The organism is Bradyrhizobium sp. P5_C11_2 (assembly GCF_054049755.1).
In genome coordinates, this window is sequence record NZ_JBFULT010000009.1 from 1 (window position 1) to 41,873 (window position 41,873).

Annotated in this window: 38 protein-coding genes; 21 read left to right on the forward strand and 17 right to left on the reverse strand. The window is 65.1% G+C overall.

Annotation, left to right across the window (positions count from 1 at the left end; genetic code table 11):
* Window positions 1-120: 120 nt before the first annotated feature.
* From ACXJL8_RS01940 to ACXJL8_RS01950, 3 genes are all read right to left on the reverse strand, one after another.
* Window positions 121-483: a hypothetical protein gene (locus tag ACXJL8_RS01940; protein ID WP_456623578.1), complete on the reverse strand. Its 363-nt coding sequence runs from the start codon at window positions 481-483 to the stop codon at window positions 121-123.
* 115 nt (window positions 484-598) lie between these two features.
* On the reverse strand, window positions 599-1,930 hold the full coding sequence (locus ACXJL8_RS01945; protein ID WP_456623556.1) for a Spy/CpxP family protein refolding chaperone: 1,332 nt from the start codon (window positions 1,928-1,930) through the stop codon (window positions 599-601).
* 102 nt (window positions 1,931-2,032) lie between these two features.
* The gene (locus ACXJL8_RS01950) at window positions 2,033-3,457 is read right to left on the reverse strand and encodes an FAD-binding oxidoreductase (protein ID WP_456684525.1); all 1,425 of its coding nucleotides are present in this window, start codon (window positions 3,455-3,457) and stop codon (window positions 2,033-2,035) included.
* An 86-nt stretch (window positions 3,458-3,543) separates the two neighbouring features.
* On the opposite strand from ACXJL8_RS01950, the gene ACXJL8_RS01955 reads away from it, so the two are divergent.
* The gene (locus ACXJL8_RS01955) at window positions 3,544-4,059 is read left to right on the forward strand and encodes a thioesterase family protein (RefSeq protein WP_456623558.1); all 516 of its coding nucleotides are present in this window, start codon (window positions 3,544-3,546) and stop codon (window positions 4,057-4,059) included.
* Window positions 4,060-4,206: 147 nt separating this feature from the next.
* Here the strand turns inward: ACXJL8_RS01955 and ACXJL8_RS01960 are convergent, their stop codons facing one another.
* The gene (locus ACXJL8_RS01960) at window positions 4,207-4,380 is read right to left on the reverse strand and encodes a DUF1328 domain-containing protein (protein ID WP_456623559.1); all 174 of its coding nucleotides are present in this window, start codon (window positions 4,378-4,380) and stop codon (window positions 4,207-4,209) included.
* A 239-nt stretch (window positions 4,381-4,619) separates the two neighbouring features.
* Here ACXJL8_RS01960 and ACXJL8_RS01965 point away from each other — a divergent pair, with 239 nt between their 5' ends.
* The 9 genes from ACXJL8_RS01965 (at window position 4,620) to ACXJL8_RS02005 (ending at window position 13,132) form a co-directional block, all read left to right on the forward strand.
* Complete coding sequence (locus tag ACXJL8_RS01965) at window positions 4,620-7,235, forward strand: ATP-dependent helicase (RefSeq protein WP_456684526.1); 2,616 nt, start codon at window positions 4,620-4,622, stop codon at window positions 7,233-7,235.
* A gap of 76 nt (window positions 7,236-7,311) precedes the next feature.
* Entirely contained in the window at window positions 7,312-7,482 is a 171-nt protein-coding gene (locus ACXJL8_RS01970; RefSeq protein ID WP_456623561.1) for a type II toxin-antitoxin system HicA family toxin, read from the forward strand.
* Between the two features lie 32 nt (window positions 7,483-7,514).
* Window positions 7,515-7,805, forward strand: coding sequence for a type II toxin-antitoxin system HicB family antitoxin (locus ACXJL8_RS01975; protein WP_456623562.1), 291 nt, complete (start codon window positions 7,515-7,517; stop codon window positions 7,803-7,805).
* A gap of 88 nt (window positions 7,806-7,893) precedes the next feature.
* A complete protein-coding gene (locus tag ACXJL8_RS01980) occupies window positions 7,894-8,310 on the forward strand; it encodes a hypothetical protein (RefSeq protein ID WP_456623563.1) in 417 nt (138 codons plus the stop codon).
* Window positions 8,310-9,005 (forward strand): OmpA family protein, encoded by a 696-nt coding sequence (locus ACXJL8_RS01985; protein ID WP_456623579.1) that lies wholly within the window; start codon window positions 8,310-8,312, stop codon window positions 9,003-9,005. Before ACXJL8_RS01980 ends, ACXJL8_RS01985 begins: the two co-directional genes overlap by 1 nt.
* A 154-nt stretch (window positions 9,006-9,159) precedes the next feature.
* On the forward strand, window positions 9,160-9,696 hold the full coding sequence (locus ACXJL8_RS01990; RefSeq protein WP_456623564.1) for an Mpo1 family 2-hydroxy fatty acid dioxygenase: 537 nt from the start codon (window positions 9,160-9,162) through the stop codon (window positions 9,694-9,696).
* Between the two features lie 29 nt (window positions 9,697-9,725).
* Window positions 9,726-10,757: an NAD-dependent epimerase/dehydratase family protein gene (locus ACXJL8_RS01995; RefSeq protein ID WP_456684527.1), complete on the forward strand. Its 1,032-nt coding sequence runs from the start codon at window positions 9,726-9,728 to the stop codon at window positions 10,755-10,757.
* A 30-nt stretch (window positions 10,758-10,787) separates the two neighbouring features.
* Entirely contained in the window at window positions 10,788-11,414 is a 627-nt protein-coding gene (locus ACXJL8_RS02000) for a methyltransferase family protein (protein ID WP_456623566.1), read from the forward strand.
* A 413-nt stretch (window positions 11,415-11,827) separates the two neighbouring features.
* Complete coding sequence (locus ACXJL8_RS02005; RefSeq protein ID WP_456623567.1) at window positions 11,828-13,132, forward strand: PQQ-dependent sugar dehydrogenase; 1,305 nt, start codon at window positions 11,828-11,830, stop codon at window positions 13,130-13,132.
* A 193-nt stretch (window positions 13,133-13,325) separates the two neighbouring features.
* On the opposite strand, the gene ACXJL8_RS02010 is transcribed toward ACXJL8_RS02005, so the two are convergent.
* On the reverse strand, window positions 13,326-14,150 hold the full coding sequence (locus tag ACXJL8_RS02010; RefSeq protein ID WP_456684528.1) for an aspartate dehydrogenase: 825 nt from the start codon (window positions 14,148-14,150) through the stop codon (window positions 13,326-13,328).
* A gap of 37 nt (window positions 14,151-14,187) precedes the next feature.
* Window positions 14,188-15,105 (reverse strand): LysR substrate-binding domain-containing protein, encoded by a 918-nt coding sequence (locus ACXJL8_RS02015; protein WP_456623569.1) that lies wholly within the window; start codon window positions 15,103-15,105, stop codon window positions 14,188-14,190.
* A 309-nt stretch (window positions 15,106-15,414) separates the two neighbouring features.
* On the opposite strand from ACXJL8_RS02015, the gene ACXJL8_RS02020 reads away from it, so the two are divergent.
* Window positions 15,415-16,713 (forward strand): MFS transporter, encoded by a 1,299-nt coding sequence (locus ACXJL8_RS02020; protein ID WP_456623570.1) that lies wholly within the window; start codon window positions 15,415-15,417, stop codon window positions 16,711-16,713.
* A 21-nt stretch (window positions 16,714-16,734) separates the two neighbouring features.
* The gene (locus tag ACXJL8_RS02025; RefSeq protein WP_456623571.1) at window positions 16,735-17,808 is read left to right on the forward strand and encodes a tartrate dehydrogenase; all 1,074 of its coding nucleotides are present in this window, start codon (window positions 16,735-16,737) and stop codon (window positions 17,806-17,808) included.
* Between the two features lie 125 nt (window positions 17,809-17,933).
* Here the strand turns inward: ACXJL8_RS02025 and ACXJL8_RS02030 are convergent, their stop codons facing one another.
* Together ACXJL8_RS02030 and ACXJL8_RS02035 are read right to left on the reverse strand one after the other, a co-directional pair.
* Entirely contained in the window at window positions 17,934-18,776 is an 843-nt protein-coding gene (locus ACXJL8_RS02030; RefSeq protein ID WP_456623572.1) for a tetratricopeptide repeat protein, read from the reverse strand.
* 102 nt (window positions 18,777-18,878) lie between these two features.
* A complete protein-coding gene (locus ACXJL8_RS02035; protein WP_456684529.1) occupies window positions 18,879-19,502 on the reverse strand; it encodes a FecR family protein in 624 nt (207 codons plus the stop codon).
* A 552-nt stretch (window positions 19,503-20,054) separates the two neighbouring features.
* On the opposite strand from ACXJL8_RS02035, the gene ACXJL8_RS02040 reads away from it, so the two are divergent.
* Window positions 20,055-24,086 carry a VCBS domain-containing protein gene (locus tag ACXJL8_RS02040; protein WP_456684530.1) on the forward strand — a complete coding sequence of 1,344 codons (4,032 nt, stop codon included), beginning with the start codon at window positions 20,055-20,057 and terminating at the stop codon, window positions 24,084-24,086.
* 15 nt (window positions 24,087-24,101) lie between these two features.
* Here the strand turns inward: ACXJL8_RS02040 and ACXJL8_RS02045 are convergent, their stop codons facing one another.
* From ACXJL8_RS02045 to ACXJL8_RS02055, 3 genes are all read right to left on the reverse strand, one after another.
* The gene (locus ACXJL8_RS02045; RefSeq protein WP_456684531.1) at window positions 24,102-25,022 is read right to left on the reverse strand and encodes a LysM peptidoglycan-binding domain-containing protein; all 921 of its coding nucleotides are present in this window, start codon (window positions 25,020-25,022) and stop codon (window positions 24,102-24,104) included.
* Window positions 25,023-25,158: 136 nt separating this feature from the next.
* Window positions 25,159-25,494 (reverse strand): hypothetical protein, encoded by a 336-nt coding sequence (locus ACXJL8_RS02050; RefSeq protein ID WP_456623576.1) that lies wholly within the window; start codon window positions 25,492-25,494, stop codon window positions 25,159-25,161.
* Window positions 25,495-25,550: 56 nt separating this feature from the next.
* Complete coding sequence (locus tag ACXJL8_RS02055; RefSeq protein ID WP_456623580.1) at window positions 25,551-26,402, reverse strand: DUF3313 domain-containing protein; 852 nt, start codon at window positions 26,400-26,402, stop codon at window positions 25,551-25,553.
* Window positions 26,403-26,570: 168 nt separating this feature from the next.
* On the opposite strand from ACXJL8_RS02055, the gene ACXJL8_RS02060 reads away from it, so the two are divergent.
* Complete coding sequence (locus ACXJL8_RS02060) at window positions 26,571-27,248, forward strand: TetR/AcrR family transcriptional regulator (RefSeq protein ID WP_456622370.1); 678 nt, start codon at window positions 26,571-26,573, stop codon at window positions 27,246-27,248.
* Window positions 27,249-27,296: 48 nt separating this feature from the next.
* Here ACXJL8_RS02060 and ACXJL8_RS02065 read toward each other — a convergent pair whose 3' ends face one another.
* The gene (locus ACXJL8_RS02065; RefSeq protein ID WP_456622371.1) at window positions 27,297-27,914 is read right to left on the reverse strand and encodes a CGNR zinc finger domain-containing protein; all 618 of its coding nucleotides are present in this window, start codon (window positions 27,912-27,914) and stop codon (window positions 27,297-27,299) included.
* Window positions 27,915-28,035: 121 nt separating this feature from the next.
* Between ACXJL8_RS02065 and ACXJL8_RS02070 the strand changes: the two genes are divergently transcribed.
* Both ACXJL8_RS02070 and ACXJL8_RS02075 read left to right on the forward strand, forming a co-directional pair.
* Complete coding sequence (locus ACXJL8_RS02070) at window positions 28,036-28,737, forward strand: alpha/beta fold hydrolase (RefSeq protein ID WP_456622372.1); 702 nt, start codon at window positions 28,036-28,038, stop codon at window positions 28,735-28,737.
* Window positions 28,738-28,781: 44 nt separating this feature from the next.
* Complete coding sequence (locus ACXJL8_RS02075; protein ID WP_456622373.1) at window positions 28,782-29,642, forward strand: alpha/beta fold hydrolase; 861 nt, start codon at window positions 28,782-28,784, stop codon at window positions 29,640-29,642.
* A gap of 33 nt (window positions 29,643-29,675) precedes the next feature.
* Here the strand turns inward: ACXJL8_RS02075 and ACXJL8_RS02080 are convergent, their stop codons facing one another.
* Window positions 29,676-30,128: a MarR family winged helix-turn-helix transcriptional regulator gene (locus tag ACXJL8_RS02080; RefSeq protein WP_456622374.1), complete on the reverse strand. Its 453-nt coding sequence runs from the start codon at window positions 30,126-30,128 to the stop codon at window positions 29,676-29,678.
* 128 nt (window positions 30,129-30,256) lie between these two features.
* On the opposite strand from ACXJL8_RS02080, the gene ACXJL8_RS02085 reads away from it, so the two are divergent.
* Both ACXJL8_RS02085 and ACXJL8_RS02090 read left to right on the forward strand, forming a co-directional pair.
* Complete coding sequence (locus ACXJL8_RS02085) at window positions 30,257-31,465, forward strand: ABC transporter substrate-binding protein (RefSeq protein ID WP_456622375.1); 1,209 nt, start codon at window positions 30,257-30,259, stop codon at window positions 31,463-31,465.
* Between the two features lie 19 nt (window positions 31,466-31,484).
* Window positions 31,485-32,663: a cytochrome P450 gene (locus ACXJL8_RS02090; protein WP_456684532.1), complete on the forward strand. Its 1,179-nt coding sequence runs from the start codon at window positions 31,485-31,487 to the stop codon at window positions 32,661-32,663.
* Between the two features lie 87 nt (window positions 32,664-32,750).
* Here the strand turns inward: ACXJL8_RS02090 and ACXJL8_RS02095 are convergent, their stop codons facing one another.
* Window positions 32,751-33,467, reverse strand: coding sequence for a hypothetical protein (locus tag ACXJL8_RS02095; protein WP_456684533.1), 717 nt, complete (start codon window positions 33,465-33,467; stop codon window positions 32,751-32,753).
* A 289-nt stretch (window positions 33,468-33,756) separates the two neighbouring features.
* Between ACXJL8_RS02095 and ACXJL8_RS02100 the strand changes: the two genes are divergently transcribed.
* Both ACXJL8_RS02100 and ACXJL8_RS02105 read left to right on the forward strand, forming a co-directional pair.
* Window positions 33,757-34,680, forward strand: coding sequence for an ABC transporter ATP-binding protein (locus ACXJL8_RS02100; protein WP_456622378.1), 924 nt, complete (start codon window positions 33,757-33,759; stop codon window positions 34,678-34,680).
* On the forward strand, window positions 34,677-35,438 hold the full coding sequence (locus tag ACXJL8_RS02105; RefSeq protein WP_456622379.1) for an ABC transporter permease: 762 nt from the start codon (window positions 34,677-34,679) through the stop codon (window positions 35,436-35,438). Before ACXJL8_RS02100 ends, ACXJL8_RS02105 begins: the two co-directional genes overlap by 4 nt.
* A gap of 118 nt (window positions 35,439-35,556) precedes the next feature.
* Here the strand turns inward: ACXJL8_RS02105 and ACXJL8_RS02110 are convergent, their stop codons facing one another.
* Window positions 35,557-35,880 (reverse strand): hypothetical protein, encoded by a 324-nt coding sequence (locus ACXJL8_RS02110; RefSeq protein WP_456622433.1) that lies wholly within the window; start codon window positions 35,878-35,880, stop codon window positions 35,557-35,559.
* Between the two features lie 342 nt (window positions 35,881-36,222).
* Between ACXJL8_RS02110 and ACXJL8_RS02115 the strand changes: the two genes are divergently transcribed.
* Window positions 36,223-37,008, forward strand: coding sequence for a L,D-transpeptidase (locus tag ACXJL8_RS02115; RefSeq protein ID WP_456622380.1), 786 nt, complete (start codon window positions 36,223-36,225; stop codon window positions 37,006-37,008).
* Window positions 37,009-37,067: 59 nt separating this feature from the next.
* Here the strand turns inward: ACXJL8_RS02115 and ACXJL8_RS02120 are convergent, their stop codons facing one another.
* Together ACXJL8_RS02120 and ACXJL8_RS02125 are read right to left on the reverse strand one after the other, a co-directional pair.
* Window positions 37,068-38,330 (reverse strand): hypothetical protein, encoded by a 1,263-nt coding sequence (locus ACXJL8_RS02120; protein ID WP_456622381.1) that lies wholly within the window; start codon window positions 38,328-38,330, stop codon window positions 37,068-37,070.
* Window positions 38,331-38,390: 60 nt separating this feature from the next.
* Window positions 38,391-41,579, reverse strand: coding sequence for a tetratricopeptide repeat protein (locus ACXJL8_RS02125; protein WP_456684534.1), 3,189 nt, complete (start codon window positions 41,577-41,579; stop codon window positions 38,391-38,393).
* Window positions 41,580-41,873: the final 294 nt, after the last annotated feature.

Sequence of the window (41,873 nt, forward strand, 5' to 3'; positions counted from 1 at the left end):
GCGGAGCGCCGGGTGAGGGCTTTCTCCTCTGGGGGTTCTCGATTGCGGAGACACCCTCTCCCCAGCCCTCCCCCGCAGGCGGGGGAGGGAGCGCACCTTCTTCGTGGCGACGATCAGTCTTTACTGCAACAGCGTCGGGTAATCCCGCTGCACCGCCTCGCGGATCCAGCTGGCGTGGATCGCGCGAAACAGGATCTGCGCGGTCTTGACGTCGTTGGCCTTCATGCAGAGGTCGACGATGCGACGGACGGCGTCGTCGCGCATCAGGCCGTCCGCGATCTTCATCGCGATTTCCATCGCGACTTTCGCCGCGCGTTCGTAACGCTCGCTTTCACGCTTGTCGTTGCGCAAGGAAGCCGCCGCACTGGCGGCCGCAGCCTCACAAATCGCGCGGATGCGCTCGGCGGCCTCGATGTCGCCGAGCGGCGCCGCGATCGCCTCGTCCCAGACGTCCCCCGCCTTCTTCCTTGCGAACCACTCCATCACCTCGCCACCCGTGGTCTTCCCGCCACCGCATTGTCGTGCTTCAGTTCCGCCCAGCATAAAGAACCGCCACGAGATCGGCGAGACGGTTTTTCCGCCAGACCTTGTTCCGCGCTCACGACGTCCGACGCGGCCCGATCGCCTCGAACTGCGCCTTCTGCTCGTCGCTCAACGTGCCATAGAAATCCTCAAGCGCGGCGCGCACCGATTTGACGCCGTCCAGCATCACATCGAGCCGCTTGTGAACCGCGGCCATGCGCGCCGGCGGCGTCATCACGTCGCTGGGCTGGCACGCTGCCTTGAGCGCATCCTTGACCCTGGCGCTGGTATCCTGAAGCACTTGCAGAGCAGCACGCTGGGTCTCGCTGGGACGGAGCCGCGCGTCGATCTCGGCGCCTGGCCAATCGAGCCCGACAGGCGCACCGCAATTCTGGACCAGCGATGCGTTGGCGTCGCTTGGGGCCGCGACCCGGCGCTGATCCTCGGCCAACGCATTGAAACGGGCCTTCTGCTCGTCGGTGAGCGCCCCATAGAATTTGTCGAGCGCCGGTTGCACCAGCTCGACGCCCTTCACCATCGCCTCGACGCGCTGCTGCATCGCCGCCAGACGACCGGGCGCCGTGGCCGCGACTTGCGTTGGACATGACGCGCGGATGATTCCTGCCGCCAGGATCGAGGCATTGCCGAGCTCGTCGAGGCTTGCGCCTTGCGCGTCCGTCGGCTGCACCGCGGCTGCGATCTGGTCGATCGGCACGCCGACGATTTCGCGGCGGTCGCTGCCGCAAAGCTGATCGAGCGCAACGCCTCGCGCTTGCCGTCGTCCCTGCGGACGTTGCGGCAGATAGGCCGAGAGACCATCATAGCCATAGGGCCCGAACATGCCGGCATAGATGTCCGGATAGCCGTAGCCCCAGAAGCCGAGACCATCGCCCCAGATCGTGTAGTCGTAGAGGTCGTTATAGGCGAATGGCCAGAACAGCGGTCCGACCCAGCCATAGCCGCCCCCCGCATGTTGCCACCATCCGCTGCTGGCGCCATGCCAGCCGGCAAGTGCGGCCGCAGCCGCGATCTGGGCCCGCGCCGCCGGATTGCTGATCAGCCGGCCGTTGCGGAACGCGCTGGAGTGGGCGTTGAGGGCATTACGGAAATTCGCCGGACGGACGCCGGCATTGCGGATCTGACCGAAGTTCGGACCACCCCGTCGAGCTCCGGTTGCGAACCGCATCCCGCCATGATGCCCACCGCCATGCGCGTGCCCGAAACCGTGACCGCCGAAATGGCCGCCGCCATGATGGCCACCTCCGTGATGGCCACCGCCACCATGACCGCCGCCGTGTCCGCCTCCGTGCCCACCGCCGTGTCCGCCGCCTCCGCCCTTTCCCAGAGCCGTGCCCGCCAGCATGCAGGCAAGCGCCATCACGGCAATTCCAATGACCGGTCGCAACATCGCATCCYCCCGCAGAGCCGCGCCATTGAGGCATCGGAAGCTGACGGAATTGGAACCGGCCTGGCTGCGGAAAGTTCCGCGACCGCAATGCAGCAGGCTGCGCTACGCCTCCGGCACGATCTTGCCGGGATTGAAGATGTTGAGCGGATCGAGCGCCGTCTTCAGCGCCCGCATCGCATCGAGCGCCTCGGGGCCGAGTTCCGCCTTGAGGTATTTCTGCTTGCCCTGGCCGATGCCGTGCTCGCCGGTGCAGGTGCCGTCCATCGCCTGCGCACGCTCGACCAGGCGATGCATGAACTCCTCGCCGCGCGCCATCTCGTCGGCATCATTGGTGTCGCAGACAAGCGAGCAGTGGAAATTACCGTCGCCGACATGGCCGACGATCGGCGACAGCAGGTTGAGGCGCTTGAGATCCTCCTCGGTCTCGCCGACGCATTCGGCCAGGCGCGAGATCGGCACGCAGACGTCGGTCGCGACCACGCCGATGCTGTCGCCGGGCCGCAGCGCCTTCACCGACCAATAGGCATCGTGCCGCGCCTGCCAGAGCTTGGTGCGATCCTCGGGCTTGGTGGTCCAGGAGAAGTCGCCGCCGCCGCAATCCTTTGCGATCTCGCCGAACGCCTTGGACTGCTCGCCGACCTCGATCTCGCTGCCGTGGAATTCCATCAGCAGCAGCGGCGTCTCGGGCAGCGTCAGCTTCGAATAGGCATTGCAGGCCCTCACCTGCGCGGCATTGAGCAGCTCGATGCGCGCCACGGGAATGCCGGTCTGGATCGCCAGGATCACGGCCTGACACGCCCCGTGCACGGTCTCGAACGACACCGCGCCGGCCGCGATCGTCTCCGGAATGCCGCGCAGGCGGATCGTGAGTTCGGAGATGATGCCGAGCGTGCCTTCAGCGCCGATGAACAGATGCGTCAGGTCGTAGCCGGCCGACGATTTCTTCGCGCGCGTGCCGGTCGTGATGATCTCGCCGTCGCCGCGCACCACTTTCAGCGCCAGCACGCTGTCGCGCATGGTGCCGTAGCGCACCGCGTTGGTGCYGGAGGCGCGGGTCGAGGCCATGCCGCCGAGCGAAGCGTCCGCGCCGGGGTCGATCGGGAAGAACAAGCCCTGGTCGCGCAGATGCTCGTTCAGCGCCTTGCGGGTGACGCCGGGCTGGATCACGCAGTCGAGGTCCTCGGCATGCACCGCGAGCACCTTGTTCATGTCGCGCAGGTCGATCGAGATGCCGCCCGCGGGCGCGTTGACCTGGCCCTCGAGCGAGGTGCCGGTGCCGAAGGCGATGACGGGCACGCGATTCCTGGCGCAGATCCGCACCACGTCCTGGATGTCGGCGGTTTCCTGCGCCATCACCACGCCATCGGGCGGCTGGTTGGGGATCCACGTCGTGGTGTGGCCGTGCTGCTCGCGGACGGCCTGCGAGGTGATGAGGCGGTTGCCGAAGCGTGCGGCAAGCTGCTCCAGTGCGCTCGCGAGGGCTTTCGGCTCCGGCCGCGGCGGATTATTGGTGATGGTCGTACCCACGGACATTCCTCCCGACAGACAAACCGTGGCAAAGGACATCTCACCGGTCAAGTCAAGCGACCGGACGCATAGCTTGGGAAGGAAACATGCCGGAGACTGCATCYGCGCCCAAGGGCGAGCAAAAGGCCGAGCCGTTCCGCGCCTCGATCATGCAGATCGAGCCGCAATGGATCGACTATAACGGCCATCTCAACATGGCCTATTACAACGTGATGTTCGACCGGGCGATCGACGAGTTCTGGCTCGAGCTCGGGATCGGTCCGGTCTACAAGAAAGAGCGCCACGGCTCGACCTTCACCGCCGAATGCCATGTGCGCTATCTGCGCGAAATCCACCTCGGCGATCCCGTGCGGATTTTGGTCTGGCTACTGGAAGCCGACGACAAGCGGCTGCACACGTTCGAGGAGATGAGGCACGCAACGGAAGGATGGTTGTCGGCGACTTCGGAGAACATGTCGCTGCACATGGACATGAATGCGCGGCGGGTTGCGCCGTTTCCGCCCGATATCCAGCCGCGCATCGCTGCGGTCGCCACGGCCCACAGCGCCTTAGCCCGGCCCGAGGGCATCGGCCGAAACGTGGCGATGCCCTCGCAGCGGTAGTGCTCTAACTCCTCATCCTGAGGAGCCCGCGAAGCGGGCGTCTCGAAGGATGCAAGGCCACAGTCGGGCCTCATGGTTCTCTAGGCGATGCGAAGCATCGTCCGGGAGACGCGCGTTCGCGCTCCTCACCATGAGGGACTTGCGGCGCTAGACCCTGGTGCGTCCGCGGACGAGGCCGACCACGGCCGAGACCAGGAACAGCACGATCGCGATGAAGAAGATGATCTTGGCGATTTCGATCGACGCGCCGGCGATGCCGCCAAAGCCCAGAATACCGGCGATCAGTGCGATGACCAGAAACGTCACAACCCAGCTAAGCATGGTCAAAACCTCTGTTTCGATGACTGTCTGCGATCGGCGCGGCTGGCGCGCCTCACTTGCGGAAACAATCACCGACGCGGAACGATGGTTCCTGCCCGCTGAAGCCAGAAATTCGCACGCCCGGCAGGAACAAATCGGTCGTCCGCGTACGTGGAAAACCCCTCCGCGCCGCCCCATATAGGCGGCAATCCCTGTTATGAAGGCTCCCTCCCGCGACGGCGCGGTGCCATCGTGGGCCAATGATTCGCATGACCGAGCCAAGCAAGATCACCTCCCAGAACGTCTCCGACCACCAGCCCGCGGCCGGCGGCATCGCCGCGCGCGCGCGCGCCTCGGTGGGGCCGAAATACCTGTCCGGGCTCAATCCCGAGCAGCGCGAGGCGGTGGAGACGCTGGACGGCCCGGTCCTGGTGCTGGCCGGCGCCGGCACCGGCAAGACGCGCGTGCTGACCACGCGCATCGCCCACATCCTGAGCCAGGGCCGTGCCCGTCCGGGCGAGATCCTGTCGGTGACCTTCACCAACAAGGCCGCCCGCGAGATGAAGCACCGGCTCGGCCAGATGCTCGGCCACGCGGTGGAAGGCATGCCGTGGCTCGGCACCTTCCACTCCATCGGCGGCCGCATCCTGCGCGCCCATGCCGAGTTGGCGCAGCTCAAGTCCAACTTCACCGTGCTCGACGTCGACGACCAGGTCCGGCTGCTCAAGCAGCTGCTCCAGGCCGACAACATCGACGACAAGCGCTGGCCGGCGCGCATGCTGGCCGGCCTGATCGACGGCTGGAAGAACCGCGGCCTGACGCCGTCGCAGGTCCCTGCCGGCGAAGCCGCCGTCTTCGCCAACGGCAAGGGCGGCAAGCTTTATGCGAGCTACCAGGAACGGCTGAAGATCCTGAACGCCGCCGATTTCGGCGATCTGCTGCTCGAAGACATCCGCATCTTCCGCGAGCACCCCGATATCCTGCGGCAGTACCAGCAGCGCTTCAAATACATCCTGGTCGACGAGTACCAAGACACCAACGTCGCGCAATACCTGTGGCTGCGGCTGCTGTCGCAGGCGCCGGCGGCCACCAAGGCAGTCATTCCGGGGCGGCTCGAAGAGCCGAACCCGGAATCCGGAGATGAGTCCGACGATCGAGATTCTCAGGTGCGCAATCGCGCACCGGAGTTCGATGCTGCGCATCGCCCCGGAATGACGGAGCATCCGGCGGTTGCCACGCCCCACGTCAAAAACATCTGCTGCGTCGGCGACGACGACCAGTCGATCTACGGCTGGCGCGGCGCCGAGGTCGACAACATCCTGCGCTTCGACCACGACTTTCCCGGCGCCAAGGTCATTCGCCTCGAGCGCAACTACCGCTCGACCGGCCACATCCTCGCCGCCGCCTCGCATCTGATCGCACACAATGAAGGCCGGCTCGGCAAGACGCTGCGCACCGAGGACGTCGAGGGCGAGAAGGTCACCGTGACCGGCGCGTGGGATTCGGAAGAGGAAGCCCGCGGCATCGGCGAGGAGATCGAGCAGCTCCAGCGGCTCGGCGAKAAGCTCAACGAGATCGCAATCCTGGTGCGCGCGTCGTTCCAGATGCGCGAATTCGAAGACCGGTTCGTCACCCTCGGCCTGCCCTATCGTGTCATCGGCGGCCCGCGCTTCTACGAGCGCGCCGAAATCCGCGACGCGCTGGCCTATCTGCGCGTCATCAACTCGCCGGCCGACGATCTCGCCTTCGAGCGCATCGTCAACACGCCCAAGCGCGGGCTTGGCGATGCCACCGTGCAGATGCTGCACGATCATGCCCGCAAGCGTCGCATTCCGCTGTTCGAGGCGGCGCGCGCGGTGGTCGAGACCGACGAATTGAAGCCGAAGGCGCGCGGAAGCTTGCGCGATCTCGTCGCCCAGTTCGACCGCTGGCGCGCCCAGCGCGAGGTCACCGCGCACACCGATCTCGCCCAGATCGTGCTCGACGAGAGCGGCTATACCGAGATGTGGCAGAAGGACCGCTCGGCCGACGCCGCGGGCCGGCTGGAGAACCTGAAAGAGCTGGTGCGCTCGATGGAGGAGTTCGAGAACCTGCAAGGGTTCCTCGAGCACATCTCGCTGGTGATGGACCGCGAGGGCGGCGCCGAGGACGACGCGGTGTCGCTGATGACGCTGCATTCGGCCAAGGGGCTCGAATTCGACAACGTGTTCCTGCCGGGTTGGGAGGAAGGCCTGTTCCCGAGCCAGCGCACGCTGGACGAGCAGGGCCGCGCGGGCCTCGAGGAAGAGCGCCGGCTCGGCCATGTCGGCCTGACCCGCGCCCGCCGCCGTGCAAAACTCTATTTTGCCACCAACCGGCGCATCCATGGCACCTGGTCGACCACGATCCCGTCGCGTTTCCTCGACGAATTGCCCGCCGCCAATGTCGAGATCACGGAATCCAAGGGCGGTTCGGGCTGGGGCGGCGCCGGTGGCTACGGCGCCTCGCGCTTCGACGACATGGAAGCCTTCGGCTCGAGCTATACGACCCCGGGCTGGCAGCGCGCCCAGGCCAATCGTTCACAGGCCAACCGCAACCGGGGCGGCGGACGCAATAGCGGCGGCGGCTTCGAGGAAGAGGCCTCGTCGTTTTCGACCGCTTCGTCCTCGCCCGATTTCGGCAGCTTCTCGTCGCGCCGCCGCGGGCCGATGACGATCGAGGGCGAGCTGGTGGCGAAATCGACCGGCACGACCTCGGAATTCACGCTGTCCGACCGCGTCTTCCACCAGAAATTCGGCTACGGCCGCGTCACCAAGATCGACGGCAACAAGCTCACCATCGCCTTCGACAAGGCCGGCGAGAAGAAGGTCGTGGACAGCTTTGTGCAGCGGGCGTGAGCCGGTCGCCTCTCGCCCAGTTAACGCCGCGTGTCATGATCTAGCTTTTTGGTCAGATGATTCTTTTGGGGACGTCATGCTGACCGCAAGCCGCGATATCATTCGTCGCCTGGAGCGAGAGGGATGGAAGCTGGTGCGCGTGACCGGCTCACACCACGTGTTCAAAAGTCCCATCTCGGGCGAAACGCTTGTCATTCCGCCCCCCAAGAAGGACTTGGGAAAGGGCCTTGGTCCGTGCCATCTATAAAGGAGCGGGTTGGAAGCCCGATTGAGGTCGACATGGCTCATTACATTGCCATTATCGAGGACGCTGGCCCGGACCATGCCGTTGGCGTGTGGTTTCCCGACCTGCCCGGCTGCATTTCCGGCGGCGACGATATCGACGAGGCCTTACATAACGCGCCCGAGGCTCTCGAGCTCTACGCGCAAGATCTGAATGGGGATGGCCGCCAGCTTCCCCCACCCAGGACGCTGACCGAGCTCAAGGCCGATCCAGACGTTGCCGACGACCTCAGGAACTACATGGTCGCCCTGATCGAACTACCGGCCCGCGCGCACGCCGCCGAGTGAGGACCGTTCGCCGCACCGATCGGGCTGTCGACAGTTCTCGCCCGAACAGCCCTTGACCACCGCGAACTTCCCCGTATCAGATGCGCTCATGGTCCGGGGCTCCATCACACTGATCTTGCTGGCATTGGGTATGCCGTCGCTTGCGGCGGCGGAGACCATGAGCTTTGGCGATTCGATCGGGCTGCTGGCGAAAAGTTGCGGTGCGGAAATCGTCGCCAATTGCCGCGGCGTCAATCCGGACTCGACCCGCCTGAAGGAGTGCCTGTCCCGCAACCGCGACGTGCTGTCGCCGCAGTGCCAGAGCGACTATCTCGGCGCCTTCGACGCCATCCAGAAGCGCGTCGCCGCGCGCGTCACGGTGGCGAACGCCTGCCAGCGCGAGATCGTCAAGGTCTGCGGCGGCTCGACCAAGGAGACCAGCAAGTCGGTCCCCTGCCTGGTCTCGACGCCCAAGGGCATCAGCAACAACTGCCTGAAGGCCGTTGACGACGCGGGATATCGATGATGCGCGCAACCGGGCTGACCACCGCCGGATTTGGCATCGCTCTTGGTATTGGTCTTGGTATTGGTCTTGGCCTTACCCTGCTCGCGGGCGCGGCAAGCGCGCAGACGGCGCCGCCGACCCGCGACGACATCGTCGGCAAGCTCAACCATTTCGAACAGGCCGCCGAGGTCGACTTGCCAGCGCTGAAGCAGCAGGTGATGGAGCGTGCCAAGGCCAGGATCAAGAACGATCCGGGACCGGTGAACCGGCCGCTGATCGCGCCCGACCTCGCCAATTTGCCGACCTTCACCGCGCAGATCCAGTTCGACGCCGACACGCCGATCATCCAGCCCACGTCCTACCAGGCCGTCGGCCGCATCGCGGACGCGCTGGTTCATGCCTCGCTGCTGCCCTACACGTTCCTGATCGTCGGCCATGTCGAATCCAATTCGAAGACGCGGGAAGCCAATGCGATCCTGAGCCAGCGCCGGGCCGACGCGATCCGTGACGTCCTGGTGAACACGTTCAAGATCTCGACCAAGCGGCTGCACCCGATCGGCCTCGGTGAGGAGCAGTTCCTCGACCGCGCCAAGCCGACCTCGCCCGTCAACGGCCAGTTGCAGATCCTGACCTATGCCAAGGTGCCGGAAGAGGCGCCCGCGCATCCGGCTGCGGCACCTGCGCCTGCGGCGAAAAAACCCGCCAAGAAGCACTGAGCGCGCGCGCCTCGGCGCCGGGCGGAACCCCTTGAAGTCCTGACGTTTTGTGACCTGTCTCACAGCGCAACAGCAGTGTTTCGCGCGACAAAAGCGCCGGTTTGTGCACCGCCCGGTCAGATGCTATAGGCTTTTTTCGTCCCTTCCCGACCCCATGCTGCGCGAGACCAAGATGGCTGGCTCTTTTCAACGCCAACTGGCCGATTACGTCGAATATCATCGCGATCCCTGGAACTGCGCCATGCACGTGGTCGGAATCCTCCTGCTCTTCATCGGCGCCGTGCTGCCGCTGACGCTCGTGCATTTCAATGTGTTCGGGATCGAGGTGAGCCTGGCGGTGATTCTGGCCCTGCCGGTGCTGGCCTACTGGCTGATGCTGGATGCCGGAATTGGGCTGGGCATCCTCGCGGCGATGATTGTGCTGCTTTCGGTCGCAACCGCGATCGGCAATCAGGTCTCGATTGCCATGATGTGGTCGATTTTTGCCGTGCTGATCGCCCTGGGCGTCGCGGCGCAGATCGTCGGCCATCGGGTGTTCGAGGAACGGCAGCCCTCGATGGTCGACCACCCCACCCATTTCCTGCTAGGACCGATGTTTGTCATGGCAAAATTATTCATTGCATTGGGCTTCCGTCGCGACCTTGCCGCGATTTTGGCGCCTCTTCCGACCAATTCCCTTTCAACCCGATAGCTTCAAGAGCGGAACAGCAAACTTTCTTCATGGCTCTCGTACTGGTTACCGGTGGCAGTGGCTTCATCGGACATCATCTCGTCGAAGCGCTCCGCGCCCGTGGGCAGCGGGTACGCATTCTCGATGTCCGTCCGCCGGCCGCGGCCAACGCGGACGTTGAATATGCCCATGGCTCGGTGCTGGATGGCGCCGCGGTCGATGCCGCGTTTGCCGGCGTCGATCAGGCCTACCATCTCGCCGGCCTGCCCGGGATGTGGGTCGCCAACAAGCAGGACTTTCACGACGTCAATTGCCGCGGCACCGAAATCGTGCTCGCGGCCGCGATGAAGCGCGGCGTGTCGCGCTTCCTGCACTGCTCGACGGAATCGATCCTGTTCCCCTATTCGGATCTCAACGGCGCCGCCGCCGAAGAGGCGCTCCAGCCGGCCGATGCGATGCCCGGCGCCTATACGCGATCGAAGTCGCTCGCCGAGCATCATGCGGCGAAGGCCGCTTCCGCCGGCTTCCCGCTCGTCATCGGCACRCCGACCATGCCGATCGGTGCTGCCGACCACAATCTGACACCGCCGACGGCGATGCTGTGGTACTTCCTCCAGAAGAAGGTGCAGCCGCACCTCAACTTCCTGGTCAATCTCGTCGACGTCCGCGACGTCGCCATGGGCCTCGTGCTGACGATGGAGCGCGGCCGCATCGGCCAGCGCTACATCCTCGGCGGCGATTGCGTCCGGCTCGGCCAGATCCTGCGGATGATGTCCGCGATGAGCGGCCGCCGCCAGTTCCCGGTCGTCGTGCCCGGCAAGATCGCCGAGCTCTCCGGCATCATGCTCGAATATGTCGCCGATCGCATCACGCGCCGGCCGCCCAACGGCACCGCCGAGGGCGTGCGCATCGCGCTTGCCGCGAGCGACCTTTCGATTGGCAAAGCCCGCAACGAGCTCGGCTATTCGCCGCGCCCGATCGAGCCGGTCTTGCGCGAAACCATCACCCATCTGCTCGCCCGCGGCGGCGAGCCCGTCTCCGGCGMCATCGAGCATCGCGCGCTCTCCTCGCGCGCCAGCTGAGCTGCCGCCCAACCCAAAGAACCTTTCCGCATGTCCTTCGATTTCAGCAAGCTTCTCTCTGTCGCCTGGGGTGGCTGGACCACGACCTGGCCGACGCAACTGCTCGCCCTGATCTGGCTGGCCTGGCTTGCAAGCTGGGTCGGCGCCTCGTTCTGGCAGGGCCGCACCCAGAAGCAGGTGATGACGCTGGAGTCGGGGCGCTATCGCCTGCCGATCCTGATCGGCGGCATCCTGTTCACGCCGTGGACGGCGGAAGTGCTGGGCGAGAAGCCGCTCTGGGTGTTCGGCAATGCCGGCGTCTATATCGTCGCCCTGATCGTGCTTGCCGGCATCTCGTTCACCTGGTGGGGACGGCTGCATCTCGGGAAGTTCTGGTCCAACACCATCACCCACAAGGAAGACCACCGCGTCATCGACACCGGCCCGTACGGCATCGTGCGCCATCCGATCTATACCGGCCTGATCGCCGGCATGCTCGCGACCGGCATCGCGGTCGGCACCGTGACCGCGATCCTCGGCGCGATCCTGATCTCGCTCGGCATGTGGCAGAAGGGGCGGATGGAAGAGGTGTTCCTGTCCAAGGAGCTCGGCGAAGACGCCTACGGCGCCTATTGCCGCCGCGTCCCCATGATCATCCCGTTTCTGCCGCCGCGGTGACGTAACAAGCGGCCACATCCTCCGATGTCGTCCTGGCGAATGCCAGGACCCATTACCCCAGGGAGGAGTTTGGCGACGACTCGTCGTTCGGTACTCCTACTACCCCAATCGATAGACCTCGCGGTATGGGTCCTGGCTTTCGCCAGGACGACGTTGAGGAGGCAGCGTGCGCGACTGCATCAGCGCCTGCATCCTTGCCATGCAAATTCGGCGTGCCGCCATCCGCGCCATAAACGGCCCGATCCGAGCCCGCACAGGTTGACCTTTTTACCGCCACCCAGTTGGATGCGCGCGCAATGAGGCACGACGACATCCATCGTTGACCTGGAGAGGTCGACGATCAGGCCTGGGCCCGCGCGGGGCCTGGAGCAATCCGGCGTTGGACTGTGCCGCAGGTTCGACAGGGGCTTCTCATGACCTTTTCCAGCATTTTTGCGCAGTTCGTTGCGCTCCTCGGCGGCATCGCTCTGCAATGGCGGAAGCTGACGGGCACCCAGCCCGCGCCCGCCTGGGGCCAGGCGCCCGCCATTCCCGAAGCCAAGCCGCAAGGCGCCATCCCGACCCTGAAGATGCCGACCGCGCGCGGCTGGAGCGAAGGGCAGAAGCCGACGGCCGCGCCCGGGCTCAAGGTCAACGCGTTCGCAATCGGGCTCGACCATCCGCGCTGGATCGACGTGCTGCCCAACGGCGACGTGCTGATCGCGGAATCGACGCAGGTCGCAGGTGCCCCGCGCAGCGTGTTTCACTACGCGATGCAGGCCACGATGCGGCGCGCCGCGGCGCTCGGCGTCTCCGCCAACCGCATCACGCTGCTCCGCGACAAGGACGGCGACGGCGTTGCCGAGCATCGCGGCGCCTTCATGGAGAATCTCAACCAGCCGTTCGGCATGGCGCTGGTCGGCGACACCTTCTATGTCGGCAACACCGACGGCGTGATGGCCTTTCCTTACGTCGCCAATGCCGACCACATCACCGCGCCGGGCAAGCGGCTCACCACCTTCAAGCCGAGCGGCCATTGGACGCGCAGCCTGCTGGCAAGCCCCGACGGCAAGAAGCTCTATGCCGGCGTCGGCTCGCTCAGCAACATCGCCGAGATGGGCATGGAGGTCGAGGAAGGCCGCGCCGCGGTCTACGAGCTCGACCTCGTCGCAGGCACGCACCGCATCTTCGGCGCCGGCCTGCGCAATCCGGTCGGCCTCGCCTGGGAGCCAACTACGGGCGTGCTGTGGACCGTCGTCAACGAGCGCGACGGGCTCGGTGACGAGACCCCGCCGGACTATCTGACCTCGGTGCGCGACGGCGGCTTCTACGGCTGGCCCTATTGCTACTGGGGCAAGACGGTGGACGATCGCGTGCCGCAGGATCCGGCGATGGTCGCCAAGGCGCTTCAACCCGACTATGCGCTCGGCGGCCACACCGCTTCGCTCGGCCTGTGCTGGGTGCCCGCGGGCACGCTGCCCGGTTTCCCCGACGGCATGGCGATTGGCCAGCACGGCTCGTGGAATCGCAGCACGCTCTCCGGCTACAAGCTGGTGTTCATCCCGTTCGAGAACGGCAAGCCTTCGGGCCCGGCGCGCGACATCCTGTCGGGCTTCCTGGCGCCGGACGAGAAGGAATCCTACGGCCGCCCGGTCGGCGTCGTGATCGGCCCCGACAAGAAGTCGCTGCTGATGGCCGACGACGTCGGCAACGTGATCTGGCGCGTGACGGGGGCGTAAGACGAAATATGTCGAGATAGGCGCCACGGGCTCCCTGCACCTCTCCCGCTTGCGGGAGAGGTCGGCGCGGAGCGCCGGGTGAGGGCTCTCACCTCTTGGGGGTTCTTCATTGTGGAGATACCCCCACCCCAGCCCWCCCCCGCAAGCGGGAGAGGGAGCGCACCGCCGTCTGGGCTAATCCAGTCTCAACCCATCACGTCCCGACGCAGAGCGTGGCGCGCTGCTTGCGCAGCAGCGCGATCACGGACAGTGCCGTGATCAGCCCGGTCTTGGGATTTTCGGACGGGATGTTCTCGATCGCCATCGAGAAGCGCGCGGAATCCGCCTCGACCTCGATGCGGTGAACGTTGCGCGTCACGGTCGGGTCGGCCCAGATCTGCACCTGGGTGCGGTCGGGTCCGACGCCGGCGAGCGACAGCGCGACCGCGACATTGAGATTGGCCGGAAAACCCTTGGCGGCCTCGCGCGCAGTGCCTTCGAACAGTTTCAGCGGCTCGCGCAGATTGTCGATATCGATATTGTGCTCGACGATGAACGGCGCGCCCTTCAGGCCGTCGATCGGCTTGCGCGTCACCATCTTCACCGAATGAATGGTGCCGATGGCCGCGGCGTTGACGGCATCGAGCCCGATCAGCGCGCCGGTCGGCACCATGATGCGGCCGCCATTGGCCCGCGCAAGATCGACGAGATCAAAATTGTCGAGCAATCCGCCAACGCTGACGACGACCGCGGCCTTGCCGCGCTTCACCGCGGGCTCGACGATCGCGCGCAGCTGGCTGCTCGGCGCGCATTCGACCACGATGTCGGCGGCCTCGCCGAGCTGGTCGATCGGCAGCACGGATGGCGGATGCCGCAGGCTATCGAGGAACGCCCGATGCTTCGCGGGATCGCGCACCGCCACGGCCGACAGCGTCRGTCCTTCGATGCCCTGATCGAGCGCGGTCGCGATCTTGGTGCCGATCGACCCCAGCCCTGCAATGGCAACCCGCAATTCGCTCGGCGCTTTCGTGTCGGTCATCGCATCACACCTTCTGTCCAGTCCATGTCATAGCTCCTCACGCCCCCCGCGCATAGCTGTTGAGGCGCGCCTCGAGCACCGACAGCATCGCGTCGCGGGCCGGGTCGCGCGAGCCGCGCAGCCATGCCGCGGCAAGAGGCAGCCGGCCGACGGGGCCGCTCTGCTTCGGCCGCAGCGATACGAAGCGCACGCCGGAGACCGCCATCCGCGTCGTCCAGCGCGGCACGATCGCGACCCCGAGCTTGGTTGCCACCAGATGGATGATGGTCTGCTTCTCGTCGGCGACCTGCACGATGCGCGGCGTCAGCCCGGCCTGCTCGAACAGTTTTATCGTGAGGTCATGGCTGTGCGGTCGCGAGCGGCGGTCCGGCACCAGCATCGGCTCGTCGGCGATCTGCGCCAGTGTGATCGACTTGCGTTCGGCGAGCGCGTGGCGCTGCGGGAATGCCACGATCGCGGTCTCATGGAGCAGATCGCGGAATTCGAGCCGCTTGTCCGCACTGTCCGGCGGGCGGACGAAGGCGAGATCGAGCGCGCCTGTCAGGATCTTTGGCAGCAGCCGGATCGTCTTGTCTTCGAGAAGCTGAACCGCGACCTCCGGATGCTTGTCGCGGAAGTCGCGCAAGAGTGGCGGCAACAGCCCAGCCGCCGCACTGTCGATGGCTCCGACCCGCAGCCGCCGCGCGGCACCCGCGCGCGAGCGGTTGCGCAAATTGCTCTCGACCGCCTCGACCCGGGCGAGGATGGCACGCGCATCGCGCAGCAGCGTCGCGCCGTCCTCGGTGAGCGCCACCGCGCGCGTCGTCCGTGCGAACAGCCGCGTGCCCAGGTCCTCCTCCAGCAGCCTGATCTGGCGGCCGAGCGCGGAGGGCAGCATCTGAAGCTGCTGTGCCGCGTGCCCGAAATGCAGCTGCTCGGCCGCCGCCACGAAGCATCGGAGCTGATGCAATTCCATTGAAGGTCCTCTCGTCTCGCCTAGGCAATCGCATGTTAGGATTTACACGAGGTCGTCATGCCCGGGCTTGTCCCGGGCATCCACGTTCGTTGTGCCGCAAGGAAGAGCGTGGATAGCCGGGACAAGCCCGGCCATGACGCTGTGGTGGCTTTAGTGCGTCCAACACTCATCTCTCTTGCGATGGCCGTGCGCTTCACCTTTCAAGGATTATATCATTTTTTTGTATAAACCAGCGCCAATTGAGTCCGCCTCGTAACCCCGCCTAGGCTCGCTGCCACACAACGAAAACCGGGAATCAGGGAGGCCGAGGTGGCGAGCGAGATTCAGACGCGCGTGCTGCGCAAGATCACGTGGCGGATCGTTCCCTTCATCATGCTGCTCTACTTCGTGGCCTTCATCGACCGCGTCAACATCGGCTTCGCCTCGCTGACGATGAACAAGGACATCGGCCTGTCGTCGACCGTCTACGGTTTCGGCGCCGGCATCTTCTTCTGGGGCTACTTCCTGTTCGAGGTGCCCTCCAATATCATCCTGCACAAGGTCGGCGCACGGATCTGGATCGCGCGGGTGATGATCACCTGGGGCATCGTCTCGGCCGCCATGGCCTTCGTGCAGGGCCCGACGTCGTTTTATGTGCTGCGCTTCCTGCTCGGCGTGGCCGAAGCCGGCTTCTTTCCCGGCATCATCCTCTATCTCTCCTACTGGTTCCCGGCGCGCCAGCGCGCCGCGGTGACCGCGCTGTTCATGGCGGCGGCGCCGCTCTCGACCGTGCTGGGCTCGCCGGTCTCCGGCGCGCTGCTGGAGATGGACGGCCTGCTCGGCTTCAAGGGCTGGCAATGGCTGTTCGTGCTCGAGGCGCTGCCGGCGGTGCTGCTCGGCTTCGTCGTGCTGGCATTCCTCACCGACCGCCCCGAGAAGGCAAAATGGCTCGCAGACGACGAGCGGCGCTGGCTGGTCGAGACCATGAATGCGGAGACCACCAGCAAGGCCGCAACCGCGAGCCACAGCGTCTGGCGCGGGCTGGCCGATCCGCGCGTGCTGGCGCTGTCGCTGATCTATTTCGGCACCTCGGCCGGCCTCTATACGCTCGGGGTCTGGGCGCCGCAGATCATCAAGCAGTTCGGCCTGTCCTCGCTCCAGGTCGGCTTCCTCAATGCGCTGCCGGCAACCGCCGCCGTCGTCGCCATGGTGCTGTGGGCGCGGCATTCGGACCGCACCGGCGAGCGCACCTGGCACGTCGTGCTGGCCTGCCTGCTCGCGGCCGCAGGCCTCGCCTATGCCGGCCTTGCCGCCGGCGTGGTCGCGGTGCTGGTCGCGCTCGCCCTCGTCAATATCGGCATCTCCTCGGCAAAGCCGCCGCTCTGGAGCATGCCGACGCTGTTCCTGTCCGGTCCTGCGGCAGCAGCCGGCATCGCCACCATCAACTCGATCGGCAATCTCGGCGGCTTCGTCGGGCCGGCCATGATCGGCTGGATCAAGGACCAGACCGGCAGCTTCGTCGGCGGGCTCTATTTCGTGAGCGGCCTGCTCGTTCTCTCCGCGGTCCTGACCCTGCTATTGTCGCGCGCGCAGACCGCACGCGTCGAACCCGTCACGCAATCCCACTGACATCCCAAACGGAGCATCTTCATGCGCACCCATTCGATCGCAGCCATTCCCGCCGATGGCATCGGCCCCGAGGTCATCTCAGCCGGGGTACGCGTGCTGGAGGCACTTGCAAAACGCAGCGGCGACCTCGCCTTCACCATCAAGACCTTCGACTGGGGCTCGGACTATTACAAGAAGCACGGCGTGATGATGCCGGCCGACGGCCTCACCGAGCTGAAGAAGTTCGACGCGATCTATTTCGGCGCGGTCGGYGCGCCCGACGTGCCCGATCACATCACGCTGTGGGGCCTGCGGCTGCCGATCTGCCAGGGCTTTGACCAATACGCCAATGTGCGGCCGACCAAGATCCTGCCCGGCGTCGCCTCGCCGCTGCGCAATGTCGGCGTCGGCGATCTCGACTGGGTGATCGTGCGCGAGAACTCGGAAGGCGAATATGCCGGCATGGGCGGCCGCGCCCACAAGGGCCTCCCCGAGGAGGTCGGCACCGAGGTCGCGGTGTTCACCCGCGTCGGCGTCACCCGGATCATGCGCTACGCGTTCCAGCTCGCGCAGTCGCGCCCGCGCAAATTCCTGACCGTCGTGACGAAGTCGAACGCGCAGCGCCATGGCATGGTGATGTGGGACGAGATCGCGGCCGAGGTCGCGACCGAATTCCCCGACGTCACCTGGGACAAGATGCTGGTCGATGCCATGACCGTGCGCATGACGCTGCATCCGAAGAGCCTCGACACCATCGTGGCGACCAATCTGCACGCCGACATCCTCTCCGACCTCGCCGGCGCGCTGGCGGGAAGCCTCGGGGTGGCGCCGACCGGCAACATCGATCCGCAGCGCCGCTTTCCCTCGATGTTCGAGCCGATCCACGGCTCGGCCTTCGACATCACCGGCAAGGGCATCGCCAACCCGGTCGCGACGTTCTGGACCGGTGCGCAGATGCTCGAGCATCTCGGCGAGAAGGACGCCGCGGTGCGGCTGATGAAGGCTGTCGAACGGGTCTGCGCGGCCGGCGTGCTGACGCCCGACGTCGGCGGCAAGGCGACGACGAAAGAGGTGACCGACGCCGTGATCGACGCCATCCACGGCTCGAACGTGTAGCAGGTGCTAAAGAGCAGGCGATCGGAGGGACATTCGGTGCCGGACCGGGAGGCTCGGCGCGAGGAGCGTCGAGCCCCTCGAAGTCACCAACAACGATGCGATGTCCAGTGGACCAGTCCTGCAGTTCACTGCACGCCACGGCGGGCGAACTCGTCGCCGACCTTGGCCTCGATGACCCTTGCTGCCGAGACGTCGCGGTCGCCGCCGGCTTTGTCACCCTGCCTGAGCTTGGCCAGTCCGCGCCCATAGAGCGCGCTGGCCAAGTTTGGCGCCACGCGCAACGCCGAATTGTAATCGTCAATGGCGGCGGCGAGTTGGCCCATCTTCAGATGGATCAGCGCACGTGAGTCGTATGTCGCGGCATCGTTCAATCCCGACCGAATCGCCCTGTCGCAGTCGTCGAGCCCGGCCTGCAGATCGCCGATGACCGCCCGGGTCCAGCAGCGTCCGCTCCATGCCAGCGTCATATCCGGATCGAGGCGGATAGCCTCGCCGAAATCCCGTGCGGCCCGATCATACTGGTTCAATTTCAGGTAGGCCTCCGCGCGGTTGGCGAAGGCGCTGCCATAACCGGGGTTGAGCTTGATGGCCTCATCGAAGGCCTTGATCGCGTCATCATATGCGCCCTTCTTCAGATAGGCCACGCCGCGATTATTCACCGGCTTGACGTAACCTGATGCGAGCTCGATCGCCCGATCGAAATCGCCGATCGCACGGTCGTAGTCCGCTGTCGCGACATAAGCGTTGCCGCGATTGTTGTAGGCCAGAGCCAGCGCGTCCGCTCTGATATCACCCGAATTGATCAGCGCCGTACAGCTGGTGATGCGGGCTTGCGCCGGGATGCGGTCCGCACCGTTGCACTGCTCGATACCGCCAAGACGGTTGCTTTTCTGCTGCGCCACCGCCGGCGAGCCGAGCAGCAGCAACACGAGCACAAGCGCTGCGCTATCGATGATGGCGGCCCTCATGGTCATGTCCGTGTCAGGCCTCGCTGAAGTTGACGGAACACCACCTCGGATGTTTCGCATGCCGCGACAGGGAGGGGAGACGATGCTCGCCCGAATACCGCTTCAGCATCCCCGGCAGATATTCAGCCTCGGACCGGCCTCCTGTTCGGGCTGCCGCGCCGCGGCCGTGACGCGCCTCTTGAGCAGCTTGCTCTTGCCCTCTTCGATGAGAGTCGAAAACTTGACCRTGCCGTCATCCGACACTTCGACGTGCGGCGTGGTCCCCCGGATTCCCATCGTTGCAACGGGCGTGTCGACCTTCATATCGCCGGTCTTCGCGACCTGGCCGGCGACAAAGGTGGCTGTCCCCCTGGTGAGATTGAAAAACGTCGAGTTGGACTTGCCATCGGGCTCGTACAGATACTCATCCAGAGTCATCCGCGCGTTGCTCGACAGATTGAACGACGAACCATCATTGAAGTTGATGCTGACCCGGCTGTCCGCTTCGGTTCGCACTACGTCGCGCAGATACACGACATCGCCGGCCTTGGCTGGAGCGGCTTGACCGGGAAGGTTCACCTGGACGAGGACCGCACCTGCGTGCTCGATCGTGACCGAACCCGTGACGGCCATGACCTTTCCGATCGGTTTCGGCGCCACATCCTGAAGGCCGGGCTTCAAGGGACTGACTTGAGCCTGCACCGGCTCGGCAAGAACACTCGCGCCTGCCAAAACGAAACCAGCCACCAAAGCTGCAATCCTGTGCCTGCACATGACCCGCCCTTTCCGAGAAGATCTTGCTCGCGTACCCGCTTGATTGGCCCTGGACGCCCGGCTAGGCCCGCACGTCGTGCATTGCGAGCATCTACGACCTGAATCGCGCCCGACCAACCCTCCAAAGGGGGTACCTCATTTTTGCCTTCGATGTCAGCTCCAAGCCGTTTGCCTCGCCACCGGAACTGCGCCACATTTCGCGCGGCTCAGTCGTCGGCTATTCCTGAGAGACAATCTACGTTCGCGTCCAGACGCGGTATCTCGCGCGAACTGTCATCGTCTTCTACACCCATAGAGTCTTGGCTACACCCATAGAGATCTTTTTTCATCAGACGTTTTCGGCGTGCAGGCCTGGGTTGCCAACGCCAATATCTGCCCCGGCGGCGTAGGCAAAATCGACAAGAAGACCGCGGCACCGCGCTGAGCCCGAGTTAATCGGCATGCGAGGCCAAAACAATGTTAGTCGCTCTGGGCGTTGCCCCCCGGGATGGGGCTGTTACGGCTCTGCCTCTCCAGATCATCGGCATGGTTCAGACAGCGCTTGGTTGCGCTGCTCTTAGGCGCGATGGCGGCGCGGCGACTCAGGTCAGCTCTGGGGACCTTGTCTGTCGTGGTGACGTAATCGAAACTGCCGCGGATGGGCAGGTCGCAATTCGGCTTCTCGACGACACCGTATTCAATATCTCCAGCCGAGCTTGCATTGAGCTGCGCGAATTTGCCTGCGAGTCCGACGGCGCGTCGCGTTCGACCGTCGTTGCGCTCAGCAGCGGACGCTTTGCTTTCGCGACCGGCCGGCTGGCCAACAGCGGTACCCTGACGGTCGACACGCCCATTGGAAGCGTTCGCAGCCGCTCCCATGCCAGTGGATACGGCATCCTGACGCTTGCGGCGCTGACTTTTTCCATGATGAAGGACGCCCTCGCCGCAGACCCGGACGCCACGTTTCTGGATGAGGACAAGATCACTTACAAGCACCTGCAGCACGGCGCCTTCGAACTCATCACCAAGGAGCCGGTGCCGCGACACATCATCGTCGAAGATCCAGGCGAGACAATCGTCCTGCACAGGATCGGCTCCTCGGTCAGCGTGAACCAGGTTACCAACAGTGCCGCGCGAATGGAGGAGTTGCAGGCGGCTCAACGCGACGTGCTCGCAAATCTTGCGCGGGGCCCAACAGGATCGAGCACGCCGCCTTTCGGCGATTCGCTTTCGCTGCAGCACATCAATTTCACGTCGGAAGACGCGACCGCGCCGTTGAAGCTGGCTCCGCCGCTGCCGCTGTTCGAGCTCCCCCTTATTGAGCGGCCGCCGCCGATACTGAGCGTGACGGCCGGGCCAGTCGAGATCGACACGATCAGGTTCGACGAGTTCACCGCGACAAGCGGTACCTTCACCGCCAGCAGCCCGTTCAATACGCCATTGACCTTCGGTCTCAGCGGCGGGACGGCCGGCAACACGGTCCTGAACGGCGTGACATACGATCTCGCGCAGACCGGTCCGTTTGGCACCCTTCATCTCAATAGCACGTCCGGCGCCTACATTTTTGTTCCGAACGGCGCTGCTATCAATGCCCTGTCGTCGCCGACGACCACGAGCTTCGTCATCACGGTCTCGGACGGCGGGCTCTCGACAAGCCAGGCCTTCACCATCACCATCAACGGCGTCAACGACACTGCCACGATCTCAGGCAACGCCAGCGGCACGGTGGTGGAAGCGGGCGGCGTCGCCAATGCGGCGCCCGGCACGCCGACCGCGACCGGCACGCTCACAGACACGGATGTCGACAACCCGCCCAACACGTTCACGGCGATCAGCTCGCCGGCCAGGAGCACGGGCGGCTACGGCAGTTTCACGATGACGGCCGGCGGCGTATGGACCTACACGCTCGACGACAGCAACAGCACAGTACAGGCCTTGCGCGCCGGCGATACCCTGACCGATACCCTGACGGTGACCAGCATCGACGGCACCCCGCAAGTCGTGACGGTCACGATCCTGGGCAGCAACGACGCCGCCGTCGTCTCCGGCACCGCGACCGGTTCAGTCGTCGAGGCGGGCGGCGCTTCGCCCGGCACGCCCGTCGCAACCGGCAGGCTTGTCGACGCGGATTTCGACAACCCGTCCAACACGTTCGTGGCGGTCGGCGCGCCGACGGCAAGCGCGCATGGCTATGGCAGCTTCACGATCACCGCGGCCGGCGAGTGGACCTATGCACTCGACAATGCCAACGCCGCGGTTCAGGCGCTCAACACCGGCGGCACGCTGACCGACAGCTTCACGGTGACCACGGCGGACGGCACGGCACAGGCGGTGACGATCACCATCAACGGCAKCAACGATGCGGCCGTCATTTCCGGAACGGCGACCGGATCGGTGATCGAGGCCGGAGGTAAGGCCAATGCGACGCCTGGCACGCCGACTGCGACCGGCACGTTGACCGATACCGATCCTGACAATGCGTCCAACACCTTCACCCCGGTGAGCACGCCAAGGACGAGCGCGGGCGGCTTCGGGACCTTCACGATGACGGCGCTGGGCACCTGGGCTTACACGCTCGACAACACCAACAGCACGGTGCAAGCCCTCAATGTCGGGGATGCCCGGACCGATCAGTTCACCGTGACGACCGTCGACGGCACGCCGCAGGTGGTGACAATCACGATCAAGGGCACGAATGACGCCGCCGTCATTTCCGGAGCCACGACGGGCTCGGTGCTCGAAGCCGGCGGCATCTCCTCTGGTATCCCGTTCGCGACCGGCGCGCTCGCCGATAGCGACGTCGACAATCCAGCCAACACCTTCACGGCCGTGACATCGCGCACTGCGAGCGACGGCGGCTACGGCGCCTTCACGATGACCGCGTCCGGCGTATGGACCTATACGCTCGACAACAACAACGGCGTGGTGGACGCACTCGATGTCGGCGATACGCTCACCGATCACTTCACGGTAACGACCATCGACGGCACCACCCAGGAGGTGACGATCTCCATCCACGGCGCCAGCGATGCCGACCCCAACGACTTCGACAATCTGGCAACAGGAGCCACCGTCGTATCCGATCCCCCGTTTGTCTACGGCACGCCTGGAGGCGACAGCATCGCCGGCGGCGGCAACGTTCCCCAAACGATCTACGGAGGCGCCGGTGAGGACACCCTCAACGGCACCGGCGTGAACGACACTATCTTTGGCGGATCGGGCAACGATGCGATCAAGGGCAACAACGGGGATGACCTCATCTACGGCGGCTCCGGACGGGACAATATCGACGGCAGCAACGGCAGCGACACCATCATCGGGGGGCTCGGTGCGGACAAGCTCACGGGCGGCAATGGCGATGATGTCTTCGCTTATCTGTCGGCGGCAGATTCCAGTGCAGGCCGGTTCGATACGATCACTGATTTCAGATCGGGAGCCGACAGGATCGATCTGACGGCCATCGGCGCGCTCGGATTCGTGATCCTGGCATTGACCGCGTCAAGCACGTCCGTGCCGGCTCACACCATCGCCTGGATCTACGACAGCTCAGCCAATGAAACCATCGTGTATGTCAATCCGACCGATCAAACTCTCCAGATCGGCGATTCCAGCCTGCTGGAAGTTCATCTCCAGGGTGTCGCGTCCATCGATTCATCGGATTTCGTCGTGGACCAAGCCGCGGCGCCGGCGCAGGCTGTGAGCGACACCATCGATCCAACCGTGGCAGTGCAAGGCGACACGGCCTCCGTTACGATCAGCACCTCGGAGGTCGCCGCCAGCACGACGGACAGTAGCAGCCCCCTCTCCTTCGACGGAGGCTCGACCGCTCAAACGGTGGATGTGAGCTATCGCCTCGATGCCGATCAAACTCGGAGCAGGTGGATCGACGAGACCACCTCTTCCACCCGGGACGAAACTACGACGCAAGCCACGAGCCCGGAGCCGGCCAGCGTTTCGCTATCGATGGACTCCTTCAAATTTATGTTCGAAGACACCRCGATCAACCACAGCACCCATTTGATCGGAATTGGCGCGGGCGGCACCGCGGAGGAAAGTCATCCCGTGTTGGATGTCTCTTTCATCGTGCCGGATGCGCTTCTTGCGACCGACCAACATTCCAGTCATGGCAAGGCCGCGGAGGCTCCCGGTCATGCGCGCGCTGCCGATAGCGGAAGTGGGCTTGATGCCGCCCCCCCGAAAGGCCTCGGGAACGGCGGCAGCGYTCATTCGAATCCTCCGCAAGCCAGCGAACACGGTCATGCTTCAGCTGAGGCGCACGACGGGCCTCATTCTCAACCGCATTCTGCGGCTGATGGCGCGCCCGGCTCACACGGAAACTCGCAGGCAGATCCGCACGGGCTGGGCGATTCCTTCAAATTCCTGAAGCCGGCGATCGAGAGATCGACCATCGCATTCGCGGACGATGTCCCATCGCCGCTCGATCATCACGACCACGCCACAAAAGCCGGCGGACATGGTGATGCCGCGCAAGACGCCGAGGTTTCGCCAATGCACCATGGCACTCACGATATCGGCGGTTCAGTCGAGCCCCATGTTGCGCACGATTTGATCGTGTGAGCTTGGTCGGGCGGCCTACCGCCGGTTCGGCGTCACCATCGCGGCCGCTGGCTCGGGCGGCGTCAGGTGGCGCGGCACGATGATGGACTGGCCGGGGGTGAGCGGTGCGTTCTCCGGCAGCGAGTTGCTCTGCGCGAGCGACCACAGCGGCACGCGATTGGCCGCGGCGATGCTTTCCATGGTGTCACCCCGGCGCACCGGAAGCCGCACGCCGCTATCCCACAATTCGACCAGCGTATCCCCGGGCACGCGGTAGCGCAGCGGCACGGCATCGACCTGGGCCTGAATCCGCGGCAACTGCGTCACCATGTCGATAATCTGGCGATGGATGTCGTCGGACTTCTCGATGTTGATGTGGGTGACCCGCGAGTTCTGCTTCAGGTCGTAGCTCGCATAGTGGCCGCGAAAGCCGGGCACCGCCACCACATCGCCGCCGCCGAGCACGGTGTCGGAAAGGAAGATGTTGATGAAGCGCTCGACATTGAGCGGCACGTCGCCGGTCGCATGCGCGGGATCGATGGTGATGAYGAGGCTGATCGGGATGTTCTCCTTGGCTGCCATCTCGGAGATCACGACCGAGCACAGCCCGCCCATCGAATGCCCGATCAGCACGATCGGCGCCGGCGACTCCTTGTAGCTGGAGATGGCACGATCGCCGATCCATCGGCAGATGGTGAATTCGTAGACGTCGGCCGAAAATCCGGCCTGCGTCAGTTTCTCGCTGAGCCGGTCCATGCCGGTCGAGAAGATCGGCCCCATGGCGCCACGGAACAGGTAGATTTTCGGCGGCGGCAGCGGCTCGGCCGGTGGAGGCGGCGGAGCGGCGGTCGCGACCGCGGCGGGCTTCGTCTTGGCAGGTGACGCCGCGGCCATGCCGGGGCTCAAGGCGAGCAGCGCCACCGCTGCCAGCACGACCAGTCGCCTCAAATCAACCATCAGTCCCACCACGGAAGGCAGAGGCCTCCCCCAAGGCGCTTAGTGACCACCGATTGGGAGGAATTTGGGGCACGGAACCGGGCCGGTGACGCCCGTCGGCGGAGGCGTCCGTTCCGACCGCCCTCGTATCGAGGCATCACTTGAACGGAACCCATGGTCCGGCTTCGCAGGCCTCGGAAATCACCGAACTCTGGATCCCCTTGAAGTCGTCATTGTCGAAAAACACCGAATAAGCGGCTCCGTCCGCTGACGGGTCGCTCCGCCTCACGCAGACAAAGTACGATCCCGGCCCGTGGTCGGTACGACGGACGGCGGATGTCTCGAGTCCGCCGGTCAGCTTGGCTGCGGTCGCGCCTTTCCTGACGCCCTCCTTCACGGCCTGGGCGCTGGGCGGCTGTGCCGGACGATAGGTGTGGGGGATATCCGGGGTCGACGCGCACGCCGCCAGCAACAGCGTCAGGATAGCGGCCAAGACCTGCAGGGATCGGCGGCCAAGGGCGAGCCTTCGCGGCCGGTAATGCGTCCAAATCATTGCGTGAGCGTCGGCCCTGGATTCAGCTCGGGCGCTGGTGCCGGAGCCGGATTGTCCTTGGCACCGGAATCCGTCCAGGCGGGCGGCAGGCCGAGTCCCTGCCCCGCAAAGCCCGTGATTCCCGGAAACCGCCCGAACGCTTCGCACGCGACATATTTCGGCGCGCCGCCGAACCGCACGGGAATGCTTTCGATGGGAGGCAGCGCGGGCACACCGCCGAACGGAGATTCTCCGGTCACAACCAGCTTGGCGAAATCGGCGCCGAAATCGGCCGCGAGATCGTATGCATCGCCCTCGTTGGCGACCCGCGGAGAGTTCGAGAAGGAATTGGCGCTGCGCCCCCAGACCATGGCCGCCTTCTGAAATCCGGCGAAGTCGCGCGCCTCCGCCTCGACCGACAGGCTGCCGAGCCCGACCGGAAGCCTCGGTACCGGCACAGGCACGGCGGGAAGGGCTACGGTCTTGGCGATCGACAGGGCTTTCGAAGCGCCGGAGGCGGTCGGGCTGGTCGGCGTGGCATGAGTGACCGTCGCCTGCACCGTGAGATCCGCGTCGTCGTCCGTGGACACGATGCGGAAGCGTTCGCTCAAGCGCAGACACAGTTCGCGGCTGATGGCGTTCGCCACCAGACGCCGTTCCTTTTCATTCAAAGGGACATCGCTGCGTGCGGGAAAGACGGTCGATGCAATCCGGACCGTCTTCGCCGCCAGCACGTCCTTCTTGTTCACGCGTATCTGGGATTTCGTGATCAGCCCGTTGGCGTCCGACATCCGGTCGTAGCTCCTGAGCGTGCCGCCGCGTTCGAGCGGCGCGGTCGCGCATCCACCGCCCGCAAGCGTGACGCACATCAGGGCCGCCCATCTGACGCGCATGGTCCCGCTCGCCGCCGCACGATTTATTAGAGAACCCACTCTAATTACCACTCCCACGCCCCCTGCCGCCCGTCAAGATAATAGATGGAACTCTCTAATTTTGATTTTCTCGTGACGAAACGTTGCTAGAATGTTGCTGGGAGGATGGGAGAGAGCACATTGAGGAAAGTCGACCCCGTCAAGCATGAGCAGAAGCGCGGCGAGATCCTCGGCGCGGCAATCCGCTGCTTCATCAAGGACGGCTTCCGTGGCGCCAGCACGACGGACATCTGCACCGAAGCCGGGATCAGTCCGGGGCACCTCTATCACTACTTTCCGAGCAAGATGGCGATCGTCGAGGCGATGATCGACCTCGGCCTCGCGCATGCGGCGGAGCGGTTTGAAAAGATTCTGGCCGCCCCCGACGTGATCGAGGCGCTGCTCGCCGACATCGAGGCAACCAGCCTGCGGTTTCGTCCCGCCCAGATCCTCAGCCTGGATGGCCTCGCGGAGGCCGCACGGAATCCGGAATTCGCCAAGATCATCGAACGGCACACCCGAGCGGTGCGCCGCATGTGGGTCGATTTCCTGCGCCACGCGCAGAGCCAGGGACGGGTCGATCCGGGACTGGACTCAGATGCCACGGCGAACATCCTGATCGCGATCATCGACGGATCGCGCGCGATGCCGATCCGCAATCCCAAGCTCGATATCAAGCAGAGCACGGCGCATCTGAAGACGATGCTCGTGCGTTTCCTGGGTCCGCCCGAAACGCAGGGCGCCGCGATCAAGCCGCGCAATCAGGCCACCGCCCGCCCTCTCAAGCTGGTCAAGAAGCGATAGGACGGCCCGCGGATCAACGCCCGCCGCCACCGCACCGAGCGGATCCCTTCATTGCCTGCTCTTGAGCCTGCTGCGATGCGCCGCTTGCTTGGCGCGGTTGCCGCAGACCGCCATGATGCACCACCGCCGCGCACGCCGGCGGGTGTGGTCGGCGAACAGCATCGTGCAGCTATGGCCCTCGCATGCCTTCACGTGCGAAAAGTCCTCTTCGCAGACGAATTGCGCCAGCGCTTCGCCGACCGGCAGCAGCAGCGATTCAGGCGACCGCCAGCGCCGCGTCATTCGCAGCGCGAGGCCGCCATCCTCATGCCGGGGTTCGATCCGGCTGAATGCCTCGTCGCGCTCCAGCAGGCTGTTCAACGGACCGAGCTCGCGCAACGCATCCGCCGTGAGTGGCCGGCCCGCATGCTTGCGAACGAAACTCCTGAACCACTCGCGCAACGCGCGGGCCTGATCGGCGACCTTGTCCAGCTCGCCCGGCAGCGCGCGCGCCTTCAGCGCATCCAGCTCCGCCGCCGGCACGAGCTTCGCCTGGGCCAGCCAGTCGACCAAGCCATCGCCGTCGTCGATCCAGTCGACCGGCGCATCGACCGGCGTCGCGATCGAATTCAGGAAATCGAGACCGATCGAGTCGGCAATGAACATGGCAGGCGGTCGATTTGTCATGCGCGGCTCCCCAGCCAGACGGAACGTCCCTCGACATAACCTGTTAAATAGCTATTGACAAGTTACCAGCGGCGAGCATAACCTGATTGAAGAGATTTAACAGGTTATGCGGGAGGCGAGCATGGCCAAAGGCGATGCGACTGTGGTTCTGGCCCATGGCGCCTGGGCGGATGGGTCGAGCTGGGCCCGTGTCATCGCGGCGCTCGAGGCCGAGGGGATCAAGACGCAGGCAGCGCCGCTGCCGCTAACTTCGCTGGCCGACGATGTCGCCGCCCTCAACCGCAGCCTGGATCGCACCGAAGGCCCGATCGTGCTTGCCGGGCACGCCTATGCCGGCGCGGTCATTGCGCTTGCGCGCCCTGCGCGCGTGAGGGCGCTGGTCTATGTGGCGGCGCTTGCGCCCGACGAAGGCGAGAAGGTCGCGGACGTGTTCTACCGTCTTCCGCCGCATCCGCAGGCGCCAAAACTCGCTCCCGACGACAATGGTCTGATCTGGCTGCCGGAAGACGCGTTTGCTGCGGCCTTCGCGCAGAACGCCACGGCGGAGGACCACGCGGTCCTCGCGGCCGTGCAGCGGCCGATCTCGCTGAACTGCATCACCGTCCCGGCCGGGCACCCGCTCTGGAAGGACGTCCCGAGCTGGTTCCTGGTCGCCGAGCAGGACCGCATGATCGTGCCGGACACGCAGCGCTTCATGGCGGAACGCATGAAGGCGAACATCCGCACCCTCGCCGTCGATCACACGCCCAGCGTCACCGCGCCCGCGGCCGTCGCCGGCATCATTCGCGACGCGATCCGCGCCGTGAGCGGCAACCCGATCTAACCTTCTTCAGGAAACCACATCACTTGCCAATGACGGAGAATGTCATGACCCCGACCAGATATCGCACGGCCGACGTCGACGGCTTCAAGGTGTTCTATCGCGAGGCCGGCCCCGCCAACGCGCCAAAGCTTCTGCTGCTGCACGGCTTTCCAAGCGCCGGCCACATGTTCCGCGATCTCATCCCATTGCTCGCCGACAAGTATCACATCGTGGCACCGGACCTTCCCGGCTTCGGCCAGTCCGACATGCCCTCGCGCGACAGCTTCCGCTACACCTTCGACAACGTCGCGCGCGTCATCGAGCGCTTCACCGAATTGATCGGCTTCGATCGTTTCGCGGTCTACATCTTCGACTATGGCGCGCCGACCGGCTTCCGGCTCGCACTGCGCCATCCCGAGCGGATCACGGCCATCATCTCGCAGAACGGCAACGCCTATGAGGATGGCCTCAGCGACGGCTGGACGCCGATCAAGGCCTATTGGCAGGACCCGTCACCGGCCAACCGCGACGCGCTGCGCGCCTTCCTCACGCCGGAGGCGACGCGCTGGCAGTACACGCATGGCGTTGGCGATGCGACCATGGTGTCGCCGGACGGACAGAACCTCGACAATTTCTACCTGGCGCGTCCGGGCTCGGACGACGTGCAGCTCGATCTGTTCGGCGACTACAAGAGCAACGTCGCGCTCTATCCGTCATTCCAGAACTACTTCCGTACGCACAAGCCGCCGTTCCTGGCGGTCTGGGGCAAGAACGATCCGTTCTTCATCCCGCCCGGCGCCGAGGCGTTCAAGCGCGACAATCCCAACGCGGTGGTGCAGTTCTTCGATACCGGCCATTTCGCACTGGAAACGCATGCAAACGAGATCGCAGAGAGCATTCGCGATTTCCTGGGCCGGCTGCGGTAAAGCGAAGAGATCGCCAGGGGCGGGCTACGCAGCCTAGAATGGCAGAATCCGGTTCAGCAGTTCGAGCAAGGTGCGCTGCTCGGGCCCGCTGAGCGGCGCGAGCATCTTTTCATTGTAGGGCTCCGTCAGCCTGGCCGCCTCGTGAATGAGCTTTGCACCCTTTGGCGTCAGCATGAGCTCGACGGCCCGGCGATCCGCCTTCGAGCGACTGCGCTTGATGAAGCCCGATGACTCGAGCTCATTCAGGATCTTGATCAGGTTGGGCAGGCGCAACCGGAGCAGGCTTGCGAGGCTGCTCGGGGGAACGCCGGGATTGTCGCGAATGACGACGAAGATCGCATAGGTCGCAGGCGTCACCCCCAACGCGGCGAATTCTTCGTAAAAGCCCTCGAAGAATTTGAGCTGCGCCAGCCGCAGCATGAAGCCCGGCGTCCGCTGGAGCGCCTGCAAATTCAACGATTTCTCCGGCTGCTGACTGGACTTCACTGGGGGTCTCACGTGCTCGGGATCCTCAAGCGGGGCGGCCAAACGTCCACCGAATTGACTCCGTCCAAAATAGATATAAAATATAACTATAATTGAGCGGCACCAAGACCGCGTACCGGAGGGAGACAATGAACAGCAAATTCCTGCATAAATTGTGCATTTCGGCCTTGATGCTGGCTGCGGCCCCGGCATTCGCCCAGGACGCGGTGAAGATCGGCATCCTGAACGACCAGTCGGGCCCGTTCGCGAGCTATCAAGGCATCGGTTCGGTCGTCGCCGCCAAGATGGCGGTCGAGGATTTTGGCGGAAAGGCCGGCGGCAAGCCGGTCGAGGTCGTCGCGGCCGATCACCAGAACAAGACCGACATCGGGATCGGCATCGCAAGGCGCTGGTACGAGAACGAGGGCATCGATGCGATCTTCGACATCCCAAACTCGTCGATCGCACTCGCCGTCGCCGGCATGAGCGCCGAGAAGAACAAGGTCTTCGTCGGATCGGGCGCAGGAACAGTGCTGCTGACCGGCGAAAAGTGCACGCCGAACACCGTGCACTGGACCTACGACACCTATGCCTACGGGCGCGGCCTCGGCAAGGCGATCGTCCAGCAGGGCGGCAAGAAGTGGTTCTTCATCACCGCCGACTATGCCTTCGGTCAGGATCTGGAGAAACAGGCGGCGGAGGCCGTGAAAGCCTCCGGCGGCGAGGTGCTCGGCAGCGTGCGGCATCCGCTGGGAACGGCCGATTACGCTTCATTCCTGCTCCAGGCCCAGGCTTCGGGCGCGAACGTCGTCGGCTTCGCCAATGCCGGTGACGACACCATCACGTCGATGAAGCAGGCCGCCGAGTTCGGGCTGACCAAGGACCACAAGCTCGTCGGATTGATCCTGGGCATGAACGGCCTTCCCGCGCTCGGGCTGAAGTTCGCGCAGGGCGCCCAGATCATGAACCCGTTCTACTGGGATCTGAACGACGGCACGCGTGCGTTCGCCAAGCGCTTCGCCGAGCGCATTCCGTCGAAGGCTTATCCCAACGACATGCAGGCCGGCGTCTATGCATCGGTCATTCATTATCTCAAGGCGGTGGACAAGGTCGGCGGCGCCAAGGACGGCAAGGCGGTCGTGGCGGCGATGAAGGAGATGCCGACAGACGATCCGCTGTTCGGCAAGGGCTACATCCGCAAGGACGGGCGCAAGATCCATCCGCTCTACCTGCTCCAGGTCAAGGCGCCGGAGGAATCGAAATCGGCCTGGGATCTGCTGAAGGTCGAAGGCACGATCAAGGGCGAGGATGCGTTCCGGCCGGAGAGTGAAGGCAAGTGCCCGCTCTCCAGTCAGTAAGCAGCTCCGGGAGGTCACGATGACCGGCATCGCGTGCAGCCAGGCCGACCCGTTTGCGCCTGACTTCCTGACAAATCCCTATCCCGCCTATGAAGCGCTGCGCGCGCTCGGGCCGGTGTTCAAGCTCGAGCGTTACGACGTGTGGGCCATGGCGGGCCATGCCGAGGTCGAGGCGGCGCTGAAAGACTGGAAGACCYTTATCAGCGGCGAGGGTGTCGGCCTCAACGGGATGAACCCCGCCCTGCCGCGACCGCTGACGCTTCAGATCGATCCACCCGACCACGACAAGGGTCGCCGAGTCCTCGGCCGCACCCTGTCGCCGGGCGTCGCAAGGCGGCTGCGCGAAACGTTTCAGCAGGAGGCGGAGAGGAAGGTCTCGGAGCTGATCGACAAAGGCACATTCGATGCCGTGACCGATCTCGCCGAAGCCTATCCGATGAAGGTGTTTCCGGATGCGATCGGCATCCGGCCGGATGGCCGCGACAAGCTGCTGGCCTGGAGCACATTCGTGTTCGACAGCTTTGGCCCCGAGAACGATCTGCTGGCGGCGTCACGACAAGAGGGTCTCGCGGCGCAGAGCTGGATCATGGAATGCTGCGCGCGAGATGCATTGCGGCCCGACGGGCTCGGCATGATGATCTACCAGGCGGCCGACGAAGGCGAGATCACCGAACACGAAGCAACCCATCTGGTGCGGCCGTTTCTGACCGCCGGGATCGACACCACCGTCAACGGCATCGGCAACACCGTTCTGGCGCTCGCAACGCATCCGGATGAATATCGCAAGCTCCATCACAGGCCGGAGCTGGCGCGCAACGCTTTCGAGGAAGGCCTGCGCTACGATTCACCGGTGCAGACGTTCTTTCGAACCACTTCGCGCGACGTCGAGACCGCCAGCGGCGTGATCCCGGCGCACCGCAAGGTATTGCTGTTCATGGCCTCGGCCAACCGGGACCCGGCTCGCTGGGACAATCCGGACCGTTTCGAGGTCGAACGCGTCGCGACCGGACATGTCGGCTTCGGCGCCGGCATTCACGCCTGCGTCGGCCAGATGATCGCACGTCTGGAAGGCGAGTTGATCTTTGGCGAGCTCGCCAGGCGCGTGAAGACCATCGAGCTCACCGCGGAGCCGAGGCGCAGGCTCAACAATTCCCTGCGCGGGCTGGAGAGCATGCCGGTCCGCGTGACGGCTGCCTAGGCGGGCGATGAGTAAAGTCCCGACGGGCGCCAGGTTCACCTCTCCCCAGCGGGGAGAGGTGAACTGAGGATGCGTCGAGCGCGCCCCTCAGTTCCGCGGAGCCGTTGCCGCCGCCGAGCGCGCCTGCCGCGGCGCGGCGGGTTCGGCGATCGGTGCCRCCGGCGCGCGCGAGCGCATGATGGCGGCGTCGATCTCGCCGATGACGCGGCGCTGGATCGCCTCGTTCTTGTCGATCGAGATGTGGCCGACACCGGTGCCGCGGACGTCGACATTGTCGAGCTTGCCGCGCAGGCCCGCTGCGGCTCGCACCGGCTCTCCGGGGCCATCGCCGATATAGATGTTGATGTAGCGCTCGGCGCCGGTCGAGAGCCTGGTCTTGAACACGGAATCGAGGCCGATCGCGAGCTTCACGGGAACGCCGAGCTGGTTGAGCTTGGCGATCATGTCCGGCAGCGCGGTCGCGCCCGAGGAATGGCCGACCAGGATGATGGTCTTGACGCGGCCGGCCCGGTAGTCGGCGGCGGCCTCATCGGCGAGCGAGGACCAGGACACGAAGTTGGCGACGGTCACCGGGATGCCCTGCGCCTGGAGGCGGTAGCCGATGGTGTCGAGTCCGAGCGAGAAGATGTTGAGCACACCGCGCAGCAGGTAGACATGCGTGGTCGCGGCCGCCGACTGGCTCGGCGCCGCCTTGGCGGTGGTCGGGCTCATGGCAACAGCTGACAGCAGGAGCAGGCCCATCGCCCAGACGCGGATAGTGGACAACTGGCTGGCGCCGGCGGTGTGACGGCCGTTCGGTCTCATCGGTCTTTTCCCTGGGGACAATACGCTTCGCGATTGGCCGGAATCGTAGCCACGGCCTGCCCGCAGACGCAACAAAGAGCCGCGTGAGCGGCAATCTTAGCAGCAAGCCGTGACCATCGCGCAACACTTGCTCGAAACCAGCCACCTAACGGCCTGTTTTGAGACCATTTTTCTCTCCCCAATTGCGGCCGGGCAAGGCCATTCCTATCTCAGGGCTCCGCTGACCCGCCCGCCCGGGCGAGTTCCAGCCCCCCTTCCCCAGCCATTGCTCCTCAGACTTGCGGCCATCATGTCCTCCATCATTTCCGTCGCCAATTTGTCGAAGACCTATGGGTCCGGCTTCAAGGCGCTCAAGAACGTCAATCTCGATATCAAGCGCGGCGAGATCTTTGCGCTGCTCGGCCCCAACGGCGCCGGCAAGACCACGCTGATCTCGATCATCTGCGGCATCGCCAATCCGAGCGAGGGCAAGGTCCTGGTCGGCGGCGAGAACATCCAGACCTCCTACCGCAAGGCGCGCTCGCTGATCGGGCTGGTGCCGCAGGAACTGCACACCGACGCCTTCGAGAGCGTGTGGGCGACCGTGAGCTTCTCCCGCGGCCTGTTCGGCAAGCCGAAGAACCCTGCCCATATCGAGAAGGTGCTGAAGGACCTCTCGCTGTGGGACAAGAAGGACAACAAGATCATCACGCTCTCGGGCGGCATGAAGCGCCGCGTGATGATCGCCAAGGCGCTGTCGCACGAGCCGCAGGTCCTGTTCCTGGACGAGCCCACCGCCGGCGTCGACGTCGAGCTGCGCAAGGGCATGTGGGAGGTGGTCCGCACGCTCCAGCAGTCCGGCGTCACCATCATCCTGACCACGCATTACATCGAGGAAGCCGAGGAGATGGCCGACCGCATCGGCGTCATCAACAAGGGCGAGATCGTGCTGATCGAGGACAAGGCGACCCTGATGCAGAAGCTCGGCAAGAAGCGGCTGACGCTGCATCTGCAGGGCAAGCTCGGCGCCCTGCCGGACAGCCTCAGCCAGTACAAGCTCGACCTCTGCGACAACGGCGCGACGCTGATCTACGACTACGACACCAAGGGCGAGCGCACCGGCATCACCAGCCTGCTCAGCGATTTGCGCAACGCCGGCATCCGCTTCAACGATCTCGACACGACGCAATCGTCGCTCGAGGACATCTTCGTCGACCTCGTGAGGACGTCATGAACCACCGCGCCATCCGCGCCATCTATCTGTTCGAAATGGCACGCACTTGGCGCACGCTGCTGCAAAGCATCGTCTCGCCGGTGGTGTCGACCTCGCTCTATTTCGTGGTGTTCGGCGCCGCGATCGGCTCGCGCATCAGCGAGGTCGAGGGCGTGAGCTACGGCACCTTCATCGTGCCGGGCCTGATCATGCTGTCGGTGCTGACGCAGAGCATCGCCAACGCCTCGTTCGGCATCTACTTCCCGAAATTCACCGGCACGGTCTACGAGATCCTGTCGGCGCCGATTTCCTATTTCGAGATCGTGCTCGGCTATGTCGGCGCGGCCGCGACCAAGTCGATCATTTTGGGCCTCATCATCCTGGCAACAGCCGGGCTTTTCGTTCCATTGCATATCCACCATCCGGTCTGGATGTTGACCTTCCTGGTGCTGACGGCGGTGACCTTCAGCCTGTTCGGTTTCATCATCGGGATCTGGGCCGACGGCTTCGAAAAGCTGCAGATGATCCCGATGCTGGTGGTGACGCCGCTGACCTTTCTCGGCGGCAGCTTCTATTCCATCGACATGCTGCCGCCCACCTGGCGCACGGTGGCGCTGCTCAACCCGGTCGTCTATCTGATCTCGGGCTTCCGCTGGAGCTTCTACGAGATTGCGGACGTGAGCGTATCCGTCAGCATCGGCATGACGACGGCGTTCCTGGTGATCTGCCTGGTCGTGATCTGGTGGATTTTCCGGACGGGGTACCGGCTGAAGAACTGACCCTCGCCGTCATTCCGGGGCGCGACGAAGTCGCGAGCCCGGAATCCATTCATCCACTTGCTCTGCCGTTCGATGGATTCCGGGCTCGCGCTACGCGCGCCCCGGAATGACCAGCAGCTCACCGATAGCAGTGGAAGCGGTGATAGCCGTCATAATAGCCGCGGCAGCGGTAATGGCGGTGATGTGGAATGCCGAACACGCCCTCCACCGCGCCCACGGCGCCGCCGACCCCGGCGCCGACCGCGCCTCCGACCACGCCGCCCACTGGGCCGGCAATGCGGTTGCCTTCATAAGAGCCTTCCTGGGCACCGCGCACGATGCCCTGGGCGTGGCTGGCTTGCGGGAGCGATAGCAGCGCGAGGAGGATGGCGACGGCGGCGAAAAGCAGGCGGACAGGTAAACCGGCCGGCAATTGAGCGGCAGCGATGCGAGCTTTGTTCATCTTCGATCCCAAGGAAAGTTTACGGGGTAAATGGCGGCGAAAGCCGCGCGTCAGGCAGGCCATGATCAACGCCAGGCGCGGCCAAATGGTTGCGTCTTTGTGACGAATTGTCGGCGTCGTGAACGCCCGGGATGCTCGCGAAAATGTCAGCACCGCCGCAGGCAGCGCGGCACAAAGCGGCCTTGCTTACGCCCGGCGTCGCGTTAACGATGGACGGGCGGGCCGCTGGAACGAAAGCCGGATTGCAGGCATAGTGCACACCGGGGGACGGAGAGCCGCGGCGCCTGCGTGAACAGGCCGGAGGCCAGGACTAAAATGGGTTTCCCTCAAATGCGTTTCGAGATGCGTTCGTTTTTCATTGCTTGTACTTCCCTGCTGCTTTTGAGCGCGGGCACAGCGCAGGCCAAGGTCGAGATCACCGTCGACAAGGACAATCAGCAGATGACCGTCGCCGTCGACGGCGTCGCGCGCTATCACTGGCCGGTGTCGACCGGCATCCCGTCGCGCGAGACGCCGAGCGGCGGGTTCCGGGCCTTCCGCATGGAAGAGGATCACTACTCCAAGGAATTCGACGACGCGCCGATGCCGCACGCGATCTTCTTCACCAAGGTCGGGCACGCCATCCACGGCACCGACTCGGTCGGCCGCCTCGGCTCGCCCGCCTCGCACGGCTGCGTGCGGCTGTCGCGCCAGAATGCATCGACGCTCTACGCGCTGGTGCAGCAGCAGGGCGTGCTCAACACCACGGTGACGCTGACCGGCTCGGCGCAGGTGGCGCTGGCGCGCAATCCGCGCGGCCGCAACCCCGCAGCGGTGGCCCGCGCCCCGCAGCCGGCCGAAGAGCAGTACGCCACATCAGGCGATCCCGTGAATCTGACGCCGCCGGCGCAGCCCGCCCGCCGCTACATGCCGCAGGACGACAACTACATCTATCCGGCCGACGGCAGCGACACCGGCGCGCGCTACCCGGCGCCGCGTCCGGCCAGCCGCCCGCTCTATGACGCGCAGGTCTATCAGCAGCAGCCGCAGCAATATTACAATCAGGGCTACGGCCAGCAGGGCTACTATCAGCCRCAGCCCCGCCAGTATTATCAGCCGCGCGGCGGCTACAATTACTACCAGAACTGACGCTATTGTTTGAGCATGATCCTTTCGGAAAACCGCTCCACACTTTTCCGGATCATGCTCTATCTGAACGCGGCGCTGCCGCGTTCGACGATTTTTCGCGCGGCGTCGACGAAGGCGCGCGCGACCGGCTCGAGGATCTCGGGCCCGGTGGCGCCGAGATCATCCGACGGCGTGTGGAAGCTGCGATGGCGGCCGGCCATGCCGAGGAAATTGGCGTAGCCCGCCGCATGCACGTCGCGCAGCTCGCCGACCGCCTGCTTCTCCGTCACCAGACGTTTGGCCGCGACATGGGCGAAAGCCTCGTCGGTGAGCGCAACAGCGGATTTGCTCAGCACGAGATAACGTTCTTGCTCGGGTCGCTCGATACGGCCCCCTTCCGCAAAGGCGTAGCACGCGTTCGAGGAGCCGAAATGAATCCAGGCCAGCGTATCCTTCGGCGCGGGCGCGCCCTGCTTCAGAAACAGCTCCATGCCGCCATGGCCGATCTCGTGGCCGGCGGTGGCGATGAAGACGAAATGCGCCGGCCATTTTTCCGCCGCGACGGTGCGCGCCAGCGCGAGGAAATTGGCGATGCCGGGGCCGCGCTCGCAGACGCAACTGTACCAGCCGGTCATCGGCGTGGAGACGACGATGGTCGGGTCGCGGCCAACGCCGGTCTCGGCGACGACATTGCGGCCCGCAACATCGCGCTGGTAGTGACCCTTGACGTCGAACGTCACCGATGCGCCTGACGCCAGCGCACGCTCGAATGTCGGCCGCGACCTGGCGCCGACCACGATCACCGGCACCGGCCAGGGCGCATCCTCCTGCGTGACGTTGTAGGCGAAGCGGTCGTCGGCGGGATTGCCGATCGTCAGCAGGATAGCCGCGGGCTTCTTCGCCGCGGCCTCGGTGATCGCGGCGCGATGGGCCGGACCAAGGTAAGCACCGCGGTCGAAGGGCAGGTCGAGCAAAAGGATCTTTCCGGCGACATCGCCGTCGCGCGCGAGCGACGCGGTGAGATGGAAGCTCGCCCTGTCCTGCGGAGGCCACCAGAACGGCGTCGCCTCGACAGACATGCCGGCCGTCTCGGCGCTGGCCTGCTCGACGACGTATTGCCGGCTGAGCACGACGGGCTGGAAGCTGACGTCGAACCCGGCCTGCTTCATCTCGCCGGCGATCCAGTCGGCGGTGGCGCGGTCGCCGGGCGAGCCGAAGCGATGCAGGCCGAAGGAGGCGTAGCGCTCGACGTCGGCATAGAGACTAGCGCCTGACAACACATCCCTGGCTGCTGCCTGCCCGATCATGAGAACGCCCATCGTCGCGATGAAGATAAGCCGCATGTGAACCACTCCCGGAACCGGTCCTTTTTGAGCACCAGTTTCGGCCTTCCGCKGCCGCCGTCAACCGCCCTCGCCGACCAGCACGAAGGGCGCCCACACGGCCGGATCGGCATTGCGCGGCGACGACCGGTCGGCGATCAGGGCCTTCATCGACCGGCGCAGCGCCTCGGCGCGACCGATGCCGGGATGCGCGGTAAGCTCGGAAAAGGCGCCCGTGGTCAGGCGCACGGCCGCATCGGAATCGACCGGCCAGTGCGACACCAGCAGGGCTCGCGCGCCGGCATAGAAGAACGCGCGCGCAAGACCCGACAGCCCCTCGGCGCCTGGCCTGTCACCGGCCGCCGTGTTGCAGGCCGAGAGCACCGCCCAATCGGCGTCGAGCTTGAGCTTGGCGATGCGGCTTGCGGTGAGCAGGCCGTCATCGTCGCTGGTCGGCCGGTCCGGCAGCGAGAGCACCAGCGCCGGCTCGCTGAGGCCGTTGACCTCGCCGGCGACGAGCCCGTGGGTGGCGAAATCGACGACGCGATATTGATCGAGCGGCAATGCGCTGACGCTGGTCACGGTCGCGGCCGGGCCGAGCTTGACGTCATCCTGCGGCGAGGCGCCGAGCGCGCGGGCCACGGCCTGGAGCTCGCTTGCGGTCTCCGGCAGCGCGGGAAGTCCTGTGCGCAGGCGGTCGAGATCGACGGTCGTGCCATCATAATAGCTCTGGTACGGCTGCACGCTGCGCCCTGCGCGCTTCTCCGCAGGCGTCCGCTGCAACACGGGATCGCCGAACCCGATGAACGGCTTTTGCGCGCGCGAGTCCTTGGCAAAGCTGCGCAGCGCGCGCAGGCTCGGCACCGACGGCAGCACCGTGATGGCGCGCTCGCCCAGCAGCCACGCCGCCTGCCGGTAGCGATCGGCGGACGCGGTGTCGGGCTTCCTGGTCACCAGCACATGAAACGGCAGGCTTGTGAGCGCACCGGCCGGGACGATCAGCAGTTTCGGCTTGCCACTGATGTCGACCGATATCGGCTCGAACAGCGCGGTGTAGAGTTCGAAGGATGCATCGAGATCGAATGACGATCGGGCGGCTTCTGGATCGGCGAGTCCAAGCCGCAGATGCGCGACGCGATCGCTGATCTCGCGGCTGCCGAGTGCGACCTGGCGCAACGCGCTCGCCTCGCGCGTCACGGCGAAAGCATAGGTCTTGTCGCCTGACGCGATGAACGCCACCAGCGCTTCATCCGGCTTCAACAAGCCCTGGGTCTGCGCAATCGACAGCGGCTGCGGATTGGACAATTCAGCATAGGCCGGAAAACTGCGATCGAGCTGGGCCGAGACGTCATCGAGCGATTTTTGCGTTTGCGCCGTCTGCGCACGCAGGCTGGCAATCAATGCGTCGTTACGCTTACCGTCCGCCTGGCCGAGCTCGGATGTCACGCGCTTGTCGAGCGTTTCGAGGCTCGCCTTGAGGTCCTGCTGGCGCCGGACCAGGCCGGCGATCGCGTCATTGCCGGCACCGAAGCGCGCCGCCATCTGCGCCAGCGCCGCACCGGCGCTGGTCTCGTGCGCGCGCTGCGCGGCGCCGAAGGCTTCGTCCTTCGCGGCGTTGTCGGGCTTGCCGTCCGCGACACGCCAGATCGCATCGATCAGCCAGGGATCGAGCGCGGTGAAACGGGTGAATTGCGCGTTGCGCTGTGCGTTGAGAACGGAGGCGGCAAGCCGCAGCCGCGCCAGCGCATCCGGCCATCTGCCCTCGCGCCGGTCGATGTCGGCGAGGTCGATCAGGGTGGCGATGGTGTCCTGATGAYGCGGCCCGAGCCTGTCCTGCGCGATCGCGAGCGCACGGTCGAGCCGGCCGCGCGCGTCGGCCATGTTGCCGGTCTTGAGGTCGAGCAGCGCGACACTGCGCAGGTCCTTGATGAGTTGCGGATGCTTGCCGCCGAGCACGCGCTCGTCGATCTCGAGGCATCGGACAAGATAGGACCGGGCTTCGTCCGTGCGGCCCATCTCCATCAGGGCCTGTCCGAGCGAGCCTGCCGCCAGCGCGCTCGGGCCACTGCCCTCGCCGAACTTGCGCTCCATCACGGCCAGCGAGCGGCGGTAGAGGCCGAGCGCCCGATCGTTGCGCCCCAGATTTGCATAGCTGTTGGCAAGATTGTTCAGGGCGCGTCCGACATCGGGGCTCTCGGCGCCAAAGGCTTTTTCGTAAATCGCAAGCACGCGCTCCTGGAGGCCGGCGGCTGCCTCGTTCCTCCCCTGCGCCGTATAGGCATTGGCGAGATTGTTCAGGCCGATCGCGGTGGTCGGATGGTTCGAACCGTAGATCCGCTCATAGGCCTGAAGCGTCTGCTGATAGAGTTTTTCAGCCTCGGCGTAGCGCGCCTCATGTTCGAGCACGGTTGCGAGATTACCGGTAGCGGCCGCGACGTTCGGATGTGCATCACCGCTGCGCGCCCGGGCGATCGCGAGCGAGCGCCGCATCACCGCCTCGGCCTCGGCGAGACGGCCCGCATCCATGTAGAGGTTGCCGAGATCGTTGAGCATCTTGTCGTAGTTCGGCGCGGCCTCGGCGTTCTGGCCAAAGCCGCGGTCGAGCAGACTGAGCCCCTGCCTCAACAGGCGCTCGCCATCGTCGAAACGCCCGAGCAGGCCATAGACATCGCCGAGACTGTCCATCGCGGAGGCGACATCGACGGGCGGCGCGTTTGCGGCCTGCAAGCCGGCGAGCACACGCTCGAAATAGTCACCCGCTTCCTTGTAGTTTTCCTTGTCGCGCGCGAGCCCGCCAAGCGCCGACAGTGTGTCGGAGAGACGAACATCGTTGGCGCCGAACGCGCCGGTGCCGAGCACCAGCGCCCGCTCGGCGACGGTGGTCGCCTCCGCCCGGCGGTCGAGCATGCCGAGCGATCCGACCAGGAGGTTGGCGGTGCGCAGCGTGGAGGCGACGTCGTTGTTGCGCTGCTTGATGGCGAGCGCCCCATTGAGCTTGTCGACAGCCTCCGGGTAGCGGCCGAGGTTGTGCAGGAACATGCCTTCGTTGTGCAGCACGCCGGCATAGTTCATGTTGTCGGCGCCCTGACGGCGGCGCACCAGGTTTTCCAGCTTTTGCGCGGCGGCCAGCCCGTCGGCCCAGCGCCCGGTCTGCGTCGCCGCGTTCATCTGCGCGAGCAGCGAATCAAAATCATTGCCGCGCTGGGCGAAAGCAGGTCCGGACAGGAGAACCACGAGGAAAAATGCGGCAAACAGGCGGGCGCGGTTCATGCGAAAATCCCGTCACGCGCGTCGAATGGCAATTTCGGGAGGATACGGCCAGCCATTGCCGCTGTCGACCGCGGGAAATCGCGCCAGTCTGTGCATGAATTGAGCAGCTGGCGACGCAGGAAAGCAACAGTCCCCAACCTTCAACGCCGCGGCGTTCCGGCCAAATTGACAACCTGGGGGTCGCCCGTATTGTCGTTTCAATTGTTTCTGGGAAATGACATGACACGCGAGCAGATTTCGGATTTCTGCGTTACTGCCCTGGCCAACATCCTGCGAATTTCGACAGATCGGGTC

What these genes read in the sequence shown, in the direction of transcription:
- ACXJL8_RS02060 (WP_456622370.1), top strand. Translation starts at nt 26,571, where the DNA reads ATGGGAGAGAGCACATTGAGGAAAGTCGACCCCGTCAAGCATGAGCAG.
- ACXJL8_RS01980 (WP_456623563.1), top strand. Translation starts at nt 7,894, where the DNA reads ATGGTCCGGGGCTCCATCACACTGATCTTGCTGGCATTGGGTATGCCG.
- ACXJL8_RS02105 (WP_456622379.1), top strand. Translation starts at nt 34,677, where the DNA reads ATGAACCACCGCGCCATCCGCGCCATCTATCTGTTCGAAATGGCACGC.
- ACXJL8_RS02110 (WP_456622433.1), bottom strand. Translation starts at nt 35,880, where the DNA reads ATGAACAAAGCTCGCATCGCTGCCGCTCAATTGCCGGCCGGTTTACCT.
- ACXJL8_RS01990 (WP_456623564.1), top strand. Translation starts at nt 9,160, where the DNA reads ATGCTGCGCGAGACCAAGATGGCTGGCTCTTTTCAACGCCAACTGGCC.
- ACXJL8_RS01960 (WP_456623559.1), bottom strand. Translation starts at nt 4,380, where the DNA reads ATGCTTAGCTGGGTTGTGACGTTTCTGGTCATCGCACTGATCGCCGGT.
- ACXJL8_RS01940 (WP_456623578.1), bottom strand. Translation starts at nt 483, where the DNA reads ATGGAGTGGTTCGCAAGGAAGAAGGCGGGGGACGTCTGGGACGAGGCG.
- ACXJL8_RS01985 (WP_456623579.1), top strand. Translation starts at nt 8,310, where the DNA reads ATGCGCGCAACCGGGCTGACCACCGCCGGATTTGGCATCGCTCTTGGT.
- ACXJL8_RS02005 (WP_456623567.1), top strand. Translation starts at nt 11,828, where the DNA reads ATGACCTTTTCCAGCATTTTTGCGCAGTTCGTTGCGCTCCTCGGCGGC.
- ACXJL8_RS01975 (WP_456623562.1), top strand. Translation starts at nt 7,515, where the DNA reads ATGGCTCATTACATTGCCATTATCGAGGACGCTGGCCCGGACCATGCC.
- ACXJL8_RS02085 (WP_456622375.1), top strand. Translation starts at nt 30,257, where the DNA reads ATGAACAGCAAATTCCTGCATAAATTGTGCATTTCGGCCTTGATGCTG.
- ACXJL8_RS02120 (WP_456622381.1), bottom strand. Translation starts at nt 38,330, where the DNA reads ATGCGGCTTATCTTCATCGCGACGATGGGCGTTCTCATGATCGGGCAG.
- ACXJL8_RS02000 (WP_456623566.1), top strand. Translation starts at nt 10,788, where the DNA reads ATGTCCTTCGATTTCAGCAAGCTTCTCTCTGTCGCCTGGGGTGGCTGG.
- ACXJL8_RS02100 (WP_456622378.1), top strand. Translation starts at nt 33,757, where the DNA reads ATGTCCTCCATCATTTCCGTCGCCAATTTGTCGAAGACCTATGGGTCC.
- ACXJL8_RS02030 (WP_456623572.1), bottom strand. Translation starts at nt 18,776, where the DNA reads ATGAGGGCCGCCATCATCGATAGCGCAGCGCTTGTGCTCGTGTTGCTG.
- ACXJL8_RS01945 (WP_456623556.1), bottom strand. Translation starts at nt 1,930, where the DNA reads ATGTTGCGACCGGTCATTGGAATTGCCGTGATGGCGCTTGCCTGCATG.
- ACXJL8_RS02075 (WP_456622373.1), top strand. Translation starts at nt 28,782, where the DNA reads ATGACCCCGACCAGATATCGCACGGCCGACGTCGACGGCTTCAAGGTG.
- ACXJL8_RS02015 (WP_456623569.1), bottom strand. Translation starts at nt 15,105, where the DNA reads ATGGAATTGCATCAGCTCCGATGCTTCGTGGCGGCGGCCGAGCAGCTG.
- ACXJL8_RS01970 (WP_456623561.1), top strand. Translation starts at nt 7,312, where the DNA reads ATGCTGACCGCAAGCCGCGATATCATTCGTCGCCTGGAGCGAGAGGGA.
- ACXJL8_RS02070 (WP_456622372.1), top strand. Translation starts at nt 28,036, where the DNA reads ATGGCCAAAGGCGATGCGACTGTGGTTCTGGCCCATGGCGCCTGGGCG.
- ACXJL8_RS02055 (WP_456623580.1), bottom strand. Translation starts at nt 26,402, where the DNA reads ATGTGCGTCACGCTTGCGGGCGGTGGATGCGCGACCGCGCCGCTCGAA.
- ACXJL8_RS02065 (WP_456622371.1), bottom strand. Translation starts at nt 27,914, where the DNA reads ATGACAAATCGACCGCCTGCCATGTTCATTGCCGACTCGATCGGTCTC.